The 57671-nt window shown below is 71.1% G+C and carries 49 protein-coding genes and 1 tRNA gene (1 of these 50 only partly in view); 19 read left to right on the forward strand and 31 right to left on the reverse strand.

All coding sequences use genetic code 11. The features are described 5' to 3' along the window. Window positions 1–157 precede the first annotated feature (157 nt). From ABT170_RS09135 to ABT170_RS09160, 6 genes are all read left to right on the forward strand, one after another. A complete protein-coding gene (locus ABT170_RS09135) occupies window positions 158–2923 on the forward strand; it encodes a SulP family inorganic anion transporter (protein ID WP_351865400.1) in 2766 nt (921 codons plus the stop codon). Between the two features lie 207 nt (window positions 2924–3130). Further along, window positions 3131–5128: an acetate--CoA ligase gene (gene acs / locus ABT170_RS09140; protein WP_351865403.1), complete on the forward strand. Its 1998-nt coding sequence runs from the start codon at window positions 3131–3133 to the stop codon at window positions 5126–5128. Between the two features lie 237 nt (window positions 5129–5365). Further along, window positions 5366–6772 (forward strand): Na+/H+ antiporter NhaA, encoded by a 1407-nt coding sequence (gene nhaA, locus ABT170_RS09145; protein ID WP_351865406.1) that lies wholly within the window; start codon window positions 5366–5368, stop codon window positions 6770–6772. A 39-nt stretch (window positions 6773–6811) separates the two neighbouring features. Next, window positions 6812–7342 carry a phage holin family protein gene (locus ABT170_RS09150; RefSeq protein ID WP_329942899.1) on the forward strand — a complete coding sequence of 177 codons (531 nt, stop codon included), beginning with the start codon at window positions 6812–6814 and terminating at the stop codon, window positions 7340–7342. Then, window positions 7339–8313: an alpha/beta fold hydrolase gene (locus ABT170_RS09155; protein ID WP_329942898.1), complete on the forward strand. Its 975-nt coding sequence runs from the start codon at window positions 7339–7341 to the stop codon at window positions 8311–8313. The genes ABT170_RS09150 and ABT170_RS09155 overlap by 4 nt, the downstream gene beginning before the upstream one ends. A 105-nt stretch (window positions 8314–8418) precedes the next feature. Next, window positions 8419–8634 carry a hypothetical protein gene (locus ABT170_RS09160; RefSeq protein WP_329942897.1) on the forward strand — a complete coding sequence of 72 codons (216 nt, stop codon included), beginning with the start codon at window positions 8419–8421 and terminating at the stop codon, window positions 8632–8634. Window positions 8635–8729: 95 nt separating this feature from the next. Here ABT170_RS09160 and ABT170_RS09165 read toward each other — a convergent pair whose 3' ends face one another. The 3 genes from ABT170_RS09165 to nth all read right to left on the reverse strand — a co-directional run bounded on the left by ABT170_RS09165 (window position 8730) and on the right by nth (window position 11742). Further along, window positions 8730–9932, reverse strand: coding sequence for a MarP family serine protease (locus ABT170_RS09165; RefSeq protein WP_329942896.1), 1203 nt, complete (start codon window positions 9930–9932; stop codon window positions 8730–8732). A gap of 90 nt (window positions 9933–10022) precedes the next feature. Further along, on the reverse strand, window positions 10023–10799 hold the full coding sequence (locus ABT170_RS09170) for an NUDIX hydrolase (protein WP_502970494.1): 777 nt from the start codon (window positions 10797–10799) through the stop codon (window positions 10023–10025). An 88-nt stretch (window positions 10800–10887) separates the two neighbouring features. Further along, window positions 10888–11742 carry an endonuclease III gene (nth, locus tag ABT170_RS09175; protein WP_351865733.1) on the reverse strand — a complete coding sequence of 285 codons (855 nt, stop codon included), beginning with the start codon at window positions 11740–11742 and terminating at the stop codon, window positions 10888–10890. Between the two features lie 385 nt (window positions 11743–12127). Here nth and ABT170_RS09180 point away from each other — a divergent pair, with 385 nt between their 5' ends. Next, window positions 12128–12802: a Crp/Fnr family transcriptional regulator gene (locus ABT170_RS09180; protein WP_014046869.1), complete on the forward strand. Its 675-nt coding sequence runs from the start codon at window positions 12128–12130 to the stop codon at window positions 12800–12802. Between the two features lie 233 nt (window positions 12803–13035). On the opposite strand, the gene ABT170_RS09185 is transcribed toward ABT170_RS09180, so the two are convergent. From ABT170_RS09185 to sp36, 4 genes are all read right to left on the reverse strand, one after another. Further along, window positions 13036–13872: an MBL fold metallo-hydrolase gene (locus tag ABT170_RS09185; protein ID WP_329942895.1), complete on the reverse strand. Its 837-nt coding sequence runs from the start codon at window positions 13870–13872 to the stop codon at window positions 13036–13038. Continuing rightward, window positions 13869–14789: an NUDIX hydrolase gene (locus ABT170_RS09190; protein WP_351865411.1), complete on the reverse strand. Its 921-nt coding sequence runs from the start codon at window positions 14787–14789 to the stop codon at window positions 13869–13871. Before ABT170_RS09190 ends, ABT170_RS09185 begins: the two co-directional genes overlap by 4 nt. A 284-nt stretch (window positions 14790–15073) precedes the next feature. After that, complete coding sequence (locus tag ABT170_RS09195; protein ID WP_266922524.1) at window positions 15074–15544, reverse strand: RidA family protein; 471 nt, start codon at window positions 15542–15544, stop codon at window positions 15074–15076. Then, the gene (gene sp36, locus ABT170_RS09200) at window positions 15544–15702 is read right to left on the reverse strand and encodes a Sp36 family protein (RefSeq protein WP_003967454.1); all 159 of its coding nucleotides are present in this window, start codon (window positions 15700–15702) and stop codon (window positions 15544–15546) included. Before sp36 ends, ABT170_RS09195 begins: the two co-directional genes overlap by 1 nt. 71 nt (window positions 15703–15773) lie before the next feature. On the opposite strand from sp36, the gene bagA reads away from it, so the two are divergent. Further along, window positions 15774–16748, forward strand: coding sequence for an ATPase BagA (bagA, locus tag ABT170_RS09205; protein ID WP_329942893.1), 975 nt, complete (start codon window positions 15774–15776; stop codon window positions 16746–16748). After that, window positions 16745–18142 carry an ATPase BagB gene (gene bagB / locus ABT170_RS09210; RefSeq protein WP_351865416.1) on the forward strand — a complete coding sequence of 466 codons (1398 nt, stop codon included), beginning with the start codon at window positions 16745–16747 and terminating at the stop codon, window positions 18140–18142. Before bagA ends, bagB begins: the two co-directional genes overlap by 4 nt. Before the next feature lie 62 nt (window positions 18143–18204). Here bagB and ABT170_RS09215 read toward each other — a convergent pair whose 3' ends face one another. Next, complete coding sequence (locus ABT170_RS09215; protein ID WP_266927671.1) at window positions 18205–18555, reverse strand: WhiB family transcriptional regulator; 351 nt, start codon at window positions 18553–18555, stop codon at window positions 18205–18207. Between the two features lie 419 nt (window positions 18556–18974). Here ABT170_RS09215 and ABT170_RS09220 point away from each other — a divergent pair, with 419 nt between their 5' ends. Continuing rightward, window positions 18975–21218, forward strand: coding sequence for a transglycosylase domain-containing protein (locus ABT170_RS09220; RefSeq protein ID WP_329942891.1), 2244 nt, complete (start codon window positions 18975–18977; stop codon window positions 21216–21218). A 280-nt stretch (window positions 21219–21498) separates the two neighbouring features. Here ABT170_RS09220 and ABT170_RS09225 read toward each other — a convergent pair whose 3' ends face one another. Next, on the reverse strand, window positions 21499–21963 hold the full coding sequence (locus tag ABT170_RS09225) for a GatB/YqeY domain-containing protein (RefSeq protein WP_329942890.1): 465 nt from the start codon (window positions 21961–21963) through the stop codon (window positions 21499–21501). Window positions 21964–22042: 79 nt separating this feature from the next. Between ABT170_RS09225 and ABT170_RS09230 the strand changes: the two genes are divergently transcribed. Together ABT170_RS09230 and ABT170_RS09235 are read left to right on the forward strand one after the other, a co-directional pair. Continuing rightward, window positions 22043–22981, forward strand: coding sequence for a metallophosphoesterase (locus ABT170_RS09230; RefSeq protein ID WP_329942889.1), 939 nt, complete (start codon window positions 22043–22045; stop codon window positions 22979–22981). A 98-nt stretch (window positions 22982–23079) separates the two neighbouring features. Then, window positions 23080–23153, forward strand: a tRNA-Pro gene (locus ABT170_RS09235). A 149-nt stretch (window positions 23154–23302) separates the two neighbouring features. Here ABT170_RS09235 and ABT170_RS09240 read toward each other — a convergent pair. The 6 genes from ABT170_RS09240 to ABT170_RS09265 all read right to left on the reverse strand — a co-directional run bounded on the left by ABT170_RS09240 (window position 23303) and on the right by ABT170_RS09265 (window position 30325). Then, entirely contained in the window at window positions 23303–23836 is a 534-nt protein-coding gene (locus ABT170_RS09240) for a Pycsar system effector family protein (RefSeq protein WP_329942857.1), read from the reverse strand. Window positions 23837–23973: 137 nt separating this feature from the next. Then, on the reverse strand, window positions 23974–25422 hold the full coding sequence (locus tag ABT170_RS09245) for a DUF4407 domain-containing protein (RefSeq protein WP_329942856.1): 1449 nt from the start codon (window positions 25420–25422) through the stop codon (window positions 23974–23976). After that, complete coding sequence (locus ABT170_RS09250; protein ID WP_329942855.1) at window positions 25415–26488, reverse strand: hypothetical protein; 1074 nt, start codon at window positions 26486–26488, stop codon at window positions 25415–25417. The genes ABT170_RS09245 and ABT170_RS09250 overlap by 8 nt, the downstream gene beginning before the upstream one ends. Continuing rightward, entirely contained in the window at window positions 26485–28785 is a 2301-nt protein-coding gene (locus ABT170_RS09255; protein ID WP_351865422.1) for a hypothetical protein, read from the reverse strand. The genes ABT170_RS09250 and ABT170_RS09255 overlap by 4 nt, the downstream gene beginning before the upstream one ends. Next, the gene (locus ABT170_RS09260) at window positions 28778–29608 is read right to left on the reverse strand and encodes a hypothetical protein (RefSeq protein ID WP_351865425.1); all 831 of its coding nucleotides are present in this window, start codon (window positions 29606–29608) and stop codon (window positions 28778–28780) included. The genes ABT170_RS09255 and ABT170_RS09260 overlap by 8 nt, the downstream gene beginning before the upstream one ends. Before the next feature lie 93 nt (window positions 29609–29701). Next, a complete protein-coding gene (locus tag ABT170_RS09265; protein WP_329942852.1) occupies window positions 29702–30325 on the reverse strand; it encodes a Crp/Fnr family transcriptional regulator in 624 nt (207 codons plus the stop codon). 838 nt (window positions 30326–31163) lie between these two features. Here ABT170_RS09265 and ABT170_RS09270 point away from each other — a divergent pair. Beyond that, entirely contained in the window at window positions 31164–31970 is an 807-nt protein-coding gene (locus ABT170_RS09270; RefSeq protein WP_351865428.1) for an SGNH/GDSL hydrolase family protein, read from the forward strand. A 107-nt stretch (window positions 31971–32077) separates the two neighbouring features. Here ABT170_RS09270 and ABT170_RS09275 read toward each other — a convergent pair whose 3' ends face one another. Continuing rightward, window positions 32078–33586 (reverse strand): MFS transporter, encoded by a 1509-nt coding sequence (locus tag ABT170_RS09275; protein WP_351865431.1) that lies wholly within the window; start codon window positions 33584–33586, stop codon window positions 32078–32080. Window positions 33587–33632: 46 nt separating this feature from the next. Between ABT170_RS09275 and ABT170_RS09280 the strand changes: the two genes are divergently transcribed. Then, window positions 33633–34163, forward strand: a complete 531-nt coding sequence (locus ABT170_RS09280; protein WP_351865434.1) for a winged helix-turn-helix transcriptional regulator — start codon at window positions 33633–33635, stop codon at window positions 34161–34163. 285 nt (window positions 34164–34448) lie between these two features. On the opposite strand, the gene ABT170_RS09285 is transcribed toward ABT170_RS09280, so the two are convergent. Continuing rightward, window positions 34449–34808, reverse strand: coding sequence for a nuclear transport factor 2 family protein (locus ABT170_RS09285; RefSeq protein ID WP_329943021.1), 360 nt, complete (start codon window positions 34806–34808; stop codon window positions 34449–34451). Window positions 34809–34945: 137 nt separating this feature from the next. Continuing rightward, a complete protein-coding gene (locus tag ABT170_RS09290) occupies window positions 34946–35782 on the reverse strand; it encodes a class I SAM-dependent methyltransferase (protein WP_351865437.1) in 837 nt (278 codons plus the stop codon). A gap of 88 nt (window positions 35783–35870) precedes the next feature. Between ABT170_RS09290 and ABT170_RS09295 the strand changes: the two genes are divergently transcribed. Both ABT170_RS09295 and ABT170_RS09300 read left to right on the forward strand, forming a co-directional pair. Beyond that, a complete protein-coding gene (locus tag ABT170_RS09295) occupies window positions 35871–37685 on the forward strand; it encodes a S9 family peptidase (protein WP_351865440.1) in 1815 nt (604 codons plus the stop codon). Between the two features lie 253 nt (window positions 37686–37938). After that, entirely contained in the window at window positions 37939–38763 is an 825-nt protein-coding gene (locus tag ABT170_RS09300; protein ID WP_329942846.1) for an SURF1 family protein, read from the forward strand. A gap of 163 nt (window positions 38764–38926) precedes the next feature. On the opposite strand, the gene ABT170_RS09305 is transcribed toward ABT170_RS09300, so the two are convergent. The 5 genes from ABT170_RS09305 to ABT170_RS09325 all read right to left on the reverse strand — a co-directional run bounded on the left by ABT170_RS09305 (window position 38927) and on the right by ABT170_RS09325 (window position 46291). After that, window positions 38927–40000: an S-methyl thiohydantoin desulfurase family protein gene (locus ABT170_RS09305; protein ID WP_329942845.1), complete on the reverse strand. Its 1074-nt coding sequence runs from the start codon at window positions 39998–40000 to the stop codon at window positions 38927–38929. Next, window positions 39993–41594, reverse strand: coding sequence for a hydantoinase/oxoprolinase N-terminal domain-containing protein (locus ABT170_RS09310; RefSeq protein WP_329942844.1), 1602 nt, complete (start codon window positions 41592–41594; stop codon window positions 39993–39995). Before ABT170_RS09310 ends, ABT170_RS09305 begins: the two co-directional genes overlap by 8 nt. A gap of 256 nt (window positions 41595–41850) precedes the next feature. Beyond that, window positions 41851–43371: a cytosine permease gene (locus tag ABT170_RS09315; protein ID WP_351865444.1), complete on the reverse strand. Its 1521-nt coding sequence runs from the start codon at window positions 43369–43371 to the stop codon at window positions 41851–41853. A 134-nt stretch (window positions 43372–43505) separates the two neighbouring features. Continuing rightward, window positions 43506–45068 (reverse strand): hydantoinase/oxoprolinase N-terminal domain-containing protein, encoded by a 1563-nt coding sequence (locus ABT170_RS09320; protein WP_351865447.1) that lies wholly within the window; start codon window positions 45066–45068, stop codon window positions 43506–43508. Further along, window positions 45065–46291 carry an S-methyl thiohydantoin desulfurase family protein gene (locus ABT170_RS09325; RefSeq protein WP_351865450.1) on the reverse strand — a complete coding sequence of 409 codons (1227 nt, stop codon included), beginning with the start codon at window positions 46289–46291 and terminating at the stop codon, window positions 45065–45067. Before ABT170_RS09325 ends, ABT170_RS09320 begins: the two co-directional genes overlap by 4 nt. A gap of 89 nt (window positions 46292–46380) precedes the next feature. On the opposite strand from ABT170_RS09325, the gene ABT170_RS09330 reads away from it, so the two are divergent. Further along, window positions 46381–47961, forward strand: coding sequence for a helix-turn-helix domain-containing protein (locus ABT170_RS09330; protein WP_351865453.1), 1581 nt, complete (start codon window positions 46381–46383; stop codon window positions 47959–47961). Window positions 47962–48027: 66 nt separating this feature from the next. Here the strand turns inward: ABT170_RS09330 and ABT170_RS09335 are convergent, their stop codons facing one another. From ABT170_RS09335 to ABT170_RS09355, 5 genes are all read right to left on the reverse strand, one after another. Further along, a complete protein-coding gene (locus tag ABT170_RS09335) occupies window positions 48028–49386 on the reverse strand; it encodes a hypothetical protein (RefSeq protein ID WP_351865456.1) in 1359 nt (452 codons plus the stop codon). Then, window positions 49383–49958 (reverse strand): SigE family RNA polymerase sigma factor, encoded by a 576-nt coding sequence (locus tag ABT170_RS09340; protein ID WP_073719508.1) that lies wholly within the window; start codon window positions 49956–49958, stop codon window positions 49383–49385. The genes ABT170_RS09335 and ABT170_RS09340 overlap by 4 nt, the downstream gene beginning before the upstream one ends. A 359-nt stretch (window positions 49959–50317) precedes the next feature. Continuing rightward, on the reverse strand, window positions 50318–51382 hold the full coding sequence (locus ABT170_RS09345) for an aspartate-semialdehyde dehydrogenase (RefSeq protein ID WP_329942838.1): 1065 nt from the start codon (window positions 51380–51382) through the stop codon (window positions 50318–50320). After that, window positions 51379–52650 carry an aspartate kinase gene (locus ABT170_RS09350; protein WP_266922470.1) on the reverse strand — a complete coding sequence of 424 codons (1272 nt, stop codon included), beginning with the start codon at window positions 52648–52650 and terminating at the stop codon, window positions 51379–51381. The genes ABT170_RS09345 and ABT170_RS09350 overlap by 4 nt, the downstream gene beginning before the upstream one ends. A gap of 269 nt (window positions 52651–52919) precedes the next feature. After that, entirely contained in the window at window positions 52920–53963 is a 1044-nt protein-coding gene (locus ABT170_RS09355) for a hypothetical protein (protein WP_351865461.1), read from the reverse strand. 647 nt (window positions 53964–54610) lie between these two features. Between ABT170_RS09355 and ABT170_RS09360 the strand changes: the two genes are divergently transcribed. After that, the gene (locus ABT170_RS09360) at window positions 54611–54985 is read left to right on the forward strand and encodes a PaaI family thioesterase (RefSeq protein WP_351865736.1); all 375 of its coding nucleotides are present in this window, start codon (window positions 54611–54613) and stop codon (window positions 54983–54985) included. Window positions 54986–55103: 118 nt separating this feature from the next. On the opposite strand, the gene ABT170_RS09365 is transcribed toward ABT170_RS09360, so the two are convergent. The 3 genes from ABT170_RS09365 to ABT170_RS09375 form a co-directional block, all read right to left on the reverse strand. Beyond that, window positions 55104–55763, reverse strand: coding sequence for a DUF5063 domain-containing protein (locus ABT170_RS09365; protein WP_266922467.1), 660 nt, complete (start codon window positions 55761–55763; stop codon window positions 55104–55106). A 65-nt stretch (window positions 55764–55828) separates the two neighbouring features. After that, window positions 55829–56428 (reverse strand): recombination mediator RecR, encoded by a 600-nt coding sequence (gene recR / locus ABT170_RS09370; protein ID WP_266922466.1) that lies wholly within the window; start codon window positions 56426–56428, stop codon window positions 55829–55831. Window positions 56429–56494: 66 nt separating this feature from the next. Continuing rightward, a complete protein-coding gene (locus ABT170_RS09375; protein WP_329943019.1) occupies window positions 56495–56830 on the reverse strand; it encodes a YbaB/EbfC family nucleoid-associated protein in 336 nt (111 codons plus the stop codon). A 419-nt stretch (window positions 56831–57249) separates the two neighbouring features. Here ABT170_RS09375 and ABT170_RS09380 point away from each other — a divergent pair, with 419 nt between their 5' ends. Then, window positions 57250–57671 carry the 5' portion of an SLATT domain-containing protein gene (locus ABT170_RS09380; protein ID WP_329942835.1) on the forward strand. Its footprint extends 370 nt past the window's final position, so the window shows 422 of its 792 coding nt (coding positions 1–422); its start codon is at window positions 57250–57252; its stop codon lies off the right edge, out of view.

The raw sequence follows: 57671 nt of genomic DNA on the forward strand, positions 1-57671 counted from the left end.
GATCCGATGGCCCATTTGCCCGAAATGTGAGACGCGCAACTTTACTCTCCATTACGATTCGTTTACTGAGAGTTGAGAAATCCCGCCGCTGCACGCCGTGACCCACGGCCGCGTCCCCCACACCCCGCGACCGCGCTGCCCCGGAGGAGACGGGAACATGTCTGCCTGCGTCCCCACTCGCCATGAACGCACCCCTCGTAGTTCGCGCCCTCCCCGCGCCTCGGGAGTCAAGCGCCCTCACAGCCCGCCGCCCGGCGGGCGCCGCTTCCGTATCGCGGGCGCCGATGTGTCCGCGTCGATCACCGTGTTCCTCATCGCCATCCCGATGTCCCTCGGCCTCGCCGTCGCCATGGACGCCCCGCTGGCGGCCGGCCTGGTCTCCGCGGCCATCGGCGGCATCGTCGCCGGCCTTCTCGGCGGGACACCCCTCCAGGTCAGCGGCCCGTCCGCCGGACTGACCGTGGTCACAGCCGAGTTGATCCAGATCTACGGCTGGCGCACCACATGCGCCATCACCATCGGCGCCGGACTTCTGCAGATCCTGCTGGGCTCGCTGCGCGCGGCCCGCAGCGCACTCGCCGTCAGTCCGGCCATCGTGCACGGCACCCTCGCCGGTATCGGCGTGGCCATCGCCCTCGCCCAGCTGCACATCGTGCTCGGCGGTTCACCGCAGAGCTCCGCCATGGACAACGCCCTCGCGCTGCCGGACCAGTTGGCCCGCTTCAGTCCGGCCGCTCCGCTGATCGGCGCACTCACCATCGCCGTCCTGGTGCTGTGGCCACGGCTGCCGGGCCGCGCCGGGAGAACGGTACGGAGAATTCCGGCCGCGCTCGCCTCGGTGGCCCTCGCGACCGCGGTGGCCGCACTCGCGACACCCGGGATCGCCCGGGTCGACCTGCCGTCGTGGCGCTCGCACGCCCTGCCCGAGCTGCCGCAGGGACCCGTACTGGCCCTGGCCACCGCGGTGTTCACGGTGATGCTGGTGGCCAGTCTGGAATCGCTGCTCGCCGCGGTGGCCGTGGACAAGCTGACCGCGGACCGCGCGGCGACCCGGACCGACCACACGGCCGACCGGACACCCTCGGCACCCTCGGCACCCGCGGCTCCGCCGTCCCCGCCCTCCGACCCCGCAGGCGGACAGACGCCCGCCCGGCCGGCCGGCCCGTCCTCCTCCGAGCCATCCGCGCCGAGCGCCGGACAACCACCAGCCCGGAGCACCGAACAGCTTCCGGTTGTCGTCCAACGCTCGGATCTCGACCGCGAGTTGCGCGCACAGGGCATCGCCAACACCCTGGCCGGACTGCTGGGTGGACTTGCGGTGTCCGGGGGCGCGGTGCGCAGTTCGGCCAACGTACGGGCGGGGGCGACCGGCCGGGCCTCCACCGTCCTGCACGGCGTCTGGGTCCTGCTCGCGGCGGTGCTGCTGGTGACGGTGCTCGAATGGATCCCGCTGGCCGCGCTCGCCGCGCTGGTGATGGTGGTCGGCATCCAGATGGTGAGCTTCGCCCATATCCGCAATGTCCACAGGCACCGGGAGTTCCTGGTGTACGGCGCGACGATCACCGGCGTGATCGCCTTCGGCGTGCTGAAGGGCGTGACGATCGGCATCACCGTGGCCGTGGCCGTGGCGCTGCACCGGCTGGCCCGCACCGGAGTCACCGTGAGCGAGCAGGGCGAGCGGTATCTGGTGACCATCCGCGGCCAGCTGACCTTCCTGGCCGTTCCACGGCTCAGCCGGACGCTAGGCCAGCTACCGCCCGGAGTGGACGCGATCGTCGAACTCGACGGGTTCTTCATGGACCACGCGGCCTACGAGAGCATCCAGGACTGGCGCACCACCCAGCTCGCCCAGGGCGCCCGGATCTCCTTCACCGGCAGGTCGGGCGGCCGAATCGCCGAGCCCGCCTCGGCGGCGCACTCCTGCTGCCGCCCCTGGACCCCGTGGCGCAACCACCACTGTCACGGAAACCCCACAGGACCCACCACCGCCGCCGACACACTCCACAACACCGGCTCCGGCACCGGCTCCCCTTCCCGCACCGGCCCCCACACCGGCTCCGACTCCGGCGCGCACGACGGCACGGCCGGGACAGAAGGCACCGGCGCCGGTCCCGACAAGGGCGTCGGCGGCGCTGCGGGCATGTCACGCCCGACCGGGGCCCATCGTCTGCTCAGCGGCCTCAGTTCGTTCCAGCGCAATACGGCACCTCTGGTGCGCGAGGAGCTGGCCAGACTCGCCGCCGAGGGACAGCGGCCCTCCCAGCTCTTCATCACCTGCGCCGACTCCCGCCTCGTCACCAGCATGATCACGTCCAGCGGCCCGGGTGACCTCTTCACCGTGCGCAACGTCGGCAATCTGGTGCCCACGCCGGACACCGAGTCCCCGGCCGGCGGGGACGACTCCGTGGCCGCCGCGATCGAGTACGCGGTGGACGTGCTGAGGGTCGAGTCCATCACCGTCTGCGGGCACTCCGGCTGCGGGGCCATGCAGGCACTGCTCAACGCTGACCCCGGGACTCCCAGGACGACGCCCCTGTGGCGCTGGCTGCGACACGGGCTGCCGAGCCTGGAGCGGATGGCCTCCCGCCATCACTCCTGGGCAAGGATCTCCGGCCGGCTGCCCACCGACGCGGTGGAACAGCTCTGCCTCACCAACGTGGTCCAGCAGCTGGAGCATCTGCGGGCGCACGAGGCGGTGGCACGGCGGCTCGCGGAAGGCACGCTCCAGCTGCACGGGATGTACTTCCACGTGGGCGAGGCGCAGGCCTATCTGCTGACCGAGGAGTCCAGTTCCGGTACGGAACCCGATGAGGTCTTCGACCGGGTCGGGCCCGGGGCGGGTCCCGATGCGCGGAACGGCACCGACCACGCGTTGTTCACCGACCCTTCCGGTCCGGGCGAGTTGGAACGTACCCGCGCCTGAACCGGCCACACCCTCTGAACCGGACACACCCCAGTTCCGTGAGATCTTGTGATCCCGTTCCGCACGTGCGATGCCATGCGTGCGGTGCCCCGTGGCACTGTGCGACGACACGCGGTGCGGAGCGGGATCGTGCCTCCATACACGAAGACACAGGTCTAAACCAATTCCCGGCAGACACTTGTCACCTGGCCCCCGGCCTGATGAGCTATGCCCCGGGACACAACGGACACCCTGGGACTGGGAGAAGTCGTGAGCAACGAAAGCCTGGCCAACCTGCTTCGGGAAGAGCGGAAATTCGCGCCGCCTGCCGAACTGGCCGCCAACGCCAACGTCACAGCACAGGCGTACGAGCAGGCCGAAGCGGACCGGCTGGGCTTCTGGGCCGAGCAGGCTCGTCGCCTGACCTGGGCCACGGAGCCGACCGAGACGCTCGACTGGAGCAACCCGCCCTTCGCGAAGTGGTTCGCGGACGGCAAGCTCAACGTCGCGTACAACTGCGTGGACCGCCATGTCGAGGCGGGCAACGGCGACCGGGTCGCCATCCACTTCGAGGGTGAGCCCGGCGACAGCCGCGCCATCACCTACGCGGAGCTCAAGGACGAGGTGTCCCGCGCCGCCAACGCCCTCATCGAACTCGGTGTCGGCACGGGCGACCGCGTCGCCGTGTATCTGCCGATGATCCCCGAGGCCGCGATCGCGATGCTGGCCTGCGCCCGCATCGGCGCCGCGCACTCGGTGGTCTTCGGCGGTTTCTCGGCCGACGCCATCGCCGCGCGCATCCAGGACGCCGACGCCAAGGTCGTCATCACCGCCGACGGCGGCTTCCGCCGGGGCAAGCCCTCCGCGCTGAAGCCCGCGGTCGACGACGCCGTCTCCCGTATCGAGAGCGTCGAGCACGTCCTCGTGGTCCGCCGCACCGGCCAGGACACCGCGTGGACCGAGGGACGCGACGTCTGGTGGCACGAGATCACCGGCCGGCAGTCCGCCGAGCACACCCCCGAGGCCTTCGAGGCGGAGCAGCCGCTCTTCATCCTCTACACCTCCGGCACCACGGGTAAGCCGAAGGGCATCCTGCACACCTCCGGCGGCTACCTCACCCAGGCGGCGTACACCCACAACGCGGTCTTCGACCTCAAGCCGGAGACCGATGTCTACTGGTGCACCGCCGACATCGGCTGGGTGACCGGACACTCGTACATCGTCTACGGGCCGCTGGCCAACGGGGCCACCCAGGTCATGTACGAAGGCACGCCCGACTCCCCGCACCAGGGGCGTTTCTGGGAGATCGTGCAGAAGTACGGCGTGACGATCCTCTACACCGCGCCGACCGCGATCCGTACGTTCATGAAGTGGGGTGACGACATCCCCGCCAAGTTCGACCTGTCGTCGCTGCGCGTCCTCGGTTCGGTCGGTGAGCCGATCAACCCCGAGGCATGGATGTGGTACCGCAAGCACATCGGCGCCGACAAGTGCCCGATCGTGGACACCTGGTGGCAGACCGAGACCGGCGCGATGATGATTTCGCCGCTGCCCGGAGTGACGGAGACCAAGCCGGGGAGCGCCCAGCGCGCGCTGCCGGGCATCTCCGCCACGGTCGTCGACGACGAGGCCCGCGAGGTGCCCGACGGCGGGGGCGGCTATCTCGTCCTCACCGAGCCGTGGCCGTCGATGCTCCGCACCATCTGGGGCGACGACCAGCGCTTCATCGACACCTACTGGTCACGCTTCGAGGGCAAGTACTTCGCGGGCGACGGCGCGAAGAAGGACGAGGACGGCGACATCTGGCTGCTCGGCCGGGTCGACGACGTCATGCTCGTGTCGGGGCACAACATCTCGACCACCGAGGTCGAATCGGCGCTCGTGTCGCACCCGTCGGTCGCCGAGGCCGCCGTGGTCGGCGCGACCGACGAGACGACGGGCCAGGCGATCGTCGCGTTCGTGATCCTGCGTGGTACGGCGACCGCCTCCGACGAACTGGTCGTGGACCTGCGCAACCACGTCGGCGCGACGCTCGGCCCGATCGCCAAGCCCAAGCGCGTCCTGCCGGTCGCCGAACTCCCCAAGACCCGCTCGGGCAAGATCATGCGCCGCCTGCTGCGCGACGTCGCCGAGAACCGCGAGGTGGGGGACGTCACCACGCTCAGCGACTCCTCGGTGATGGACCTGATCCAGACCCAGCTGCCGTCCGCGTCCTCCGAGGACTGACGGCCCGACCGCCGCGGCGGTCGATCATGTACGACCCCGATGGGCATCCGGCGACGCGCCGGGTGCCCATCGGGCATTTAGGGTCGGAATCGCTGCATACGGCTCCCGGGCGCCCAGGTACAGTGGTCGCTGCGTCAATAACGTAATAAGAAATCTCCAAAGGGTGTGCCGGGAAGTCTGGTCGGCAAGTGCATCAGCCATGCCATCGCTGCCGTACCGACCCGGAGGTCCCCACTCGTGGCCGCGCCCGCCCCCATACCCCCTACGCCCCGCCGCACCCTGTTCGGACGCCTTTCCCTGCCCGAGCGGAACTATGTCGCGGAGGCGCTGCGCACCGAGACGGTCGGCGGGGTGATCCTGCTGGCAGCCGCCCTCGCGGCGCTGGTCTGGGCGAACACCTTCCAGTCCAGCTACCGGACGATCAGCGACTTCCATCTCGGCCCCGGGTCGCTGGGCCTGAACCTCTCCGTGGCGCACTGGGCGGCCGACGGGCTGCTCGCCGTCTTCTTCTTCGTCGCCGGCGTCGAACTCAAACGTGAACTGGTCGCGGGCGAACTCCGTGACCCCAAGGCCGCCGCCCTCCCGGTCGTCGCGGCACTGTGCGGCATGGTCGTGCCCGCGCTGGTCTACGTCCTCACCACGAATCTCGGCGGTGGGTCCACGGACGGCTGGGCCGTCCCCACGGCCACCGACATCGCCTTCGCGCTCGCCGTCCTCGCGGTCATCGGCACCTCGTTGCCGTCCGCCCTGCGCGCGTTCCTGCTGACCCTCGCCGTCGTCGACGACCTCTTCGCGATCCTGATCATCGCGGTCTTCTTCACCGAAAGCATCGACTTCATGGCGCTCGGCGGGGCCTTCGCCGGTCTCGTCGTCTTCTACGTACTGATCCGCAAGGGGATCCGGGGCTGGTACATCTACATACCGCTGGCCCTGGTCATCTGGGGCCTGATGTACAACAGCGGCATCCACGCCACCATCGCCGGTGTCGCCATGGGTCTGATGCTGCGCTGCACCAAGCGCGAGGGCGAGCAGCACTCCCCCGGTGAGCACATCGAACATCTGGTCCGCCCGCTGTCGGCCGGGCTCGCCGTGCCCCTGTTCGCGCTCTTCTCGGCCGGGGTCTCCCTCAAGGGCGACGCGCTCGCCGGGGTCTTCACCCGTCCGGAGACGCTCGGTGTCGTACTCGGACTGGTTCTCGGCAAGACCGTCGGCATCTTCGGCGGCACCTGGCTCGCGACCCGCTTCACCAAGGCGGAGCTGAACAAGGATCTGGCCTGGGCGGACGTCTTCGCGGTCGCCTCGCTCGCCGGAATCGGCTTCACCGTCTCCCTGCTGATCGGCGAACTCGCCTTCGAGGGCGACGCGGAAACGGTCAACGAGATCAAGGCCGCCGTACTGATCGGCTCCCTGATAGCGGCCGTGCTCTCCGGTGTACTGCTCAAACTGCGGGTACGCAGATACCGGGCCCTGTACGAGGCGGAGGAGCTCGACGAGGACGAGTCGGGCGTGCCCGACATCTACGAACAGGACGACCCGGAATACCACCTGCGGATGGCCTTGATCCACGAGCGGAAGGCGGCCGAGCACCGCCGTCTGGCAGAACTGGCGGGGGCAGCGCGCAACAAGCCGGACAGTCCGGCATGATCTGACATCGGATGTGTCGAAGAGGAGAGGGAGTCAGGGATGAGCGACCCCGGCAACTACGTGGGCAGTGCGGACCGCAGTCTCGGACAGCTGGTCGCCTCGGCGACGGCCGAGATGTCCGCGCTGGTGCACGATGAGATCGCCCTGGCCAAGGCCGAGGTACGGCAGGACGTCAAGCGCGGCGTCGTCGGCAGTGTGGCGTTCATCATCGCGGGCGTGCTGATTCTGTTCGCGCTGCCCGTGCTGAGCTTCGCGGCCGCGTACGGGATCCACAATCTGGGGCTCGGGCTCGCCTGGTCGTTCCTGATCGTGGGCGGCGCGTTCATCCTTCTGGCGGTACTGCTCGCGCTGATCGCCATCGCCAAGTTCAAGAAGGTCAAGCCGCCGGAGAAGTCCATCGCCTCGGCCAAGCAGACCGCCGCCGTGCTCCAGAGCGTCAAGCCGCACCCGCGGCCGTCCGTCCGGGCCGACGAGATCCTCCGGGCCTCCGGCAGCACCCTGGCGGACAAGGCCATCGAGAACCGTCCGGGCAAGGACAAGGCCGCCGCTGTGGCACGCTCGTCCACATGACGGTCCCCGATTCCAGCCCTTTCGGTCCGGCAGGCTCGACGAGTCCGGCCGGTGCCGGCAGTCCTGTACGCCTCGACGGCCCCTGGACCCACCGCGACGTGGCGGCCAACGGCGCGCGCTTCCACATCGCGGAACTGGGTGACGGGCCGCTGGTGCTGCTGTTGCACGGCTTCCCGCAGTTCTGGTGGACATGGCGCCACCAGCTGACCGCTCTCGCCGACGCCGGGTTCCGTGCGGTGGCCATGGACCTTCGCGGGGTGGGCGGCAGCGACCGCACGCCCCGGGGTTACGACCCCGCCAACCTGGCGCTCGACGTCACCGGCGTCATCCGCTCGCTCGGCGAGCCCGACGCCGCACTGGTCGGCCACGACATGGGCGGCTACCTCGCCTGGACCGCCGCGGTGATGCGGCCGAAGCTGGTACGGCGGCTCGTGGTGTCCTCGATGCCGCATCCGCGCCGCTGGCGCTCCGCGATGCTCTCCGACTTCTCGCAGTCCCGGGCGGGTTCGTACATCTGGGGCTTCCAGCGGCCGTGGCTGCCGGAGCGTCAGCTCGTCGCCGACGACGCGGCCCTGGTGGGCCGTCTGATCCGGGACTGGTCGGGACCGCGGACCGCGGACTTCCCCGACGACGAGACCGTGAACGTCTACCGGCGTGCCATGTGCATTCCGTCCACGGCGCACTGCTCGATCGAGCCGTACCGCTGGATGGTGCGCTCGCTCGCACGACCGGACGGTGTCCAGTTCAACCGGCGGATGAAGCGGCCGGTACGCGTGCCGACTCTGCACCTGCACGGGTCACTCGATCCGGCGGTCCGGACGCGCAGTTCCGCCGGTTCGGGCGAGTACGTCGAAGCGCCCTACCGGTGGCGACTTTTCGACGGTCTCGGGCACTTCCCCCACGAAGAGGATCCGGTCGGCTTCTCGACCGAACTCATCAACTGGCTCAAGGATCCTGAACCCGACCGGTAGTCCGGGCGCACAGGTGGGCGACGCATGGCCAATTGCCCGCCGCATAGGCCAATTGGCTGACTCCCGCACGATTACCGACCTTGGGTCACGGGCAGACGTCGGGGTATGGGCTGGACGCACGACTTCACTGACGAAGCACGCAACCGCCGCTCCACCGCGACAGCCGGTGTGGGCACTCACGAGGGGGGCGGCCCCCAGGGCCGGCTGCACGACACGCATGACGTTCATCATCCCCACACCCATGCCAGGCTGGGGATTCCTCGCATTCTCCGCCGTCGTGCCCGCTGGGTCTCGGCGCGGCTGCGGCACCCTCGCAGCTGAACGCGAGGACGACTCCGCGACATCCTCACCCGCTGCCTGACCGGCAGGACCGGGGCCGATGAAACGGCTGCCGGCAGGACAGCGGCGGCCAGGACTCAGAGCGCGCAGCCCTGGCTGTCGACCTGCTGGTTGGCGGTACGGCCGTGGTCGATGTCCTCGCGGATCTCGTCCGCCGTCAGCGCGTAGCCGGTGTCCGGGTCATCGAGGGACTTGGCGAACACCACTCCGTACACCTCTCCTTCCGGAGTGAGCAGCGGTCCGCCGGAGTTGCCCTGACGCACGGTCGCGTACAGCGAGTACACATCGCGGCGCACGGTACCCCGGTGGTAGATGTCCGGGCCGTCCGCGTCGATACGGCCGCGTACGCGCGCCGAGCGCACGTCGTACCCCCCGTTCTCCGGGAAGCCGGCCACGATGGCGCTGTCGCCCGTCTCCGCGTCGTCGGTGCCGGTGAACCTGAGCGGCTTGGCCCGGAGATCCGGGACGTCCAGTACGGCGATGTCGCGCTCCCAGTCGTAGAGGACGACCTTCGCGTCGTACAGCCGTCCCTCACCGCCGATCTGGACGGTCGGCTCGTCGACGCCGCCCACGACATGGGCGTTGGTCATCACTCGGCGGTCGGAGAAGACGAAGCCGGTGCCTTCGAGGGCCTTGCCGCAGCTGGGCGCCATGCCCATGACCTTGACGATCGACTTCTTGGCGCGTGCCGCGACCGGGCTGCCGGCCAGGGCCGGGTCCGGGGCCTTGACGTCGGTGATCGGTTCGTTGGCGAAGGGGCTGAAGACCTGCGGGAAGCCGTTCTGCGCGAGTACCGAGGAGAAGTCCGTGAACCAGGTGGACGCCTGCTTGGGCATCACCCGGGAGACGCCGAGCAGGACCGAGGAGCTGCGGACCTCCTTGCCCAGTGTCGGCAGCGACGTACCGGCGAGCGCCGACCCGATCAGCCACGCGACGAGCAGCATCGCCACCACATTGACCAGGGCGCCTCCGGTGGCATCCAGGGCGCGTGCGGGCGACCACGTGATGAACCGGCGGAGTTTGTTGCCCAGGTGGGTGGTGAAGGCCTGGCCGATCGAGGCGCACACGATCACGACGACGACCGCGACGATGGCAGCCGTCGAGGAGACCTCGGACCCATCGGTCGCCCGGTCCCAGATGAGCGGCAGCAGATAGACGGCGACAAGTCCGCCGCCCAGAAAGCCGATCACCGACAGGATGCCGACGACGAAACCCTGGCGGTAGCCGATGACCGCGAACCACACGGCACCGACCAGCAGCAGGATGTCCAGCACGTTCACCGTCAATTGCCTCGCAGATTCGTCACCTGGCCCGTCCGTACGACGGGGTCCGGGCCGGGCCCGGAACAGCGCAGCAGGGAAGTCAGCCTGTCATGCGCGCCAGTCGAGCGGCACCTGCCTGGTCCGGTCCCACGGGCGCTCCCACCCGGCGTAGTGCAGGATGCGGTCGATCACTCCGGCCGTGAAACCCCAGACCAGAGCGGATTCGACCAGGAATGCGGGCCCCCGGTGACCACTCGGATGCACGGCCGTCGCCCGGTTGGCCGGGTCCGTGAGATCCGCCACGGGAACGGTGAACACGCGGGCGGTCTCGGCCGGGTCGACCACGGCCACCGGGCTCGGCTCCCGCCACCAGCCGAGGACGGGTGTCACGACGAAGCCGCTGACCGGGATGTACAGCCGGGGCAGCACGCCGAAGAGCTGCACACCCCGCGGATCGAGCCCCGTCTCCTCCTCGGCCTCCCGCAGCGCGGCTCTGAGCGGCCCGGTCGTCGCCTGGTCGCCGTCCTCCGGGTCCAGGGCGCCTCCGGGGAAGGACGGCTGCCCCGCGTGGGAGCGCAGCGAGCCGGAGCGCTCCATCAGGAGCAGCTCGGGACCGCGCGCCCCGTCGCCGAAGAGGACCAGGACGGCGGACTGCCGTCCCGCGCCGTCCTCGGGCGGCAGGAAGCGGCTGAGCTGTTGCGGTCGCACGGTGCGCGCGGCCGTCGCGACGGGGTCCAGCCAGTCGGGCAGGCCGTCGCCGGTGACGGCCATCGCGCTGTCCGGGATCAGAGCGGCGGTGGACGGGGCACCCGGTGGGTGCGGCGCCCCGGGCCGCACGTGCGGCGACCCGGCCTGTGCGTGCGGCGAGCTCTGTGTGTGCGTCATGGGCACCCCCGTCGCTTTACAACGCCTGTCGTCGGCCATTTCGTTCCGAGCCATTCCGTGAGGTGGGGGCTTTCCCGGGGCCGTTCCCTCATTCGGCTCCCGGAGCCGGTGCGGGCTTGCCCGGATAGTCCGGGGGCGGGCTGAGCCGCTGGCCCGGATAGCCGCCCATCTCGTACTTCAGGAGCTTCCTGGCCTTCTCCGGGTCCGTCTCGCCCTCACCGTACGAGGGACAGAGCGGGGCGATCGGGCAGGCGCCACAGGCGGGCTTCCGGGCATGACAGATCCGGCGTCCGTGGAACACCACGCGGTGCGAGAGCATCGTCCACTCGCTCTTGGGGAAGATCGCGGCGACATCCGCCTCGACCTTCACCGGGTCCTCCTCGGTGGTCCACTTCCAGCGGCGCACCAGCCGTCCGAAGTGGGTGTCGACCGTGATGCCGGGAACACCGAACGCGTTGCCGAGCACGACATTGGCGGTCTTGCGGCCGACCCCGGGCAGCGTGACGAGGTCCTCCAGACGGCCGGGGACCTCACCGCCGAACCGGTCCCGGAGAGCCGCGGACAGGCCGAGCAACGATGTCGTCTTGGCCCGGAAGAAGCCGGTCGGCCGGATGATCTCCTCCATCTCCTCCGGGACGGCCGCGGCCATGTCCTCGGGAGTGGGGTAGGCGGCGAACAGCGCCGGAGTGGTCTGGTTGACCCTCAGGTCGGTGGTCTGGGCGGACAGCACCGTGGCGACAAGCAGCTCGAAAGGATTACGGAAGTCGAGCTCGGGGTGGGCGTACGGATAGACCTCGGCGAGCTCGCGGTTGATCTTGCGGGCCCGACGGACCATCGCGAGGTGCGATTCCGGTTTCGTCTTCCTGGGGGCTTTGGGAGTCCCGGAGGCCTTGGGAGTCCTGGAGGCCTTCGGCTTCGACGCGGCAGTTGACGGCTTCGACACGGTGCTCGACGGCTTCGGTGTGGTGCTCGGCTTGGTGGTCTTCACTTCGGGCCTCCCGGCCGGCTTCTGGGCCAACGCTCCAGCGGAGCCCTTTGTGGCATATTTCGGGCGCCGAGCGGGCTGTTCGCCCACAGCGGAATTGTGGCCGTCCGACACCCCATCAGCCCCCTTGGCCTGCGCTCTCACCGGCATTCTGGACACCCGGTCAGCCTAGAGCCCGCCACTGACATCCGCCCCGGTCACCGCGCATCCACGCCCGATCGGCCCCCTGCCGTAGGGTCCGGCACGCCCGTGCGTCAAACTGGTTTGTGATTGATCGCACTGTTTTACCGTCCGGCATGATGGGGACCACGGTTCCCTGAACAGGCCGACAAGGAGAGAACTCGTGGACGACGTTCTGCGGCGCGCCCCGCTTTTCGCGGCGCTCGATGATGAGCAGGCCGCGGAGCTCCGCGCCTCGATGAGTGAGGTGACCCTCGCGCGCGGCGACGCGCTGTTCCACGAGGGTGACCCGGGCGACCGCCTGTACGTGGTCACCGAGGGCAAGGTGAAACTCCACCGCACCTCCCCCGACGGACGCGAGAACATGCTGGCCGTCCTCGGCCCCGGCGAGCTGATCGGTGAGCTGTCGCTCTTCGACCCGGGCCCGCGCACCGCGACCGCGACCGCGCTGACCGAGGTCAAGCTGCTCGGCCTCGGCCACGGCGACCTCCAGCCCTGGCTGAACGCCCGCCCCGAGGTGGCCACCGCGCTGCTGCGCGCCGTCGCCCGGCGCCTGCGCAAGACGAACGACCAGATGTCCGACCTGGTCTTCTCCGATGTCCCGGGCCGCGTGGCCCGTGCGCTCCTGGACCTGTCGCGCCGCTTCGGCGTCCAGTCCGAGGAAGGCATCCACGTCGTCCACGACCTGACACAGGAGGAGCTGGCCCAGCTGGTCGGCGCTTCCCGCGAGACGGTCAACAAGGCGCTCGCGGACTTCGCGGGCCGCGGCTGGCTGAGGCTCGAAGCCCGCGCGGTGATCCTGCTGGACGTGGAGCGGCTGGCGAAGCGGTCGCGCTGACCGAGGCCCGCGCCGATGTCCGAGGCCGAGCCTGAGGCCACGGCTACGGCTACGGCTGTGTGTTGCGTGTGATGAAGGGCCCGGCCGGACGGCAGGGCCCTTCACGCGCGCCCGGAACGGGTCCGAACAGGACCGAGCAGGACCGAGCAGGTCGGGAACAGCTCCCGGAACGACGACCGGACCGCCCCTCGACCGGACCGGGTCGGACCTGACCGGCCCTGGACCGGCCCCGGTCAGCCCTCGATCAGGCCGTGCTCCGTCAGGTACTCCAGCTGCGCCCGTACCGACAGTTCCGCGGCAGGCCACAGGGAACGGTCCACATCGGCGTACACCTGGGCCACCACCTCCGAGGGCGAGCGGTGCCCCGCCTCCACCGCCGTCTCCACCTGGGCCAGCCGGTGCGCGCGATGGGCCAGGTAGAACTCGACCGCCCCCTGGGCGTCCTCCAGCACCGGTCCGTGCCCCGGCAGCACCGTGTGCACCCCGTCGTCGACGGTCAGCGAGCGCAGCCGCCGCAATGTGTCCAGGTAGTCGCCGAGCCGCCCGTCGGGATGCGCGACCACGGTGGTGCCACGGCCCAGAATCGTGTCGCCCGTCAGCACCGCGCGGTCGGCGGGCAGGTGGAAGGAGAGCGAATCCGCGGTGTGCCCGGGAGTCGGGACCACCCGTAGTTCGAGCCCTCCGGTGGTGATCACATCGCCCGCCGACAGCCCCTCGTCGCCCAGCCGCAGTGCCACGTCCAGGGCGCGCACCTTCGTACGCGTCAGCTCGGCGAAGCGGGCCGCGCCCTCCGCGTGGTCGGGGTGGCCGTGCGTGAGGAGGGTGAGGGCGACGCGCCGTCCGGCCCGCTCGGCCGTCTCGATGACGGCCCGCAGGTGTACGTCGTCGAGCGGGCCCGGGTCGATGACGACGGCCAGATCGGAGTCGGGCTCGGCGACGATCCAGGTGTTGGTTCCGTCCAGCGTCATCGCCGAGGCGTTGGGCGCGAGGACATTGACCGTACGGGCGGTGGCGGGGCCGGAGAGCACCCCGCCGCGCGGCTGTCCGGGCAGTGCGGCGGCGTCACTCACCCGGCACCGCCGCCCGCGCCCGAAGCCTGCTCCCGGGCCGGTTCCGCCCCCGGGATGTGCTTGGTGAACTCGTCGTGCCCAGGCCAGCTCAGCACCAACACGTCGCCCTCCAGCCGGGCCTGCGCGAGTACGGGAGCCAGGTCCTGGGAGTCCGCGGCCTCCAGGGCCTCGGCAGCCGTCCCGTACGGCCTCAGCGTGCGCAGCGTCGACACGGTGGGCGGCATCATCAGGAGCTCGCCCCGGTCGTACCCGTCGGCGGCCTCACCGGGGGAGATCCACACCGTGCGGTCGGCCTCGGTGGACACATTGCGGGTGCGCTGCCCGTCCGGGAGCGCGGCGACGAAGAACCAGGTGTCGTACCGTCGCGGTTCGAACTCCGGGGTGATCCAGCGGGCCCAGGCACCCAGCAGGTCGGAGCGCAGCACCAGGCCCCGCCGGTCCAGGAACTCGGCGAACGACAGCTCACGGGCCACCAGCGCCTCGCGGTCGGCCTCCCAGTCCGCCCCGGTGACATCCCCGGCCACGGTGTCGGCGGTCGGCCCCGCGAGCAGGACGCCGGCCTCCTCGTACGTCTCACGGACCGCCGCGCAGACAATGGCCTGTGCCTCGGTCACCGTGCCGACGCCGAGCCGACGGGCCCAGCTCTCCAGTGACGGCCCGGCCCAGCCGATGAGGCGGTCGTCGTCACGCGGGTCCACTCCGCCACCCGGATAGGCGTACGCGCCCCCGGCGAACGCCATGGACGCGCTGCGGCGCAGCATGTGCACGACGGTGCCGCCCCCGGCGCCGGCTCCCGCACGGTCACGCAGCAGCATCACGGTGGCGGCCCGCCTGGGTGTCGCGGCCGTCAGCTCGCCCGCGGCGAGTGCCCGGATCCGGTCGGGCCATTCCGGTGGGTACCACTGACCATTGGACATGGCCGGAGGCTATCCGGAAGCGGGCCGATGTTCGAGAGGTGATCGAGAAAGACCACCGGAGCGACGGGCCCCGATGAGCGGCCCGCCGGTGAGCGGCCGGTGAGCGGCCCGCCGGTGAGCGGCCGGCCGATGGGAAAGCCCCGCCGAGGCGGACCCGGCGGCAGAACGAAGATCCCGCCCGGTCTCTCGACCGGACGGGATCACCACGTCTTCACTCACCGCACAGCGGCGCACAGCACGGCAGCGCACGTCTCCGCACCGGCAGCGCACCGCCCAGTGGTCTCTCAGGCCTCGACCAGCTCGACCTGGACCTCGACCTCGACGGGTGCGTCCAGCGGCAGCACCGCGACGCCCACGGCGCTGCGCGCGTGCACGCCCTTGTCGCCGAGCACCTCGCCCAGCAGCTCGCTCGCGCCGTTGATCACGGCCGGCTGCCCGGTGAAGTCGGCGGCCGAGGCGACGAAGCCCACGACCTTCACGACCCGCGCGATCCGGTCCAGGTCGCCCGCGACCGACTTCACGGCGGCCAGCGCGTTGAGCGCGCAGATCCTGGCCAGCTCCTTCGCCTCGTCCGGCGTCACCTCGGCGCCGACCTTGCCGGTGACGGCGAGCTTGCCGTCCACCATCGGCAGCTGGCCCGAGGTGTACACGTACACCCCGGAGCGCACGGCCGGCTGGTACGAGGCCAGCGGCGGCACGACCCCCGGCAGGGTCAGGCCGAGTTCGGCGAGCTTCGCCTCGACGGCGCCCGCCACTACGCCTTCTCCCGCTTCAGGTAGGCCACGAGCTGCTCGGGGTTGTTCGGGCCGGGGACGACCTGGACCAGCTCCCAGCCGTCCTCGCCCCAGGTGTCCAGAATCTGCTTGGTCGCGTGCACGAGAAGGGGCACGGTCGCGTATTCCCACTTGGTCATGGGCCGACTGTAATACCTGGCACGTACGGTCTCGTGCGTAGCCCGGGGCCGGACTGGTTAGGCTCGAATACGTGAGCAGGTTCCAGGTCGTCAGCGGCAAGGGCGGTACCGGTAAGACGACGGTGGCCGCCGCCCTCGCGCTCGCCCTCGCGACCGAGGGCAGGCGCACCCTTCTCGTCGAGGTCGAGGGCAGGCAGGGCATCGCCCAGCTCTTCGAGTCGGATGCGCTTCCCTACGAGGAGCGGAAGATCGCCTCCGCGTCCGGGGGCGGCGAGGTGTACGCCCTCGCGATCGACGCCGAGCGCGCACTTCTCGACTACCTCCAGATGTTCTACAAGCTGGGCAGCGCGGGCCGGGCCCTGAAGAAGCTCGGCGCCATCGACTTCGCCACCACCATCGCCCCCGGGGTCCGCGACGTCCTGCTGACGGGCAAGGCGTGCGAAGCCGTCCGCCGCAAGGACAAGCAGGGACGGTTCGTCTACGACCACGTGATCATGGACGCCCCGCCGACCGGCCGCATCACCCGCTTCCTCAACGTGAACGACGAAGTGGCGGGACTGGCCAGGATCGGCCCGATACACCATCAGGCCCAGGCCGTGATGCGGGTCCTGAAGTCCCCGGAGACCGCCGTCCATCTGGTGACCCTCCTGGAGGAGATGCCGGTCCAGGAGACGGTGGACGGTATCGCCGAGCTCCGGGCCGCCGAGCTGCCCGTGGGCCGGGTCGTCGTGAACATGGTGCGCCCGCACCTGCTGGACGAGGACGCGCTGCGCACCGCTTCGGGCGGCCGTCGCAAGGAGATCGCGAAGACGTTGACCCGGGCCGGAGTGACCGGTTCCGCCGCGCTCGTACGACCGCTGGTCGAGCAGGCCGCCGAGCACGCCCAGCGGGTCGGCCTGGAGCGGGAGCAGCGCGCCGTGCTGGCCGGTCTCGGGGTGCCGGCCGTCGAGCTCCCGCTGGTCGGCGAGGGCGTGGACCTCGCCGCGCTGTACGAACTGGCCGCGGAGCTCCGTAAACAGGGCGCAGGGGAAGAGGTGGGCTCATGACCCCGGTCGTGACGGCCGCGGACGCGGCACCCGGGCTGGACACCGACGCGCTGCTCGACGACCCGGGCATCCGGATCGTCGTGTGCTGCGGCTCGGGCGGGGTCGGCAAGACCACGACCGCGGCGGCGCTCGGTGTACGGGCGGCGGAGCGCGGCCGGAAGGTCGTCGTCCTCACCATCGACCCGGCCCGCCGGCTCGCCCAGTCGATGGGCATCGACCAGCTGGACAACATCCCGCGCCGGGTCGAGGACATCGAGGGCGACGGCGAACTGCACGCCATGATGCTCGACATGAAGCGGACCTTCGACGAGACCGTCGAGGCCCACACGGACGCCGAGCGGGCCCGCGCGATCCTGGAGAACCCCTTCTACCAGTCCCTTTCGGCCGGGTTCGCCGGTACGCAGGAGTACATGGCGATGGAGAAGCTCGGGCAGCTGAGGGCGCGCGACGAGTGGGACCTGATCATCGTCGACACCCCGCCCTCGCGCTCCGCGCTGGACTTCCTGGACGCGCCGAAGCGGCTGGGTTCGTTCCTGGACGGCAAGTTCATCCGGCTGCTGATGGCGCCCGCGAAGGTGGGCGGCCGGGCGGGGATGAAGTTCCTCAATGTGGGCATGTCGATGATGACGGGGACGCTGGGCAAGCTGCTCGGCGGCCAGTTCCTGCGGGACGTACAGACCTTCGTCGCGGCGATGGACACGATGTTCGGCGGTTTCCGCACGCGGGCCGATGCCACGTACAAGCTGCTCCAGGCGCCCGGTACGGCGTTCCTCGTGGTCGCGACCCCGGAGCGGGACGCGCTGCGGGAGGCCGCGTATTTCGTGGAACGGCTGGCTGCCGAGGACATGCCGCTGGCCGGCCTCGTCCTCAACCGGGTCCATGGCAGCGAGGCTTCACGTCTTTCCGCCGAGCGGGCGCTGGCCGCTGCGGAAAATCTTGAAGAGGCCCGCATTGTCGATCAGACGGCAGGGAAGGCTGCCCTTGGTGACCCGCCGCTCTCCCCCGAGCCCGACCTCACGTCCGAGCCCGACGCCGCATCCGAGTCCGACGCCTCAGCCGATCCCGCACGTGTACATGAGCCGCACGCCGGACCGGAACCCGGCCCCGATCCCCGCCCCGGTCCTGGCCCCCAGCCCGGCTCCGAATCCGAGAACGTCCTTGCCGCGGTCCCTGTCGAAGAGCTGACCGCAGGTCTGTTGCGGCTGCACGCCGAGCGCATGCAGGTCGTCGCGCGCGAGCAGCACACCCGCGACCGCTTCGCCGCGCTGCACCCGGAGGTCCTGGTGACGGAAGTGGCGGCCCTGCCCGGTGATGTGCACGACCTCGCAGGTCTTCGGGCCATCGGTGAGCGACTCGCGGCCGGCTCCGGTCGGACCACGCACGGAGCCGCGTAGCCAAGCACATCGGCACGGACACGCCGTGCCCCACACAGGGGTGTCCCAGCGGTATCCCTGGGCTACCCGGCGGCGGCGTACGTCTCGTGCAGTTCGTCGTCCTCCAGACCGATCACCGCGGGCAGGATGCCCGTCGACCGCTCGTACTCGCTACGCGCGGTCTCCAACAGTCGGCGCCAGGACGTGACGGTGGGGCGACGGCGCAGCAGTGCGCGTCTTTCCCGCTCCGTCATTCCGCCCCACACGCCGAATTCGACGCGATTGTCGAGCGCATCGGCCAGGCACTCGGTCCGCACCGGACATCCGGTGCACACCGCCTTGGCCCTGTTCTGCGCTGCCCCTTGTACGAACAGTTCATCCGGATCGGTAGTGCGGCAGGCTGCCTGCGCACTCCAGTCGGTTACCCAGCCCATGCCGGCGCCGTCCTCTCCCGAATCGAGGCTCCCCCACGGCGGCAGCGGCATATTCACCGCTGCCAGTTGAGGACGTTACGGAAGGTGGGGACAGCACAACACCCCCTTCGGGCCCAATCTTGAATGGTCCGAACGGACTATGCGTACGCGGCAGATCACCCAGGGGAGTGAGGTGAGGACATGCGGGACTATCTCCGCGAAATCGGGACAATACACCCGAGTTGCAGCGGACGTTCCATGACACACGAGGCGTTTTCGGGAACGTCTCGGTGGATGGCTCGGGTGCGCTACGGCCTGACGGAGAATGACCAGAAATTGTGCATGGGCCTTGATACGTAACCGGACTGCTGTGACAGTTGAGAGCAGCTTAGGCCAATGCATATACGCCTGTCCGGCGAATGAGAACGTAGGCTGCCCCCATGCCAAAGAAGCGCTCGGGCGGGGGTCTCACGACGACCCAGCAGGCCGCCAAGTTCCTCGGTGTCGCCGCACTCTCCGGAGCTGTGCTGGCGGGCATCGCGCTGCCCGCGGCCGGAGCACTGGGCCTCGCCGCCAAGGGGACGGTCGAGGGATTCGACGAAATCCCCTCCAACCTCAAGACTCCACCGCTCAGTCAGCGCACCACGATCCTCGACCGCGAGGGCGGCGCGCTCGCGACGGTCTACTCGCGCGACCGCACCGTCGTCCCCCTCAAGGACATCTCCCCGTACATGCAGGACGCGATCATCGCGATCGAGGACTCCCGCTTCTACGAGCACGGGGCGGTCGACCTCAAGGGCATCCTGCGCGCGATGAACCGCAACGTGCAGGCGGGCGGGGCCGCGCAGGGCGCGTCGACCCTCACCCAGCAGTACGTGAAGAACGTCTTCGTCGAGGAGGCGGGCGACGATCCGGAGAAGGTCGCGGAGGCCACCCAGCAGACCCTGGGCCGCAAGGTCCGCGAGCTGAAGTACGCGATCCAGGTCGAGGAGGAGCTGGGCAAGAAGAAGATCCTGGAGAACTACCTCAACATCACGTTCTTCGGGCAGCAGGCGTACGGCATCGAGGCCGCGTCCCAGCGGTACTTCTCCAAGCACGCCAAGGACCTGAAGCTGGAGGAGGCCGCGCTGCTCGCCGGCGTCGTCCAGTCGCCGAGCCGTTACGACCCGGTCAACGACGCGGAGGAAGCGACCAAGCGCCGCAACACCGTGCTCGCCCGGATGGCCGCCGTCCGCAGCATCTCGCAGGCCGAGGCGGAGAAGGCCATGGCCACTCCGATCAAGCTGAAGGTCAAGAAGCCGAAGAACGGCTGCATCACCGCCGTCAGCGGCTCCGGGTTCTTCTGCGACTACGTACGCAAGGCGATCCTGCGTGACCCGGCGTTCGGCAAGACCGAGGAGGAGCGTTCGAAGCTCTGGAACCTCGGCGGTCTGACCATCAGGACCACGCTGGACCCGCGCGCGCAGCAGGCCGCGAACGAGGCCGCCACCGCGAAGGTCAACAAGGACGACAGGTTCGCGGCGTCGGTGGTGCAGCTCCAGCCCGGCACCGGCAAGATCCTCTCCATGGGCCAGTCCCGCCCCTACGGCCTGGACCAGAAGAAGAACGAGACGGTGCTCAACCTCTCCGTCAGCAACAAGATGGGCGGCAGCACCTACGGCTTCCAGGTCGGCTCGACGTTCAAGCCGATCACCGCGGCGGCGGCACTGGAGAAGGGCATCAGCCCGGCCACGTCGTTCTCCACGGACTGGAAGCTCTCGGTCCCGATGAGTTCCTTCACCACCTGCTCGGGCTCCACCGCCGGTGGCGGCAACTGGGACCTGCAGAACGAGATGGAGTCGGAGAAGGGCTCCTGGGACATGACGAGCGCGCTCGGCAAGTCCATCAACACCTACTTCGCGCTGCTGGAGCAGAAGGCCGGACTCTGCGACACGGTCAAGATGGCGAAGAAGATGGGGTACGAGCGGGGCGACGGCAAGGAGATCGGCGAGAACCCGTCGATCACCCTCGGCGGTGAGGTGAGCACGCCGCTCTCGATGGCCGCCGCGTACGCGACGTTCGCCAACCGCGGCACGTACTGCACGCCGATCGCCATCGAGTCGATCACCGACGCCAACGGCAAGAAGCTCAAGGTGCCGAAGTCCTCGTGCTCGCGGGCGATGAGCGAGCGGACCGCCGACACGATCAACCAGATGCTCAAGGGCGTCGTCGAGGACGGCACCGGTACGCAGGCCGGGCTCAGCGACCGCGACAACGCCGGCAAGACCGGTACGACGAACGACCGCAAGGACGCCTGGTTCGTCGGGTACACCCCCAACCTCTCCACGGCGGTGTGGGTGGGTGACGACATCGGCGAGAAGAGCTCGATGTTCGGTGTCACCATCGGCGGCCAGTACTACGACAAGGTCTGTGGTGGCTGCCTCCCGGGACCGATCTGGAAGATCGCGATGACCGGGGCGCTGAACGCCTCCGAAACGCCTTCCTTCACCCCTGTCTCCGTCCCCCGGGCGAAGCCCAAGGAGGACAAGGAGAAGGGCCGGGACCGGGACGAGGACCACGAGGACCGCGAGGACGGCAAGCCCGGCGGCGGCAACCCGTTCCCCGGCATCAGCATCCCGCCGGGCGGGTTCGGCAACGGCGGCGACTCCCGCGGCAACAACGGCAACGGCACGAACGGTCCCTGACCCGTCAGGCGTCCGTAGGTACGACAGTGGGGCCTCCCGGTCGGTCACGATCGACCGGGAGGCCCCACTCTCGTCTGTGTACGGGGGTACGGCGCCGGCACCGAGGCAGCGGGCACAGAGGCTGCCGGGCGGCACAGAGACTGCCCTGCCGGGCGGCACACGGACTGCCGGGGTGGCACAGGGGCTGCCCGCCGGGTGCCACACGGACTGCCCGACGGCACAGGGACTGCCCTGCCGGGCGGTACACGGGCCACCCGGCACGCGGCCCCGGCAGACCCTCTCAGCCCGCGAGGAGCTTCTTCACCGCGGCGGCGACGCGGCCACCCTCGGCGAGTCCGGCGACCTTCGGGTTCACGATCTTCATGACGGCACCCATCGCCCGCGGCCCCTCGGCCCCGGCGCTCCTCGCCTCTTCGACGGCGGACGCGACGATGGCGTTCAGCTCGTCGTCGGACAGCTGCTTGGGCAGATAGCCGTCGAGCAGCTCGCCCTCCGCCTTCTCCCGCTCCGCCTGCTCGGTCCGGCCGCCCTGGGCGAAGGCCTCGGCCGCCTCGCGGCGCTTCTTCGCCTCCTTGGCGATCACCTTCTGCACCTCGTCGTCGGAGAGCTCGCGCGCCGTCTTGCCGCTGACCTCTTCCTTGGTGATCGCGGTCAGGGTGAGCCGAAGGGTGGACGAGGTCAGCTCGTCGCGCGCCTTCATGGCCGTGTGGAGGTCTTCCTTGAGCTTGGACTTGAGCGTGGTCATGACGCGATTGTGACAGGTGCGGGCCGCCCGCCGCCCGCCGGTTTTCCGCTCGCCGCACCGTGTCTGCGACGATGGGCGCATGCGCGCACGCTACGGAGTACCCCTGAAAGTCACGGCAGTCGGCGCGGCGGTCGGCGCTGCCGGCCTCGCCTACGCCGCCGGATTCGAGGCCCGCTCGTTCCGTCTGCGGCGGGTCACCGTCCCCGTACTCCCGCACGGGGCACGCCCGTTGCGCGTGCTCCAGGTCTCCGACATCCACATGGTGAGCGGCCAGCGCAAGAAGCGGGCCTGGTTGCAGTCGCTGGCCGGGCTGCGCCCCGACTTCGTCGTGAACACCGGCGACAACCTCTCCGACCCGGAGGCCGTACCGGAGGTGCTGGACGCGCTCGGTCCGCTGATGGAGTTCCCGGGGGTGTACGTCTTCGGCTCCAACGACTACTACGGCCCCAAGCTCCGCAACCCGGCCCGGTACCTCCTGGAGAAGGTCCAGGGCAAGCACGGCCTCAACGGAAACGCCCCGGCGGTGGGGGTCGTGCACAACCCGTGGGAGCCGATGCGCGACGCCTTCGACGAGGCGGGCTGGCTGGGGCTGTCCAACACCCGCGGCCGGCTCAAGGCCGACGGCCTGGAGATCGCGTTCACCGGGCTGGACGACCCGCACATCAGGCGGGACCGCTACGCGGAGGTGGCGGGCGGCCCCGAGACGGGCGCCGACCTCTCGATCGGCGTGGTCCACGCCCCGTACCTGCGCTCCCTGGACGCCTTCACGGCGGACGGATACCCGCTGATCCTGGCGGGCCACACACACGGCGGCCAGCTCTGCATCCCGTTCTACGGAGCGCTCGTCACCAACTGCGACCTCGACACCGACCGGGTGAAGGGCCTGTCCAGCCACACGGTGGGGTCCAAGCGCGCCTATCTCCACGTCTCCGCAGGCTGCGGCACCAACCGCTACACCCCGGTCCGCTTCGCCTGCCCCCCCGAGGTGACCCTCCTGACCCTGACCCCCCGCGACTGACGCCCACCGGGGTATCCCCGGCGCCCGGAGAAAGCAGATTTCGCCTCCGGGCGCGGGTGGGCTAAAGTAATCGATGTCGCCGGGAGACCGGTGGACATCGGGGTGTAGCGCAGCTTGGCAGCGCGCTTCGTTCGGGACGAAGAGGTCGTGGGTTCAAATCCCGCCACCCCGACAGCTGTAAGACCAGGTCAGGGGCCTGATCCGCGAGAGCGGGTCGGGCCCCTGAGTGGTTTCCGGGGCTCTTTGGGGGCCGGCTCAGGTCCGATGACCGGGTGGTCCGCCATTTCTCGGGCGACGCTGTGGCGCTGGGGACCTTCCCTCTCAGGTCGATGCTCCGATCACAATGCCCAGCAGCGCGGACGCGAAGAAGACCGTGCCCCAGAAGAGTGCGTGGCGTATGCAACGGTATTTGGTCCAGGCGATCTGGGACAGGATCGCCAGCTGGCTCAGGTCCCGGGACACGACATCGGTGCGGCGCACCGTCCGCTCCAGGTGAGCGGCGGACATCGCGAGTCTCGCGTCGCCGAAGTAGTGCGTGCGGGCGTAGTGGGGACTGCCGAGCCGCGGGGTGATGGCCAGGCCCAGCAGGACGAGTGCCGGTACGCAGGCGGCGCAGGCCAGCCAGAGGAAGAACTGCGGGACGACGGAGTACTGCCGCAGGGCGATGACGCCGCTGCCGATCGCGCCGAGCAGGGCGGTCAGGGCCGCGCCCAGGGACGCGAGTATGAGGCCGGCTTTGCTGTCGGCCTTCGTGAGTTCCTCACGGGCCTCGGACAGCAGGACCCTCGCGAGTTCCGCGCTGTGGTCCGCCGCGGCGTCGTTGTCCGGGCCGGCGTCGCCCCCGGGTGTGGTCATGCTTCCCCCTCCGTTCCGGTCGGTGTCGGGCGGCCGCCCCGGCATGCGGGGCGGCCGTGGTGCTGTGTCTCTGGTTGCCGTGTTCCTGGTTGCCGTGTTCCCGGCTGCTGTGTTCCCGGCCGGCGCAGGCGGATGTGTCAGACCGCCGACGAGCGGCGGATCTCGTCCTCCAGCGCGTTCACCGCCTGCCGGACCCGGATGTTCATCGCTGCGGTGTGTTCCCGGAGCGCCGCCTCCGACTCGGCGCGGTGCCGCCGGACCTCCTGTTCGATGGCGTCCTGAGCGATCTCGATGTTCGCCATGGCCCGGCGCTCGGCGAGCCGGGCCTCCTCGTCGTGGATCTTGACGGCGCTGTTGCTCGCGCTGGTGAGCATGCGGTCGTACGCGGACTCGCCGCTCAGGTACTTCACCAGCACGGGGAGCACATCGAGGAGTACGAACAGCAGGCGGACCAGCCAGATGCCCACGAACAGCACCGGGTTCCCGGCCGCGAGCCGGTCGAGCGCCCGCATCCGTTCCAGGACACCGATCCCCTTCTGCTTGGCGCGTTCCTCGCCCAGCCGCCGCTCGATGCCGTCGGCCCGTGCCGTGAGGAAGGCACCGCGGGACACGGTCTGTTCGGCCTCGATCTCCAGGGTCCGCCTGTTCATACGGGCCAGCCGCTTCTCGTTCTCGCTGGTGCGGTGGGTCGCCCGGTAGTCCTGCGCCTTGTCGCGCAGGCGCAGGCACTCCGACGTCCGCTGGTACAGGCCGGTGGCAGCCATACGGATCAGCTTGCGGCACTCGTCGCGTACGTCGGAGTCGATGCCCTCCAGCCTTGCGGTGTCACGGTCCACCCGCTTCTGCAGGACGGCGGCGTCCGCACGCAGGGCGGTCAGTTCCTCGACCCGTTCGCCGGGCGTATTGCCGAACGAGAGGACGTACGAGCTGCCGCAGCCCTTCGGGGTGACGGTCCGCGTCGTGGACGGTACGGGGTTGCAGCGCACCAGGTTCGTACGCAACCGGTCGATCGTGTCCGTACGTTCGTCGGCGACGTGCTGCTCGATGGCCGTCTGGAAGATGCGCAGTACCAGGGGCTCGGCGATCACCATGCCGAGCATCAGGGCGATCAGCAGGCGCGTGAGAAGGGGGCCGAGCCGTCGCCGTGCGTTGGGCTGCGGAGTGACCAGCCAGCGGTCGAGGTTGAGCACGAACAGCATCCAGATGACCGTCGGGACGAGGACCACCGGCGAGAACCCGCCGAGCGCCTCGGTCGCGAAGTTCCACATGGAGAACGCCGCGATGACGGATGTGCCGAGCACCACCCCGCCCAGGGCCGTGTACTTGCTCCGCTCGTACCTGACCCTGGCGAGCAGTTCCTCGTCGACGCCGGTCAGGGACCGCAGCCGTCGTGCGGCATCGAAGCCGTGGGGGCGACGGGCGGTACGGGCGGGGGTGCCGTCCCCGGTGGGGTGTGCGGCGGGCCCGCCCTCGGCGGTGCGGGCGGCGGCCCGGCGGCCGGCGGTACGCGCGGCGGCATCGTGGCCGGTGCCCTGTCGGTCCGCCGTGTCGGGGGCCGTCACAGGGTTCGTCAGGATGTCAGTCAACGAGATCGTCCTCGTCCTTGACGAAACCGCCCTGCGGGTCGCGCGAGCCGTTCCGGCCCGCTGCCGTACGAGCGGAGTTCATCGGTCCCGACTCGACCATGCGGCCGGCGCCGGCGGCGATCCCGACGCCGGGTTCGCTCGGGCTGCCCATCTCCCGCATGACCTGTTCGAGGACCTGTTGAAGGTCGACGTACTCGCTGCCGCCCATCTGCCGCAGCAGCGTCAGCAGCATTTCGCGGCGCAGTTGCGCCTCCGCGGTCTCCCGCGCCTGCGCGTGGGTCCGGTCCGACGTGTCGGCCTCGTGGCTGCGGGCCGACTTCTCCTGGGTGGTCCGGTGGATGCGGGCCGCCGCCGCGGTGACGTCGATCTCCTTCCGGGCGATGCCGAAGGCGTCCACATGATCGGAGCCCTGGGAGAGCAGTTCCGCGATCCGGAGCGCGTCCTGGGTCTCGAAGTCACGCTGCCCCCGCTGGAGTTCCCAGAGGCGTCGCTCATCGCGCAGCTTCTGCTCCCAGTCCCGCAGGTCCTGCGAGGCGTGGACCTCGGCGCTGACGAACTCCACGCTCATCCCCGCGACCCGCGGCGGCACGATCGCGCTGTAGGCGGTCATACGGTGACCGACCTCGGTCCGCACCGCGTTGACCTCTTCCACGCGGTGTCCGGCGCTCACCCTCGGCAGGTCCCCGTCGGCCACCAGGTAGGCGCGCAGGGGAACGGTGACATCGATGATGCCCTGCCGGGCGATGACGGTCGGATCGGTCACCTGGCAGGTGAAGGACGTCCGCACCGTGAAGTTGTCCGCCTCGCTCAGCGACGGGAGCGTGCGCTCCACCTCGACCAGGCGCGCCCGGGTGTCGACCAGGCTGACGGAGGAGGCATCGATCACGTCGGGGTGGGACGGGTCGAACACCATGCCCTCGGGGTACGGGCGGTAGTTCCCGCCGACCCGGAAGACGTAGACGGCGCCGGGTGGCAGGTCCGGCACATCGTCGCGGCGGCGACGCCGGGACCACCACGCGCCCTGGACCGTGGCCAGGATGTGCTCGCCGATGACGGGGTAGTTCACTTGCTTCGGCCTCCTTGAGCGGAAGGGAAGGGCTGGGTGGATATGAGGGACGCGGTGGTGCGCCGGTAGTGCCCCGGCGAACGGCCGCGCAGGGATCCGAGGAGCACCTGCGCCAGCTGGCGGGCGCCGGGGATCGCGTAGTCGGGATGTCTCAGGGCGATGGACAGGTGGTGGCACAGCGCGGCCCACTGGGGCGCGCTCATCGCGTTCCGCATGGCCTCGCCGAGTGCGCGTACGGCGTCGGTGACGGAGGGGTCGTCGCGCAGCTGCACGAGCGTCCGGCACAGCGCGCTGACCGCCCGGCTCCGATGGCCGCTGTGCAGGACATCCGCCCACAGGGACCCGAGGTGACGGGCGCTGTCCGGGGCTGTGCGCAGGAGGGCCGCGGTGATGGGTTCGGAGGCATCCGGCCGTTCGGCCCGCAGGAGCTGGATGGCGGCCCGCAGCGCGATCGACCGCTCCTTGGACCCCCGCGCGGCCTGGGCGATCATGGTCCGTACGTACCGGAGGATGAGCAGCGCGCGTTCCGGTTCCTGTTCGGCGGACTGCAGCAGCAGGACCAGCGAACGGTGGGCCGAGAACGCGATCCGCTCCCCGCGCCGCATCAGCGACCAGAGCTGGTTGAGCGCGTCCAGGCGGTAGAGGGAGCCGAGGCGGCCCGTCAGCGCCATCGCCGACGTCACGGCGCGGCGGGGCCCGCTGTTCTCCGCCCAGCCCAGGGCTATGTACAGGGCCTGCGGAGCGAGATGCTCGGTGTCGCACATGAACTGCAGCGTCAGCGCGGCGGTCACTCGCTGGCTGATGAGCCCTTCGGACCACACCTTCAGCATGTTCTCGTCGACCTCGGCGAGCGCGTGCCGGGCCAGGAGCGCGACGCCGCGGGCCACCTCCGTACGGGTGCCCAGATCACCCACCAGGGCCATCTCGGCCAGCCACTGGCGCATCGGGTACCAGAGCTCGTAGCCGTACAACTCGTGCAGCTCCGCGATGACGAACTCGCGGACACGCGGTTCGGTGAAGACCAGATGCCGCTCGCCGCGCCCGTCGTTCCGGCCCGGACCGGACCGGTGCTCGGTGGTCACGAGTCCCACCGCGCGTTCCTTCCAGCGGGCCCGGGACTGCTGGGCGACCGCACCGCGCAACGCCGTCCTGCCCTCGCTGTCCGGCTCCGCGGCCGGTGTCTCGCCGCTCTGTTCCCAGTCGCGCACAAAGGCGGCGAACACAGCACACTGCTTCTCGAACGTCCGCTCCGGGATGCCTTCCAGGAAGGCCAGGGCCGCCAGCGGGATCAGGTCGTCCGCGCACGGCTGCCTGCGGAACAACTCCCTCACCAGCTCGCGGCACCGGTCGCGAAGGGTGTCCAGCGCCGCCTCCGCGCCCTCCCTGGACAGGACCTCGGCCGCCGCGACCATGTCCGCGGGCCGGCGCTGTTCCCGGACCCGCTCCCGCAGCTCCCGTTCGACGTCCGGCGCGAGGGCGCTGCGCGGGAGCCGGTCCCTGCAGTGCTCGAACAGTTCCACGGGGTCCGGAGCCCGCCACGGCACGCAGTGGTCGCGCAGCGCCAGCCGCCGACGGGTCGTGCCACCCGCCGTCATCACCAGGTACGACCCCTTGCGGCCCAGTTCCTCGCTCAACCGCCTGATCGAGTAGGCCTGTACGGCCTCGACGTTCAGCTCGCCGACGTAGTCGAGGATGACGTATCCCTGGCCCGGCTTGAGGTCCCTCGACGCGGCCAGCTCGGCGAGCGCGTTGGCGGGCGACAGGCTGCGCAGCCTGGCCTCCTCGCCCAGGATCTCCCTGAGCAGGGCCAGGGAACCCGCGCCCCGACCACAGCTGTCCTCCCCGGTCAGCACGACGAAGGCGTCCTCGCGCAACTTCCCGAGCGCCTCGTCGAAGCAGGGCTGCGGCGGGACGTAGAAGCGCAGAGCGCGGTTCATCTCCTCGGGCTCGATCGTGCCGGGGGCGAGACCGGGGGAGGATGCGGCGCCGAAACCGAACGCCGCTCCGGAGGCGTCGACGACGCCGTAGAAGTTGTTGCTGACCAGCTGGTGGACGCGGCGCAGATCGTCGTAGCCCCGGTCGTCCTCCTCCTGTTCGTCCGCCTCCTTGCGCCGCTCGGGAGCCGGGTCCGGTCCGGCATCCGCTCCGGCATCCGGGCCGGCATCCGGGTCGGGGATGTCCTCTCCCGCTTCCGGCTCACCGGCGATGCCGTCCGGCAGGGGCGGCGCGATGTCCTCGTCGGCAGCGGGTACGGGCGGCACGGCCGGCCCTTCGTGCGGGTCCGGTTCGTCAGCCACCGGAGCTCCCGAAGCCGAAGACGGCACCCCGGGCATCGACGGAGCCGGCGACATTGGTGACGTTGATGTTGTCCGCCCGGTACTCGTGGCTGGTGCCCGTTCCCCCGGACCCGCCCGCGGCGGCCGGCTCCGGCCGGACCGCCGCGGGCTCCCCCGACGCAGGGTCCACGGATTTCCCCGTCTCCGTGGTCCCGGGCTGGTGTCCCGCGGTCCCGGGCCGGTACGAGGAGGCGGCGGATGCGCCGGGCGCGGGCACCCGGAGCCAGGCCGTGGCCTCGTACTCCTTCACCTGGACGGCGACGCGGGTGAAGTCCTCGGGGACCAGGGTCGTATGACGGCCCGCCACCACGGACCGGAAGACCTCGTCCGACAGCAGCAGCACCAGATCGGCCTCGGGGTGCGCGGCCAGGGCCTCGTACAGCGGATCCGCGTTCAGCAGACGCGCCGTGGCCACCACGGCCGTACCGGCGAAGCCGTTGTCGGCCAGCTCCACCAGCCCCTGATGGATGACGGCCCGCAGCCGCAGCCGCGCCTCGGGAACCCGCTGGGCGTTGAACTCACGTAGCTCGGCGGCAAGATGGCGGATGTAGTCGTCGACCAGGCGCGCTTCCATGCCGTCGACGGGCCGCACCGCCAGCTGCTCGTCGCCCTTGTGCTGGATCTGCCACTGCGCGCGGTCCAGACCGGCCCTCCTGGCGGCGCGGTCGAGAAGCCGCGGCAGATCGTGCTGGATTTCGGACTGCCTACGGTCGTTGTTGCTTCCGTAGCCCTGCGCGTCCACGGCAATGCAGGTGCAGGGATAGAAGTCAGGCCACGCAGCCACCCGATCATTTCCTCTCTGGGCAGGTGATGGGCAGACGCTGCCCACGAAGTGCTGCCCGAAAGGCTAGGAGTGCGTACGTAAAGTGATTCCGTATCAGTACGGGTTTTCGGCCACGACTTTGGCAAATTCAAGCAGCTTCGGAACATCACAGATGGTTATGTTTCGGTAACTGCGTTCCACCAGCCCCTGAGCCGTCAGCACGGCCAGGTTCTTTTCCGCGGTGTTGAGCTTGAGGCCTGCCAGGGAGGCGAGTTCCTTCTGTGTCAGCGTCACGCCGAGGTCGCAGCGCTTGCCGTCACTGTCCGGTTCGGGGCGGGCGTAGGCCTGGCTCAGCTCGGCCAGGACCCTGGCCAACCGGGTCAGCGAGTCGTACGCCTGGAAGTCGATCCGGCGCCGGTTGGCCCAGCGCAGCCGGGCGCACTGCATATGGAGGACGGCACGCAGGGCGTCCGGATGGCGGGAGAGGAAGCTCTCCAGCGCCCGCACCTGGATGATCCGCGCGTTCACGTCACTGCACGCGATCACCGTGCCGGACCTGGGGCGCTCCTCGAAGGCCGCCATCTCACCGACCAGGTCACCCGCTATGCGGACGGCGAGCAGCATGTCGTAACCGCTCTCCGCGCTGGCGACGACCTTCACGACGCCCCTCGTGATCAACAGGACGTGCCGGCTGTCGTCTCCCTGCCGGAGCAGGGCGCGGGACGGCGGATAATTCATCGGCGTTCCCTGGCTCAGGAGTTCTTCCCGCGTCGAGTCCCGCAACCGGCCGAGGAAAGTGGACGGCGGCCATGCGTGATTCACCAGTACCCCCGGCCTTCCCGCTCCGCGGCGCATCGCACCGCTCAAGCCTGGTCATGCTGCCGTCGAACCGAGTCCCGGCAAACAGGCCGGACCGGATGTGGCCTGTTTTCTTTCCCCTCAGCCAGAATTGACCGAACATGCATTCCAGATAAGAAACAACTGACCTACCCGCGCCCCGTGCCCAACCGCGCGGAGAACTCGGCGGACGCCGACCGAGGCCCCATCGAGGCCGACCCCGGAAGCCGGTCCGCGGAGCCGGTCCACGGAGCCGGTTCCTCCGAACCGATCCCTCCGAGCCGGTGCGCGGAGCCTGTCCCTCCGAGTCGGCTTCGGCGTCAGCCTCGGGGTCGGTCCCTTGGCGGCGAACTGGGCGCGCGATCGGCCGGTTCGCCCGGCGCGACGATGCGCTCGGGGCGGCACCCCCGGCACCCCGGCACTCCAGGCACCCCCGCACTCCCGTGCGCCGTGCCGCCCCCGACCGGGTAACCGCTGTGCGCGCGTACGTCATAGCGTCGTGCCCCCACGCCACTCCTCGGCGGCACTGAAGGTTCCGCCGAAAGTTCCCCCGAAATTACCGGTTCTCACACCGACTTGAGGGTTTATCTACGCGCGGAGCACCGGCACCCGAACGATCATTCGGGCATATCAGACGACTTCTCGCCAGGCCATTACCGGCGGGTACCAAGAGCTGCTAGAAACTGGGGCGCTCCACCAATCCCCCCACCCACTCCCACACTTCGAAGGGCTGGCAGCCATGTCAGTACGAAGAATTTGGGCATCCGTCTCCACCCTGGCTGTCGCGGCCGTTGCCGCCCTCGGTGTCGCCGGGCCCGCCGCTGCCGCCGACTCGGCCGCCGCGGGCGGCTATGTGGCGCTCGGCGACTCCTATTCCTCCGGCGTCGGCGCGGGGAGCTATATCTCCGACAGCGGCGACTGCCGGCGCAGCACCAAGGCCTACCCCTACCTCTGGGCAGCCGCGAACTCCCCCGCCTCGTTCGACTTCGTCGCCTGCTCGGGGGCGACGACCAGCTCCATCGCCAGTAGCCAGCTGGGCGTGCTGAGTTCGTCGACATCGCTGGTCAGCGTCACGGCGGGCGGCAATGACGTCGGGTTCGCCGACGTCATGCAGGACTGCGTCCTGTCCAGCGAGGCCACCTGTGTCAGCAGCGTGAACTCGGCGGTCTCGCAGATCCAGACCTCCCTGCCCTCGCGCCTCGACTCGCTCTACGGCAGCATCCGGGCCAAGGCTCCGCAGGCCCATGTGGTCGTGCTGGGCTACCCGCGGTTCTACAAGCTCTCGGGCAGCTGCATCGCCGGGCTCACCGAGACCGAGCGCAGTGCGATCAACAACGCGTCGGACGTGCTGAACGGTGTCCTGGCCAAGCGGGCCGCGGACGCCGGGTTCACCTTCTCCGGCGTGGCGGACGAGTTCTCCGGGCACGAGCTCTGCTCCGGTGACGCCTGGCTCCACAGCGTCTCGATCCCGATCTACAACTCGTACCACCCCAAGGCCGCGGGACAGTCGGGCGGCTACCTGCCCGCCTTCCGGTCTGCCGCATAGGGACGCACGGCACGCACAGCTCCACCCCCCACAGGTACGGCGGTCCACCGGGTTCGGCCCGGTGGACCGCCGCTGCCGTTCCGGCCGCCTTCCGCTGCCGCGTCCGCTCAGGCGGCGTTCGGTGCCGCGGCCGGGCGGGGCAGCGCCAGGGCCGCCCCGGCAGCCAGTACGGCGATGGCCGCGGCGGCCCACCAGCCGTCCCGGAACACCTCCAGTGCCGCGTCGGGTGCGGCGGGCGCCCCGATCAGCGTGACCATCAGCGCGACCCCCAGCACCGAACCCGTCTGGCGGGCCATGGTCGTGACGGCCGATCCGGTCGCGAAGCGGGTGGGCGGCAGGGCTGCTGCCGCCGCGCCGACCAAGGTGGTCAGCGCGAGGCCCACCCCGATGCCGGTGATGAGCATGCCGGGCAGGAACCCGGTCGCGTACCCCGGCTCCGTACCGAGCCGCAGGGCCCACCAGGCCATGCCGACGCCGAACAGGAAGCAGCCGAGCGCGGCGGTGCGACCGGCGCCGAAGCGGCGGACGACCGGACCGGAGGCGACCGCCAGCAGCGGCACGACGAGCGGGCCCGGGGCGATGGCCAGTCCGGTACGGATCGCCGAGTACCCCCACACCTGCTGGCACCAGAGCACCGAGGTGAGCAGCATGGCCGCGAACGCCACCGTGAAGAGCAGGGAGGCCAGGGTGGCCGCCGCGAAGGCCGGCGTACGCAGCAGGGGCAGTTCGACGATCGGTGCCGGATGCCGGGCCGAGCGCAGGACGAAGCCCGCGGCGAGCACGACCGCCGCGAGGAGCGAGCCGAGGGTCACCGGCGAACTCCAGCCCCAGTCCTCCGCCTTGACCAGCCCGAGCGCCAGGGACCCGATCGCGAGCGTGAGCAGCGCGGCACCCGCCAGGTCCGGCAGGCGGCCCTCGCGGTCCGGGCGCGCGTCGGGCAGCAGGCGGGCACCGGCCACCACACCGACCACCCCTACCGGGACGTTGACCAGGAACACCCAGCGCCAGTCGGCCTCCACCAGCACGCCCCCGACGACCGGGCCGAGTCCGGCCGCCACCCCACCGATCGCGGCCCAGCTCCGAATGGCCCGCGGGCGGCGTTGCGGCGGCGTGTTGACCAGGAGCAGCGCGAGCGAGGTCGGCATCAGGGCGGCGGCACCCGCCGCCTGGAGGACCCGGGCCGCGACCAGCCAGCCGACGTCGGGGGCGAGGGCGCAGAGCGCGGAGGCGACGGTGAAGACCGCCAGCCCCAGCAGGAAGCCCCGCCGGTGGCCGTAGCGGTCGGCGAGCCGTCCCGCGACGACCAGCAGCGCGGCGAAGACGATCGCGTACGCGTTGAGCACCCAGGACAGCGAGGCGAGGGAGCTGCCGCCGAAGGAGTCGCCGAGCGCGGGCACGGCGACGTTGACGATGAACAGATCGAGGTTCACGACGAAGACACCCGCCGCGATGATCCACACGGCGGCGCGCGACCGCGCCGGAGGCTGGGCCCCGGTGGAGACCTGAGCCGGGGAGGGGATGGCCGGTGGGGCGGGGGCGGCCTGTGCTGCGGAGGCGGGGGCGGCCGGTGGGGCGGGGGCAGCCGGCACGAGTGGGTTTGATTTTCCAACTGTCATGACGGCAAGCTAGCGCCAGTGAGTTTGAGATGGCAACCTAGTAGGGATGAACGCTTCGACGAACCCCGAACCCCTCGCCGTCAGGCTCCCCGGACGGCCCTGTTCCGCTGCCGCCGCACTCCATGTGGTGGGCGAGAAATGGGCGCTGCTCGCGGTGCGCGAGATCTTCTTCGGCAACCACCGGTTCGAGGCGATCGCCCGGAACACCGGTGCGCCCCGGGACCGGATCGCCGCCCGCCTTCGCGCACTGGAGCAGGCCGGAGTGGTCGAGCGCCGGCCGTACAACGAGCGCCCGCCGCGCTACGAGTACCACCTGACCGCGTCGGGCCGGGACCTCGCACCGGTGATCCGGGCGCTGCTGGAGTGGGGCGACCGGTGGGTGAACGAGGAGCCGCCGGTCGTGATGGTGCATGAGCCCACGGGCGAGCGGGGGGCGGAGAGCCCGCACAGCCACCCGCACGATCTCGATGCCATCTGGATCTGCCGTACGTGCGGCGAGGAGGTCGCGACGACCGCACTCACCGTGGACGTCCGCGCCCCCGGCTGGGACCGCACCGGACCGGTCCCCGCCGAGTAGGCCCCGTGTCCCGGGCCCCTGGTCCGTCCCGTGCCCCTGGCCTGTCCCGGGTCCGTGTCCCGTCCCGCTCGGAGGCCGGTGCTCAGTGCCCATGACTCAGGTGCCTGTTGACCAGCGCTCCGTGCGCTGTGTTCCGCGTGCTGTGCTCTGCGCGCCGTGATCCGTGCGCCGTGATCCGTGCGCCGTGCTCCGTGCGCCGTGATCCGTGCGCCGTGCTCCTGCCAGCCGTGATCCGTGCGCTGCGGTCTGTGCGCGCTGTGCCGTGCTCTGCGCTATGTGCGGTGCTCAGTAGCGCTCGACCAGATGCTCCCGGCCCGCCGGGGGCTCGTACGACTCGGGCCAGAAGTCCGTCACCTCCGTGATCCGCCCCTGCGCGTCGAACGTGAAGAAGTGAATCGCGTGCAGTTCCTCGCCGTCCGCGGTGACGTGGGTCCGCGCGGCGGCCTGCCGGCCCTCGCCGTCGGCCACGATCCGCTCGATCCGGATGTGCCGGTCCCCCGGATACTCCTGGTGGAACCGGACGTACCGCTCCTTGCCCCGGATGCGCTCACGGCTCTGCGGCAGGTCGTACACCACCTCGTCGGCAAGGGTCGCCGCCAGCGCGTCCCCGTCACGGGCGTCCGCCGCGGTCCAGTACGTCCGCACCACCGCACGCAGTTCGGCGCCGGTAACACCGCGGCCCGCCCCCTCCGCCCCGCCCGCCCTGCCTGTCATGTCAGTCGTGTCCGTCATGGACCGAGTGTGGCCCCCACCACTGACAATCGGCCGCGATCTGTCATCGTTCAGCCGCTGACCTGGCGCGATGCCTTGATCGAATACATCAGCGGAATCCGCGGCCGGTCCGCGGGGAAGCGGTAGTGACCGTCCGGGTGGCGCTCCAGCGAGCCGAAGCGGGCGAACAGCGAGACGTCGTGCTCGTGCAGGAACTCGATCCGGAGCCCGGCCGCCGCCAGCGCCGAGACCACTTCGCCCACGGGATGCTGCCACTCGACGCTGCGGTTGTGGACGGTCGGGGCATCGAAGTCCGCGTACGTTCCGGGCGTCTCGTCCACCCACGCCTCACGGCTGAAGTAGTCGTACGTGATCGTCGACCCCGTCGAGTCGTCCAGCGTGTCGGTCAGCGGATGGAATTCGGCGAGGTAGAGGAAGCCGCCGGGGGCGACGAGCGAGGCCGCGGTCTCCGCCCAGCGCCCGATGTCGGGCAGCCAGTTCAGCGCGCCCACGCCGGTGTAGACGATGTCGTACGAGGAGTCGGGGACGGCTTCCTTCGCGTCGTACACATCAGCGGCGACGAACGCCGCCCGGTCCGGGGTGAGGCCCAGCGACCCGGCGAGCGAACGGGCGGCCTCCACGGCGGGCTCGGAGAAGTCGAGACCGACGACGTGGGCGGCGCCGTGCCGGGCCCAGGACAGGGTGTCGAGCCCGATGTGGCACTGGAGGTGCAGCAGGGACTTGCCGGTGACATCGCCGACCTCGGCGAGCTCGAACTCGCGAAGGGCGTCCTTGCCCGCCCGGAACGCGTCCAGGTCGTAGTAGTCGCTCGCCTCGTGGATCGCCACGCGCTCGTCCCAGCGCGCGCGGTTGGCGTCGTGCCAGTCGTCCGGGGTCGGTGAGTACATGAGCGGAAAGTTACCCACAGGCCGGGGGTGGTGCGAGTGGTTATCCACAGGCCGCCCGCTCGTGCGTCCGATCGGGTTGGATGGTGGCATGAGCGATACACAGAACGCCTCGTCCGCACCGGAGTGGGAGCAGCGGTTCCGCGCGCCCCGGGTATCCCTTCCCGACTGGGCCGAGGACGCCCCTGAGCGCTCACTGTTCGTCTCCAACGCCACCGGCACGTACGAGCTGTACGCCTGGGACCGGACGAGTGGGGAGCAGCGGCGGGCGACCGACCGGCCGAACGGGACGACCGACGGGGTGCTGACCCCCGACGGCGAGGCCATCTGGTGGTTCAACGACACCGACGGCGACGAGTTCGGTGTGTGGATGCGGCAGCCCTTCACCGGCGGCGAGGACGAACCGGCGGCTCCCGGTCTGGAGCCCTCCTATCCGGCCGGTCTCGCCATCGGGCGGGACGGGACCGCCGTGATCGGCCGCTCCACCGACGAGGACGGCACGACCGTCCATGTCGTGCGCCCGCGGGAGGAGCCCACCGAGATCTACCGGCACCGGGAGTCCGCCGGGGTCGGGGACCTCTCCCACGACGGCGCGCTGATCGCCCTGGAGCACACGGAGCACGGTGACGCGATGCACTCCGCGCTGCGCGTCGTGCGCCCGGACGGTTCCGTGGTCGCCGAGCTGGACGACACCGAGGGCGGCACCAAGGAGCTGGGCCTCGCGGTGCTGGGCTTCGCACCGGTGGCCGGTGACTCCCGGCTGCTCGTCGGCCATCAGCGCAGGGGCCGCTGGGAGCCGATGATCTGGGACCCGGTCGCGGGCACCGAGACCGCCCTCCCCATCGAGTTGCCGGGCGACGTGGGCGCCGAGTGGTATCCGGACGGCTCCGCGTTGCTGATCGAGCACAGCTTCGAGGCGCGCAGCGAGCTGTGGCGGTACGAGCCGGGCGCCGACGGGCCGGTCAGGGTCCATACCCCCGCGGGCACGGTCTCGGGCGCGACGGCCCGCCCGGACGGCACCGTGGAGTATCTCTGGTCGTCGGCCGCGCAGCCGCCGGCCGTCCGTTCCACCTCCGGTTCCGTGGTCCTCGACCCGCCCGGTGCCAAGGCACCCGCCTCGGTGCCGGTGGAGGACGCGTGGGTGGACGGCCCCGGCGGCCGTATCCACGCCCTCGTGCAGCGGCCCGCGACCGGTGACGGCCCGTTCCCCACCGTCTTCGAGATCCACGGCGGCCCGACCTGGCACGACAGCGATGCCTTCGCCTCCGGCCCGGCAGCCTGGGTGGACCACGGCTTCGCGGTCGTACGGGTCAACTACCGCGGCTCGACCGGCTACGGCCGCGCCTGGACGGACGCGCTCAAGCACCGGGTCGGTCTGATCGAGCTGGAGGACATCGCGGCCGTACGGGACTGGTCGGTGAAGTCCGGGCTCGCGGACCCGCAGCGGCTGATCCTGGCCGGTGGCTCGTGGGGCGGCTATCTGACGCTGCTCGGCCTCGGCACACAGCCCGAGTCGTGGGCCCTCGGACTGGCCGCCGTGCCCGTCGCCGACTACGTCACGGCCTACCACGACGAGATGGAGGCCCTGAAGGCGATGGACCGCACGCTGCTGGGCGGCACGCCCGAAGAGGTCCCGGAGCGCTTCGAGGCCTCGTCTCCCCTGACGTACGTCGACTCGGTACGCGCCCCCGTCTACATCTCGGCGGGCGTCAACGATCCGCGCTGCCCCATCCGTCAGGTGGAGAACTACGTGGACCGCCTCAAGGCGCGTGGCGCGGTGCACGAGGTGTACCGGTACGACGCCGGGCACGGCTCGCTCGTCGTGGAGGAGCGGATCAAGCAGGTCCGGCTGGAGCTCGACTTCGCGCTGAAGCACCTGGCTGACCCCCCGGCGACAACGGTCTGAGGGCCGGGGCCGAGGCCGGCTGCGGCTGCGGCTGCGGCTGCGGCTGCGGCTGCGGGCAAGGACTGGCCGGACCGAGGCGGACAACGGGGGCTGCGGCGGCCCGGGGCCGGGCTCGCGGCGGACTCCGGGCGGTCCGGTCGGCGTGTGACGTCAACGTGGCGACCGCCCGTCGCCGCCCTCTGGGACGCGTAAGGGCCGGATAAATGGTGTACCCCGCTCCGGGCGGCCGGGGCGGGGACCGTACCGTGGAGGGGTGTACCGGTTCCTGCTGACCCCGCGATGGTGGGGGATCAACCTGTTCGTCGTGCTGGCCATCCCGTTCTGTGTGTTCATGGGCACCTGGCAGCTCGGCCGCTTCGAGGACCGCGTGCAGACGCACGAGCAGGCCGAGAAGCAGCCCGACCCCAGCACACGGGCGGCCAAGCCGCTCGACTCGCTGCTGCCCGTCGACAAGGTGACGTCCGGCCGTCCGGCCGTCGCGTCCGGTACGTACGCCGACCAGTTCCTGGTCCCCGGCCGCGAGTTGGACGACCGCAACGGCTTCTACGTCCTGAACATGCTGCGGACCGACAGCGGCAAGGCCCTGCCCGTCGTACGCGGCTGGCTGCCCGGCACCGCGGGACGCACCGCCGTCCCGGCCGCGCCCAAGGGCGAGGTCACCGTGACCGGTGACCTCCAGGCCTCCGAGAACATGAACAGCGACGGCGTCAACTCCGAGGGCGGGCTCCCCGACGGGCAGCTGGGCATCATCAGCGCCGCGTCGCTGGTGAACCTCGTCCCGTACGACGTGTACGACGCCTGGGTGACGCTCCCCGAGGCAAAGACCGGTACGGGCGGCGCGATGAAGCCGGTCCCGGCCGCCGCGCCGCAGGGCACCGGGCTCGACCTGAAGGCCTTCCAGAACCTCGGCTACACCGGTGAGTGGTTCGTCTTCGCGGGCTTCGTGCTCTTCATGTGGTTCCGGCTCGTCCGGCGTGAGGCCGAGGCCGCCCGCGACCTGGAGCTCGGCCTCGTCCCCGAGACCCCGGCGGCCGAGTCCCCCGCACTCTCGCGCGACGAGGACAAGGCCTCCGTCTGAACCCGGGACCAGGGCCTGGGCCCGGACCCACCGCCCGTGCCGCTGCGGTCGGAACACTGTGACCGGTAACACTGCGACCGGAACGCTGCGACCCGGACGCTGCGGCCGTGCCCCGGGCCCTGCTCCCGGGAAGTCACGGTCACAGCGTTCCGGACCGTTGTGCTCAGGCCGTGCGGAAGGGCACGTAGTCCGTCTCGTACCCGAAGTAGCGCGGCCCAGCGAGTTCCAGGCCCTCGGGGCTGGTCCAGCGCGGGTCGCACGGCGCCGCCAGCACGCTGATGCGCAGCCCGTAACGCAGGCCCTCCGTGGTGACCGGATCGCCGGAGTCGGTGTCCAGCACACAGATCAGGTCCGGGGTCGTGGCCACCGTCTCGCCGTCCCTGGTGGCGAGCAGGTGCTCGTTCTGGAAGTCCAGCTCCAGCGTCCGGCCCGCGTCCGTGCCGACACCCTCGATGCGGGCCCGGCCGCGGGCGAACCCGCCCTCGGTGCGCCGGCTGACGTCGATCACCTTGCCGGTCAGCAGGTGGGTGCCGGACAGCAGGTTCCGGGCCGCGGCCACCGGGTCGGTGTGCGCGGCGCGGGCCTCCCGTACGGCGGCCCCCAGGTCCTCGGCCAGCGTCAGGGTCGCCGGGACCAGGCCCGCCGCCAGCTGGTCGCCCCGCAGGACCGTGTCCGCGCTGGAGATCTGGCAGCCGAGTTCGACGCAGACCGCGCGGGCGATGCGTTCGGCCGCATGGTTGTCGACGGCCTCGACGATGATGCTGTTGCCCTTGTCGTCGGAGATCGCCATCGGGGTGTTGCGGACCCCGATCAGTCCGGGCAGCACCATCTGGGCCTCCGGGAACGCCCGTCCCATCGCGTCCCCGTCCACGATCGGCAGCCCCGCCTCGGCGGCGCAGGCGATCGGCAGCATGGAGTTGACACCGCCGATCTCGATCGGGGCGATGTGCGTGGCGGGGCGCCCGATGTACTTCTCCAGGGCGCGCAGGGCGGCCAGCTCCTCGCCGCCGTTGGGCACCCGCTCCAGAAGGACGGTCGGCGCCCCCATGCCCGAGATCGGTACGACGGTGGCGTCGGGCGCCACCTCGTCGAAGTCGACGACGCGGACGGGTCCGTGCCTGCGGATGGCCTCGCGGGCGAGCAGCATGCCGATGTAGGGGTCGCCGCCCCCGCCCGTGCCGAGGATTCCGGCGCCCCGGGCGATGTCTTCCAGGTTGTCCAGGGTGATCTCACGCATGTGCCGCTGCTCCGGTGGTGCGGGCCGTGCCGTTCACGGCGGTGTGTGCTGCCTCGGTGATACGCGTCAGGTCCAGATCGCCGACCGCCTTGACCCTGATCCGGGTGGCGCCGCCGGGCAGATAGGCGAGCGGCACCTCCTCCAGGTCGACGATGCGCACGGTGCCCTGCCGGGCCCCGGCGTCCAGGGCCCGGCCCTCGGCCTCTTCACGGGCCTGGGCGAGCACCTGGTCCCGGCGGCCCTCGGGGACCCGGAAGACCCGGTCGACCTCGCCGCCCACCTGGGCGATGGCGGCGCCGACCGCGTTGGCCACGTCGAAGTGACCGGGCCTGCGCACATCGTCGAAGCCGGGCAGGGCCCCGGGCACCAGGATCGAGCCACCGCCGACCGCGACCACGGGCAGCGGGGCGGCGGAGGTGCGCATCCGGTCGACGGTCTCCGCGAGGCGCTGGGCGATCCGGTCCAGGGCGCGTTCGGCGAAGTCCCGGTCCAGGTGCGCGACCAGGGCGGCGTCGCCCACCTCGGCGCGGCCCGCGGCGACCGCGAGGTCCGTGGCCGTCAGCCTCGTACCGCCGAAGACCAGGGCCTCCTCGGTGAGCCGGTAGCCGACCGAGCGGGGCCCCGTCGCGCCGTCCTCCGATACGTGGGAGCCGCCGCCGATGCCGAGGGAGAGCACGTCGGGGATACGGAAGTTGGTGCGGATTCCGGCCGCCTCGCTCTCGCCCGCCGCCTCCCGGGGAAATCCGCCGACGAGGATGCCGACGTCGGACGTCGTGCCGCCGACATCGACGACCGCGCAGTCCCCGAGCCCGGAGAGATGGGCGGCGCCCCGCATCGAGTTGGTGGGCCCCGAGGCGAAGGTGGCCACCGGGTACGTACGGGCGAAGTCGACGTCCATCAGGGTGCCGTCGTTCTGCGAGAGGAAGAACGGCGCGGTGATGGACACCTCGGCGAGCGCCTTGCCGAACGACTCCACGATGACGGTGGCCAGGTCGCGCAGCCCGGCGTTGATGATCGTCGCGTTCTCGCGGGCCAGCAGCCCGATGCGGCCCAGTTCGTGGCTGAGCGAGAAGTGCACGCCGTCGCCGAGTTCACCGGCGAGTATCTGTGCGGCGCGCCGCTCGTCCTCCTCGGCGACGGGCGAGAAGACGGACGAGATCGCCACGGAGGTGATGCCGCGAGCGGCTATGTCGGCGGCGGTCCGCCGCAGTTCCTCGGGGTCGAGCGGAGAGAGCGGCCGGCCGTCGAACTCGCGCCCGCCGTGGCACAGATAGCCGTGGCCGCCCACGGCCTGCCGCTGCCGCTCGGGCCAGTCGACCATCGGCGGCAGCGCGGCGGTCGCGGGCAGTCCGAGCCGGACCGCGGCGACGGGTGCCAGCCGGGCACCCTCGATGAGCGCGTTCAGGAAGTGCGTCGTGCCGATCATCACCGCGGTGATGGCCTCGATGGGCGGATTCAGGGCACGGATCGCCGCGGTCACACCGGAGGTGATGTCGGACGTCGTGGGGGACTTGGCGGCGGCGATGACCCGGCCGTCGTCCCTGAGGAGGGCGGCGTCGGTGTTGGTGCCTCCGACGTCGATACCGATACGCATGGGGAGTGTCCGTCTCTTGAGTTCGTACGCGGGTGGCTCGTACGGGGGTGGCCCGTACGGGGGGGCTCGCACGGGGTGAGGTAGGGGGGTTGGGGGGAGGGTGGGGGGGTGTCTGTCCGTACGGGTGATTCAGGTCTGTGTGGGTGGTTCCCTGTTGTCCGGGGGTTCCTGGGCCGAGTGGGTGGTTTCCGGTCGTGCGGCCCCGCCCGGTCGTGGAGGCTCAGGGGATGCACGGGGCTCAGGTGCCGTACGAGGGTCAGGGGGTCGGCTTCACCGCCTCGCCCACGGCCGCCTCGGCCCCGGCCCCTGCCCCTGCCCTTGCCTCGGCCTCTGCCCTTGCCTCGGCTTCGATCTCCACTGCCGCGGCGGGCCGGTCGGGCTGGGTGAAGGGCAGTTCGCGTGCGGCGCGCACCAGCCCGAGCCTGCCGAGAACGACATAGCCGACGCCCGCCAGCAGCAGGGAGTTCAGGGCCGGGATGCCGCCGATCTGGTAGTGGTCGCCGAGCCAGCCGACGAGGGAGGCGACCGCCCACAGGGCGATGGTGGCCGGCACCCAGCTCGGCTCGGTCTCCGGGAGCCGGCCGAGGGCCCGCGAGGCATCGAGCTGCGGGCGCCAGCGCTTCACGATGAAGTACTCGGCGACCATGATCCCCGCGACCGGCGGGGTGAGGACGCCGAGGATCGTGAGGAAGTCCGTGAACCTCTCCAGGATTCCGGCGGCGGCGGCGAGCGAGCCGAGCACCCCGATGACGACCGTCGTGCCCACCCGGCCGAGGCGGATCTTGAAGAGCGACTCCACCGCGCTGACCAGGCCCAGCGTGGACGAGTACAGGTTCCAGTTGTTGATCTTCACGGTGGCGGAGACCAGGACGATCACGCCCACCACTCCGGAGGACGCGGTGATGATCGCGATCAGGTCGGAGGACTTCACCGCGTAGGCGAGCAGCACACCCGCGAGACCGAGGACGTACTCACCGAGCGAGATGCCGATGACGGTCTGCTTGACGACGTCACCGGTGTTGCGGTTGAAGCGGGTCATGTCGGGGGTGGTGACGGCGCCGACGATGTACGAACCCGCCACGATCGTGGCGCCTGTGGCGATGGAGATGCTTGCGCCGAACGGCTGTGCGGAGATCAGGTCCCCGAAGGAATGCCGGGATATCTCGACGCTCATCGCCCAGCCGGCCAGGCCGAGGAAGGCGGGAACGGTCACGAAGGCCGTCCAGCCCATGGCCCGGAAACCGCGCAGGACCAGGGCGGTGACGGCGAGGCCGCAGATCAGGCACCAGGCCCAGAGGGCGACCGAGGGCACCAGGGAGTGCAGCCCGGCGGCGAAGACAGCGGTCTGCACGCCGAACCAGCCGAACAGGCTGACCGCGATGACCAGGCCGATGAGCGTGGAGCCGTAACGGCCGAATCCGGTCCAGCGGACCAGCATCGACGTCGACAGCCCCTCCCGCATTCCGGCGATGCCCACGAAGATGCAGACGATCTCCAGGATCACCGAGCCCAGGGTGAACGCCCAGAAGGCGCCCCAGAACGAGAGGCCGGCGCCGAGCGTGGCACCGAGCAGGAACTGGGTGAGGTCGGAGAGCTGGCCGAACCGCTGTACGGCCACGTTGAACCACGAGTAGCGGGCCGCCTTGGGGACCCGCTCCAGTGGGTAGTCCTCGTCGGTTCCGCCGGGAATGCCGGCCGCTTCACGGCTGCCCGGGGCGCCTGGTGAGCCGGGCGCGCCCGGGGTGCCGGGCGGGGTGGCGGCTTGCGAGTGGGTCATGGGGACGTCCTTGAGGAGTGAGCGGGCACGGCGGGGAGGGGCAGCGCGGCGGCGGGCTGCCCGAACGGGAGGGGAGGGTGTGGAGGTCGAGGGCGGGGGTGCGGTGAGCGGGGGCGGTGTGGTCCGGGTCCCGGTTACAGCGGTAGCGGTGGTCCCGCCGCCCTCGCCCGGAGCAGGGTGGCGCCCGGGAGGTACGGGACCGAGATGTCCGGTTCCAGCGCGGTACGGACCCGGCGGGGATCCGCCCCGGCCCGTACGGCGGAGGCGCGCGCCAGTTCCCGTACCTCGTCGCGGGCCGCCGCGAGGCGGGTGGGCAAGCCGGGGCCGGGTGGCACGACGCGTTCGTGGTGCCCGCCGACCGGGCTGGCGGCTGCCCCGAACGCGCCTGCCACACCACCGTGTTCGGGGCGTACGACGTCGAACCCGGCCAACGCGGTGGCCGGTACCGTACCCGCGCCGCCGCCCACCAGAAGCACGGGGAGGCGCCCCGCCGCAGGCTGCATCCGGTCCACCGCCTCGGCGAGTTCACGGTGTGCGGCGCTACGGGCCGGCGGGAGCGGCCCGGGATCCGGCCCCGCCCCCGGCTCCGGGGGCAGGCCCTGTCGCGGCGCGCCCACCGGTGGCAGGGCGACGGTCAGCAGATCGGGAATCCGGATGCTGACCGGCACGCCTCCGATGCGCTCCCCGGCACCCGCCTCGCGCGGATAGCCGCCGGTCAGCACACCGACGCGCGCCCGCCTGCCGCCGATGTCGGCGACCACCGCCTCGCTCACCCCCGCGAGCAGTCCGGCCCCGCGAAGGGTGCAGGCGGGACCGCTGCCCAGGCTCAGCCCCGGATAGCGGCGCAGATAGTCCAGGCTCATCAGCGTGCCGTCGTGCCGGGTCACCAGGACCGAGGCGCCGGGGGCCAGTCCCAGCAGGGGCAGCGCGGCGGTGAGTTCGTCGGCGATACGGACCACGAGGTCGCGCAGCGCGGCGTACAGGACGGTGGCGTTCTCCCTTTCGAGGAGGCCGAGGGTGCCGACCTCGCCGGAGAGCAGGACCGGTACGGAGGGACCCGCCTCGGCCTGAAGGATCTCGGCGGCCTCCCGCTCCTGGCCGGCGTCGGCCGGTGAGAAGATCCCGCACACCGCGAACGCCTCGGCCCGACCGGCGAGCCGGGCACCGAACCGGGCCACCGCCTCCCGGTCGAGCGGCATGCCGCCGTGCGGGCCGAGGACGCTGCCGCCGTCGACGTTGGAGTACCCGGCGCAGACGGCGTCCCGCAGGTCCGACGGCCAGCCGAAGAGCGGACGCACCGCGTCCGCCGCGGCTCCCCCGATGCGCAGCACGCCCACCTTGGCCAGCCCTCGCCGTTCGTTCACGGCACGCGCGGCAGCCCTGAGCCCGACGGCGAGCTGAACCGCCCGTCCGCGCGGCCCGGCGGGCAGCGCGCCGACCGCGGCGATGATCGAGGCCACGGCGTCGTCGGGCACGGACGGCACCTTGGCCACGGCCACGGCGACGAGGTCACGGCCGGCGCCCGTGCTGTCGTGGCCCGCGCCCGAGCCGGGGACACCGCCCGTGCCGTTGCTGCCGTTTCCCGTGCCGACACCGCCGGAGCCGACACCGCCCGAGCCGATGCCCCCCGTCCTCCCGCGTTCGCCGAGCAGGACGGCATCGGTGCTGGTGGGGCCGACATCCACGCCGACGATCATGTGAGACCCCCCGGGGCGGTACCGGTCCGGGCCCCGTCACGGTCCAGGCCCGCCAGGCCGAAGACGGCGGGACCGGCCAGGGCGAGGCCCTGCGGGGTGTACCAGGCGGGATCGGAGCGCAGGGTGAGGAGTTGGACGCGGAGCCCGTAGCGCACCGACTCGACCTGGACCGTCTCACCGGTCCGCAGATCGAGCAGGCAGATCACATCGGGCACCAGCGCGAGCGGCCTGCCGTCCTCCACCGCCGCGACGAACTCGCTGCGTCCCTCGACCAGGACGAGCCGGCCCGCGTCGGGCCCCATGCCTTCGAGCAGCACGCCCGTCGCCTCGCCGCCGTCGCTCTGTGTGGAACGCCGGACGGAGGACACCTTGCCGGTGAACCCGGGGCCGAAGTCACCACCGGGGCCGAAGTCACCACCGGGGCCGAAGTCGCGGCCGGGGCCGAAGTCACCGCCGGGGCCGAAGTCGCGGCCGGGGCCGAAGTCACCGCCGGGGCCGCCGGGGCCGCCGGCGCCGACCTCCATGCCGGTACTGGTGCCGATGCCGGTGCCGGTGTCTCCGTGGCCCGGCGTCCGTGCCGTCCGGCGTCCGAGGCGCAGGGCCCGGGTGACCGAGCCGGCGACCGCGTGTGCCGCGGCCTGTGCCGCCGTGAGCGGGTAGTCGCTGGAGACCACCCGGCCTCCGAACGCGTCCACCGTGGCACGGCCCAGGAGTTCGAGATGGGCACCGTCGATGTGGTCGAGGATCACGGTGCGGCCCCATTCGTCCGCGAGCACGGCGGGCCCGGGGCTCATCCCGGCGAGTTCGAGAACGTTCTGGTCCATCCGGGGGAACGCCCGGCCCATGGAGTCGGCGTCCAGCAGCGGGAGCCCCAGCCGGGCCGCCCAGGCCAGCGCGAGGCAGCCGTTCAGGCCGCCGATCTCGCCGCTCATGACGGCCTCGACGGGCCGTCCGTGCTGCTCCTCGACCCTGGCGCGCAGCCGCGCGGGTTCGGCGCGGCTGCCGATCCGTTCCCCGGCGACGACGGGTGAGCCGATCTCGCTGACCGGCATGATCAGGGCGTCCCCGGGGAGCCGGTCCGGGGCGATCACCGGCACGGGCCCGCACTCCTCGATCGCCTGCGCGGCGACAACACGGGCCGGGGTGACGGGGCCGCCGCCTCCCGAGCCGAGGACGGCACAGCCCCGCGCGAAGTCGGCGAGCGCTCCGGCGTCGATGTGCATACCCCTCAGCGTACGAAGGCTCCGGGCGCATCCCATGGGCCACGCGCCCACGGTTGCCGTGCCCGCTGTGCCTCCAGCACACTTCAGGGGTGCCGAACCTCGCCGACCTGCTCGCCGCGCCCGGCCTCGAATCGGTCCGCCCCCTGGCCGGACCGCTGGACGCCGTCGCGGTGACCGGGGTCCGCCTCGTACCGGCCCGGGACCGGATCGTGGAGGTCCCGCCGGGTACGGTCGCCATCCTCCTCGCCCCCGTACCGGGCCTGCTCCTGGACGTGGCGGTACGGGACGCGGCGGCGGCCGGAGCGGCGGCGCTCGTCCTGACCGGGCCGGACGAGGCCCCGCTCTCCACCACCGTGCGGGTCCTTGCCGAGCGGGGCCGGGTGGCCGTGCTGCACGCCGAGGGCGATCTCGCCGCCCTCGTCATCGCCGTGCACCGTGCCGCCGCGGGCGACCCGTCCGACGCGCTGGCCCGGATCGAGGCCGCCGCGCGCCGGCTCCCCCCGATGGCGGGCGACCCGGACCGGGTGACCGCGACGGCCGGGCGGGTGCTGGGCCGGCCGGTGGAGCGCCGGGCTCCGGGGCCGGACGAGGAGGGCGCGGCGGCGGCCGGGGCGGACGGCGAGGTACGGCTCGCCTCGGCCGCCCGGCCGGGGCACGCGGGCACGGCCGTCCGCGCCGTGCTGGCGCTGGCGGCGCTCGCCGCCACCGGCGGGGCCACGGGCGACGTCCCCGTACGCTCGCGCGGGCAGCTCCTCGCCGAGCTGCTGACCGCTCCCCGCGACCGGGCGGTACCGCTGGCGGCCCGTGGACGGGCGCTCGGCCTCCCGGTGGATTCCTGGCACATCGCGCTGCGCCTGGTGCCCGTGGCGCTCGACGGCACGGAGCGCTACCGGGTCCTGGAGAACGTCGCGCCGGAAGCTCTGAACCTGCTGCGCACCGTCCTCCCCTACGCGGCGCCCCCGGCCGCGCCCGCGCACGCCTCCACGCCCCCGACGGCATCCGCCACCGCGCCCGCGCACACCTCCACGCCCGCGCACGCCTCCATGCCCCCGCCGGTATCCGCGGCCACGCCCGTGTCCGGGCCCTCACCCGGCGTCCAGTGGAACGCCACGGTCGTCGACGACGCCCTCACCCTGCTCTGCACCCTGCCCGCCGACCCCGGGCCGGACGGTCATCGTCAGGTGCTCGGCGCGACCCGGCGGGCCGTGGAGCGTCTGCGCCGTCTGCACCCCGACGCCGATCTGCGCTGCGGCGTGGGCGTCCCGCACCGCGGTCCCCTGGGGATCAGGTCGTCCGCCCGTGAGGCGCGCGCCGCACTGCCGCGGGCCGGGGGCGAACCGGTGGCCGCGCACGACGCCGCGGGCGTGGACCGGATGCTGCTGGAGTGGTACGCCTCCGAGGCCGCACGCGAGGCGGTCGGTGAGCTGCTGGCCCCCGTCATGGCCCTGGGCCCCGAGCGCGCCGAACCCCTCCTGCGCACCCTCCAGACCTACCTGGACCACAACAACTCACCGGCCCGCGCCGCCGAGGTCCTCCATCTGCACCGCAACGCGGTGGGCGCCCGGATCCGCAGGTTCACCGAGCTGACCGGCGCCGATCTCAACGACCCGGAACAGCGCATCGCCCTTCAGCTGGCCTGCCGCGCGGGTCTCGCCCCACCACCGCCCTGAGCGGCCCCCTGAACGGCCGGTGGCACAGCCCCCGCCATCGCCCCGCGCCTGCGGCCCACCCCGCACCTACGACGCGGTGAGCACGCCCGTCCGGTAGATGGTGCCCGCGCAGGCGTTCTGGATCTTCGTCTCGGCGGTCGGTGCGCCCGATTCCGGGGTGTGCGTCACGGCCACGCTGCCGTCCGCCGTGCTGCCCCCCTCGCCGCTCGCGAACTGCGCGTCCGGACCCTCGGCCGCGGGGACTTCACCGGTCGAGCCCCCGGCACCGTCCGGCGGGGTCGGGCTGGGGCTGGCACCGGTGGTCGGACAGGTGTCCGTCGGCACCCAGGCGAACTTCACCTCGTACGCCATGGACGGCTTCAGCAGCACCGTCCCCGGCTCCTGCGAGGGGTCGGGGAGCGCGCTCGCCGCGTCCCCCGCCGTGTGCTGGACGACATCGATCTTGTGCTGGTCGGCCGCGCCCAGGGCGGTGAACCCCACCGTGCCGTCGCTGCTCACCGAGCAGTCCTTGCCGGACACGTTGGCGATCTTGAAGCTGCCGTACACCGTGCCGTCGGCACCCGCCGCGCCCGTGCCGGCCGAGGCGACGCCGAGCTGACCGGGGTCGCAGGCGGGCATGGCGGCGACCTCGGAGCGGGGTGAGTCGGCGGTGCCGCCGGTCTCGGAGCCCTCGGCGTTCTCGCCACCGCTCGCCGAGGGCGAGCCGGAGGCGTCGGGCAGGCCCTTGCCGCCCTCGTTCTCCCGCTCGGAGGACCCGGAGGGCAGGTCGTTGCCCGATTCGGTACCGGTCTCGGTGCCGTTGCCGCCGTGGGCCTGCTCGCCGTGTCCGGCGATCGCGGGCCGGGCGGCGGAGGAGCCGTCCGAATTCGCGACGTGGACGAAGGCGGGGATGGCGGTGCCGATGAGCAGGGCCGCCGCGGCTGCCCCGACGACGGCCTGCCGCCGCTTGGTGCGCCGGGCGGGAACCGCGCGGCGCAGATGGTCGAGGGTGCCCTCGGTGGGTTCCAGGTCGTGCACCGCTCCGTGCAGCATGCGGCGCAGCGCCACCTCGTCCAGTTCACCGCCGCCCGCGCCGCCGTGACCGCCACCGCCGCCGGTCGCCCGGCCCGCGAAGAGGTCGGTCAGCGTGCCCGAAGGGCCGGCGTCCGCGGATTCACGCGGGAGGTCGATGTCCGCCGATCCACGCGAGAGGCCGGCGTCCGCGGACTCACCGTCCACGTCCGGCGAGGCGCTGTTCCCCGGCAGCTCTTCCCGGACGCTCTCCGGAGCGCTCTCCGGGGCGTTGTCCCGGGAGGCCTCCGGCGTGTTGTCGCGGGCACCGCCCCGGCTGTCGTCCTGCGCGCTGCCCGGGGTGTTCTCCGGCCCGTGGTTCACAATTCCGTTTCCAGTCCGGTCATTCTCTTGCCTGCCCTCGGGCCCGCTCATGCCTGCGCCTCCATCACGACGCGCAGGGCCGCGATACCGCGCGAGCCGTACGCCTTGACCGAGCCCAGCGACACCCCCAGCGTCTCCGCGACCTGCGCCTCTGTCATGTCCGCGAAGTAGCGCAGCACCAGCACCTCGCGCTGGCGCCGCTGCAACCCCTTCATGGCCTTGATCAGCGCGTCCCGCTCCAGCTGGTCGTACGCGCCCTCCTCGGCGCTCGCCATGTCCGGCATCGGCTTGGAAAGCAGCTTCAGCCCGAGGATGCGGCGGCGCAGCGCGGAGCGGGAGAGGTTGACGACGGTCTGCCGGAGGTACGCGAGCGTCTTCTCCGGCTCCCGTACCCGGTTGCGCGCGGAGTGCACGCGGATGAACGCCTCCTGCACCACGTCCTCACAGGACGCGGTGTCGTCCAGCAGCAGGGCGGCGAGGCCGAGCAGCGAACGGTAGTGGGCGCGATAGGTCTCGGTGAGATGGTCGACCGTGGTTCCCGCTGCCACCGTCTCCTCAGCGCCCTCGCGCTGTGACGGCAGTCGCGCCGGGCGCGCAGCGGGCATGGGCGCGATCACCGGCATGCCGCCGGGCGCGCGGGGCCGCCGGAGCGGACGTACCGAAGCACCCCGCAACGGGCCCACCACTGTGATATCGAGAACCTCTGCCACGCCAGTTGGACACGCTGCCCCCCATCAGGGTTGTACGCGTACGGCACCGCGTTCAGCGCTGTGCGATATGCCCTCATGCGTACCTGCTCTTCCCCAAATGCCCCAAAATTGCGCCCCGCCGCGCAAGAAGTGACGGCATAGACGCTGCCCGACCGACATGCGGTTGCAGGTGGCCGGGAGATCATCGTCGGATATGACAACGCCCCAGCTCAAGGGGTTCAGACCAGCGAATTCTGCAACGGGTGTTCACAGATCCTACAAAACAGGTTCGATCAGCCCCGGGGGAATTCGGCGGCCACGGATTCTGCGATCTGAGCGACGTTCAAAGCAGCACCTTTGCGCCGATTGTCGCCACAAATGAACATTTCGAGTGAGCGTGAATCGTCCATGGAGCGCCGCACCCGCCCGACCCAGGTCGGATCGGTTCCCACCACGTCGGAAGGCGTGGGGAAATCGCCGGAGGCCGGGCTGTCGAACAGCACCACGCCGGGGGCGGTCGCCAGGATCTCGTGCGCCCGGTCGACGGCGACCTCGCTCTCGAAGCGCGCGTGGACGGACATCGAGTGCGTCGCGATGACGGGGACGTACACACAGGTCGCCGCGACCTTCAGTTCCGGCAGGTCCAGGATCTTGCGGCACTCCTCGCGGATCGCCAGTTCCTCGGACGACCAGCCGTCCCCGGCATCGGTCCCGGCCCAGGGCACGACGTTCAGGGCCACGGGTGCGGCGAACGGGCTCCCGCCGTCGTCGCCGAGCGCCCGCCGTACGTCGCCGGGGTGCGTGCCCAGCTCCGTACCGGCCACCAGCGACAGCTGTTCGCGCAGGGCGGCGACACCGTCGCGGCCCGCGCCGCTCACCGCCTGGTACGAGGAGACGATCAGCTCCCGCAGCCCGAACTCGGCGTGCAGCGCGCCGACCGCGACGATCAGCGACAGCGTGGTGCAGTTCGGGGAGGCGACGATTCCGCGCGAGCGGAGCCGTACGGCGTGCGGGTTGACCTCGGGGACGACCAGCGGCACGTCGTCGTCCAGCCGGAAGGCCGCCGAGTCGTCGATGACCACGGCACCCTTGGACGCGGCGAGCGGGCCCCACTGGGCGGACACCTCGTCCGGCACCAGGAACAGGGCCACGTCGACACCGTCGAACACGTCCTCGCCGAGCGCGAGGACCTCGGTCTCCTCACCGCGTACGACCAGCTTGCGGCCGGCCGAACGCGGTGAGGCGATCAGCTTCACCTCGCCCCAGACATCCGCGTGCTGCGAAAGGATCTGGAGCATGACGCCACCGATCACCCCGGTCGCGCCGACGACCGCGAGCGAAGGGCGGCGGGCGGTCATCGTCCGGTGCCCCCGTACACGACGGCCTCGTCGGAGTCGCTGTCGAGGCCGAAGGCGGTGTGCACGGCGCGCACGGCCTCGTTGACGTCGTCGGCGCGGGTGACCACCGAGATACGGATCTCGGAGGTCGAGATCAGCTCGATGTTCACGCCCGCGTCGGACAGCGCCTCGAAGAAGCCTGCCGTGACGCCCGGGTTGGTCTTCATACCCGCGCCGACCAGGGAGATCTTGGCGATCTGGTCGTCGTAGCGCAGCGAATCGAAGCCGATGGTCGCCTTGGTCCGCTCCAGGGCGTCGATGGCCTTGCGGCCCTCGGCCTTGGGAAGGGTGAAGGAGATGTCCGTCAGTCCCGTCGACGCGGCGGAGACGTTCTGCACCACCATGTCGATGTTCACTTCCGCGTTCGCGATGGCGCGGAAGATCGCGGCGGCCTCGCCCGGCTTGTCGGGGACGCCGACAACGGTGATCTTGGCCTCGGAGACGTCATGGGCGACTCCGGAGATGATGGCGTGCTCCACCTGCTGGTCCCCTTGCGGCTCGTTGCTGACCCAGGTGCCGCGCAGTCCGGAGAAGGACGAGCGGACGTGGATCGGAATGTCGTATCGGCGTGCGTACTCCACACAGCGGTGCAGCAGCACCTTGGAGCCGGACGCGGCCAGCTCCAGCATGTCCTCGAAGGAGATCCAGTCGATCTTCCGGGCCTTCTTCACGACCCTCGGGTCGGCGGTGAAGACACCGTCCACATCGGTGTAGATCTCGCAGACCTCGGCGTCCAGCGCGGCCGCGAGTGCGACGGCGGTGGTGTCGGATCCGCCCCGGCCCAGCGTGGTGATGTCCTTCTTGTCCTGGGACACACCCTGGAAACCGGCGACGATCGCGATATTGCCCTCGTCGAGCGCGGTACGAATCCGCCCCGGCGTGACATCGATGATCCGCGCTTTGTTGTGAACCGAGTCGGTGATGACACCGGCCTGACTGCCGGTGAACGACTGGGCCTCGTGGCCCAGGTTTTTGATCGCCATGGCCAGCAGGGCCATGGAGATCCGCTCTCCCGCGGTCAGCAGCATGTCGAATTCACGCCCGGCAGGAATCGGGGATACCTGCTCGGCGAGATCGATCAGCTCGTCCGTCGTGTCGCCCATCGCTGACACCACGACAACCACTTGGTTGCCGTTCTTCTTGGCATCGACGATTCGCTTGGCGACCCGCTTGATGCCCTCGGCATCGGCTACGGAGGAGCCTCCGTACTTCTGCACGACAAGGCCCACGTGCGCTCCTCGCTCAGTCCATTACTGCGGTCGGCTCAGTTTAACGAGCAGTCCGGAATCGCCCGCCTCATACCAGATGGTGAGATGTCCCGCCCGCCACATGATCCGGCGTGTCGTCCCGGACTGCTCGTACCGGGCTGTTGCCCGCCGATCGCCCCCGCACTCCCGTATGTGTCCCAGCCCACACACGTATGTGTCCCACCCCGCACGCTGCGTCACCGGGGCGGCGGTCGGTCCGCGCAGCCCTTGAGCCGGGATCTCCCGCACGCTCATCGGCGCGGCCTCGGCACCGTGACCGTCCCGCGCCCGGCGGCCGACCGCAGTTCGGCCACCCGGGCGGCGACGTCCAGCGGCTGACGCGGCCGGGCCAGGAAGGTGTCCGGTACGTCGCCGGTCGCCCCGCTCGCCTCGTCGCGGTCGATGTCGGCGCGGCAGTCCCCGCAGACGCCGTCGACCAGCGTGGCCGTGGTCTCGTCCTCGTCGCAGAAGGCGCACATCATCAGGGCGCCGAGAATCTCCTCGCGGTGGACGTCGGTCCTCGCGGGCTGCGGGACAGGGGGCATCTTGTTCTCCAGTCGGGTACGCAGGAAGGCCCCGGCGGAATGCACGGAGGCGGGCAGCCCCGCCACCAGGGCCCGGGTGATCTGCTCCCGGCCGAGCCCGCGCACGAACCACTCGTCGACCAGGTGTTCCAGCGCCACGCACTCGCCGTCGGACAGCTGGAGCCTCGGTTCCTGGCCGCCGAGCGCGGCGAGCACGCTGTACGCCTCCGAGCGCGGGGCGGGCACGCCGGGCTCGGGCTCGGGCGCCGACTCCGGCTGCCGCTGCGGCAGTTGCTGTTGCTGCTGCTGTTGTTGTTGCGGCTGTTGCGACGACCAGGGCTGTGGCTGCTGTGGCTGCTGCGACGCTCGGGGGTGCTCCCGCTCCACCGCACCCGGGGCCGGTGGCTGGCCGGGGGCGTCGATGCCCCGGACGAACCGCACGTACCGCGCCCACCAGTCGGCATCGCGGGCGGTGCGGGAGAAGTACGTGCGCGTCACCCAGCGCCTCCCGCCGTCGGCCACGGTGACATGCACCTTGATCCGCCGCAGGTGTCCGGCCCGGGTCAGCCGGTCCAGCGCGCTGCGGCAGGCCTGTTGGCCGTACTGCGGCAGTTCCTCGGCCAGCACCTTGTAGCCGATGGCGGCGCCTTCGGGGAGGCGGTCGATGTACGCGGCGACGGCGGCTTCCCGGGCGTCCAGATGGCTGAAGTCATCGGCGCCGCGCGGGGCTTCGTCGGGAGCGTGACGCTTGCCATATCCGGCCTTCGCCATGGGATGGGCGGGCGCACGCAGGGCAGCACTAACATTGGCGTCAGCCATGTGGATCGAAGTCTCTTTTCGATCTGATACGGCCAGACCCCGGTTGGTGTTGGCGCACCGCCGGGGTCGTCCGTTTTTCGGACTGTGGGTTGCTCGGCACGAATCTAGAGCGCACACACGCTGCGGCGCAAACCGATCACCGAATGTCACCCCCGCCTCGCCCGCCGGCTCATCTGCGCGGGTCCGCACGGGATTTGGGAGGGTGGGTGGGTTCAACCTCCACCACCCATTCCTACAGAAGAGAGCTCGGAGCCCGAGGTTCGGAACTCGGAGCTTGAGCCCCGGGACAACCTGCGGCAACAGCCTCGGAACGGCGGCGGGGAGGCGGCAAAGGACGGGCCGTCACCACTCCCCGGTGCCATGATGATCGCCGTTCGGCGGGTTCCCGCTCGTGGACCACCTGGTCCGCCGACGGACCCGCCTCACCCGGTTCGAGCATCGTGATACGTGCCGAAGGAGAGCCCGTGAAAGACCGGTCACAGCAGGAGCAGACGCAGGAGCAGGCGCAGGAACTGGCGCAGGGGCAGGCTCAGGAGCAGGAAGAGGCGAGCCCCGAGGTACAGGCCCGTATCCGGGCCGGATTCGACCGCCACGGCCTGATGCACCACCTCGGCGCACGGATATCGCGGATCGCCCCGGGCCGCGTGCACATCGTGCTTCCGAGCCGCCCCGAGGTCACCCAGCACAACGGGTTCATCCACGCGGGCGCCACCGGAGCGATCGCGGACACCGCCGGTGGCTTCGCGGCGGTCACCCTGTTCCCGGACAACGCGGAGGTGCTCACGGTCGAGTACAAGATCAACCTCCTCGCACCCGCCCTCGGCGACCACATCGAGGCGGTCGGAACCGTCCTCAAGCCCGGACGCACCCTGACCGTGTGCGGGCTGGAGGTGTTCGCCGTCCAGGACGGCCGGAGGAAACTGGTCGCCAACGGCCAGCAGACCCTGATCCGCGTGACCGTGCCCGGCCCCTGAGCCCCCAACCGCCGCCCCGTCCCGCGCGGCGCACGAGGACGCGGCAGAGTGGGACCGCTCCGACCCGGTGAGCGTCAACCGCTGCGCGTACCACCGCGGTCGGGCCGGATCGTGCCCGCTACTTCACCGGGCGCAGCCCCAGCGGTCCCGCGATCTCCTGCACCATCACGCGGCCCGCCTCCTCCGCCAGGTCGTCCTCGCCCGGGTCCTGGTCGATGTCCAGGCCGTCCAGCTCTTCAAGGGGCTGGTTGAGGCGGATGTGGGCGATCAGGGACTGGAGGGCGCGCAGGGTGGCGGAGGCGGTGGAGCCCCAGTTGGAGAAGTACGAGAACTGCCACCACCACAGCGCCTCGGCGGTGCGGTCGGCCTCGTAGTGCGCCAGACCGTGGCCGAGGTCGGTGACCAGATCGGCCAGGTCGTCGGAGATGCGGTGCGGGACCGGGGCCTTGCGGGGCTCGTACGGGTCGAAGACCTCGGAGTAGACGTCGATCGGCTCCAGGAGGGCCGCGAAACGCTCGCGCAGGCCGTCCGCGTCCGGCTCGGCGCCCAGGTCCGGCTCGTAGCGCTCGTCGGGCAGGACGTCCTCGTACGCGCCGAGGCGACCGCCCGCCAGCAGCAGCTGGGAGACCTGGAGGAGCAGGACCGGAACGGCTTCCTCGGGCTCCTCGACCTTGGACACCTCCGTGACCGCGACGATGAACGTCTTGATCTGGTCCGCGATCTGGACCGCGAAGTCGTCCGGGTCCTGCGTGACGGAGTTCAGCGTGGCGTCAGACATCGAGGGGACCTCCCGTGGGCGCGGTCTCGAACGGTGAGTGGGGCCGGACGTGCACGGCGGCGGCATCAGACATCGAGCAGCCGCCTTCCTTCGAAGGCGCGGCCCAGGGTGACCTCGTCGGCGTACTCCAGGTCACCGCCCACGGGCAGGCCACTGGCCAGCCGGGTCACCCTGAGCCCCATCGGCTTGACCATCCGGGCCAGGTACGTGGCGGTGGCCTCGCCCTCCAGATTGGGGTCGGTCGCCAGGATCAGCTCCGTGATGGAGCCGTCCGCGAGCCGGGCCAGCAGTTCCCGGATGCGCAGGTCGTCCGGGCCGACGCCCTCGATCGGGCTGATCGCGCCGCCCAGGACGTGGTAGCGGCCACGGAACTCGCGGGTCCGCTCGATCGCGACGACGTCCTTGGGCTCCTCGACCACACAGATGACCGTCTGGTCGCGGCGCGGGTCCCGGCAGATCCCGCACTGCTCCTGCTGGGCCACGTTCCCGCACACGGCGCAGAACCGGACCTTGTCCTTGACCTCCAGGAGGGCATGGGCGAGACGGCGTACGTCGGTGGGCTCGGCCTGCAGGACATGGAAGGCGATCCGCTGCGCGCTCTTGGGACCGACGCCGGGCAGCCTGCCCAGTTCGTCGATGAGGTCCTGAACAACGCCTTCGTACAACGGAACGCCTTTCCTCAATGCTGCTTCGTACCGTAGTGGGTACGGGTCGGTACCAGTAGGGCTCGGTCAGAAGGACAGACCGGGCATGCCGCCCAGTCCCTGCGCCAGCGGGCCCAGCTTCTGCTGCTGGAGCGCCTGCGCGTTCTCGTTGGCCGCCTTCACCGCGGCGACCACCAGGTCGGCCAGGGTCTCGGTGTCCTCGGGGTCCACGGCCTTCGGGTCGATCACCAGGCCGCGGAGCTCACCGGCACCGGTCACGGTGGCCTTCACCAGGCCGCCGCCCGCCTGGCCGTCGACCTCGGTCCTGGCCAGCTCCTCCTGGGCCGCGGCGAGGTCCTGCTGCATCTTCTGGGCCTGCTGGAGCAGCTGCTGCATGTTGGGCTGACCACCACCGGGAATCACGGTCACTCCTGGCATTTCGACGACGAATGTTTCGGTAAGCCGAGCCTACGTGCTCGCCGGTCGCCACGCTCCACCCGCCGGGGACCAACTCTTTCGGGTGAGATTCCGACGGCCTCTCAAGGCCTCCTATACCTGATCACAGGCCGTGTGCAGGCGGGAATCCCGCGATTTCGACCCCACGGCCCACCATTCGGCGGTAGGAAGGGCACGCGCATCAGTACGCACACCGGCATCGCCGGTAACGCAGAGTTACCCGGGCGGGGCCGTCGGCCGCGCCGGCTGCCCCCGTCCCCGAGCCACGCCCGGGAAGCACGTCGAGTCAGTCGAGTCAGTCGCTCCGCCGAGTCCGCCGAGTCCGTCGCGTTCTTGGACAGAGTCCTTAAGCAGAGTCCTTAAGCAGAGTGCAGAGGAGTGCCCCGGTGAGTCAGCCGGAGATGCAGCCCGAGGGGCCGCCCCGCAAGGAGACCGACGCGGGATCCGGTGGAGGTACCGGAACCGAGCGGCCCGTTCCGGGTTCCGGTGCGGGGCCCCGCGACCTGGCCGCCCGCGCCTTCCCGCTCGGCGACTGGGGCGATCCCGCCGAGCGTCTGGACGAGCTCTACCGCTGGGTCGAGTCCGGTGCCCTGCGCACCGCCGACTGGTATCTCCGCGACCGGGTCCGGAAGCGGCGCCGCGCCCGTGCGCTGCGGCTCGGCACCGCCGCCGGGGCGGTCGCGGGGGCGGCACTGCCGCTGCTCGACCTCACGGGCGCGCTGGACGGGTCGGCCGGCTGGGGCTATATGTCGCTGCTGCTGGGCGCCGCCTGCATGTCCTGCGACCGGTACTTCGGTCTGACCTCCGG

This window comes from Streptomyces sp. NPDC001787, from assembly GCF_040297465.1.
Classification (GTDB): Bacteria; Actinomycetota; Actinomycetes; order Streptomycetales; family Streptomycetaceae; genus Streptomyces.

Bases quoted from the DNA above. Each gene is read 5' to 3' on its own strand.
- ABT170_RS09135 (WP_351865400.1), top strand. From the start codon at position 158: ATGTCTGCCTGCGTCCCCACTCGCCATGAACGCACCCCTCGTAGTTCG.
- acs (WP_351865403.1), top strand. From the start codon at position 3,131: ATGCCCCGGGACACAACGGACACCCTGGGACTGGGAGAAGTCGTGAGC.
- ABT170_RS09150 (WP_329942899.1), top strand. From the start codon at position 6,812: ATGAGCGACCCCGGCAACTACGTGGGCAGTGCGGACCGCAGTCTCGGA.
- ABT170_RS09155 (WP_329942898.1), top strand. From the start codon at position 7,339: ATGACGGTCCCCGATTCCAGCCCTTTCGGTCCGGCAGGCTCGACGAGT.
- ABT170_RS09160 (WP_329942897.1), top strand. From the start codon at position 8,419: ATGGGCTGGACGCACGACTTCACTGACGAAGCACGCAACCGCCGCTCC.
- ABT170_RS09170 (WP_502970494.1), bottom strand. From the start codon at position 10,799: ATGACGCACACACAGAGCTCGCCGCACGCACAGGCCGGGTCGCCGCAC.
- ABT170_RS09190 (WP_351865411.1), bottom strand. From the start codon at position 14,789: ATGTCCAATGGTCAGTGGTACCCACCGGAATGGCCCGACCGGATCCGG.
- sp36 (WP_003967454.1), bottom strand. From the start codon at position 15,702: ATGACCAAGTGGGAATACGCGACCGTGCCCCTTCTCGTGCACGCGACC.
- bagB (WP_351865416.1), top strand. From the start codon at position 16,745: ATGACCCCGGTCGTGACGGCCGCGGACGCGGCACCCGGGCTGGACACC.
- ABT170_RS09215 (WP_266927671.1), bottom strand. From the start codon at position 18,555: ATGGGCTGGGTAACCGACTGGAGTGCGCAGGCAGCCTGCCGCACTACC.
- ABT170_RS09220 (WP_329942891.1), top strand. From the start codon at position 18,975: ATGCCAAAGAAGCGCTCGGGCGGGGGTCTCACGACGACCCAGCAGGCC.
- ABT170_RS09225 (WP_329942890.1), bottom strand. From the start codon at position 21,963: ATGACCACGCTCAAGTCCAAGCTCAAGGAAGACCTCCACACGGCCATG.
- ABT170_RS09230 (WP_329942889.1), top strand. From the start codon at position 22,043: ATGCGCGCACGCTACGGAGTACCCCTGAAAGTCACGGCAGTCGGCGCG.
- ABT170_RS09240 (WP_329942857.1), bottom strand. From the start codon at position 23,836: ATGACCACACCCGGGGGCGACGCCGGCCCGGACAACGACGCCGCGGCG.
- ABT170_RS09265 (WP_329942852.1), bottom strand. From the start codon at position 30,325: ATGAATTATCCGCCGTCCCGCGCCCTGCTCCGGCAGGGAGACGACAGC.
- ABT170_RS09270 (WP_351865428.1), top strand. From the start codon at position 31,164: ATGTCAGTACGAAGAATTTGGGCATCCGTCTCCACCCTGGCTGTCGCG.
- ABT170_RS09275 (WP_351865431.1), bottom strand. From the start codon at position 33,586: ATGACAGTTGGAAAATCAAACCCACTCGTGCCGGCTGCCCCCGCCCCA.
- ABT170_RS09280 (WP_351865434.1), top strand. From the start codon at position 33,633: ATGAACGCTTCGACGAACCCCGAACCCCTCGCCGTCAGGCTCCCCGGA.
- ABT170_RS09290 (WP_351865437.1), bottom strand. From the start codon at position 35,782: ATGTACTCACCGACCCCGGACGACTGGCACGACGCCAACCGCGCGCGC.
- ABT170_RS09295 (WP_351865440.1), top strand. From the start codon at position 35,871: ATGAGCGATACACAGAACGCCTCGTCCGCACCGGAGTGGGAGCAGCGG.
- ABT170_RS09305 (WP_329942845.1), bottom strand. From the start codon at position 40,000: ATGCGTGAGATCACCCTGGACAACCTGGAAGACATCGCCCGGGGCGCC.
- ABT170_RS09310 (WP_329942844.1), bottom strand. From the start codon at position 41,594: ATGCGTATCGGTATCGACGTCGGAGGCACCAACACCGACGCCGCCCTC.
- ABT170_RS09315 (WP_351865444.1), bottom strand. From the start codon at position 43,371: ATGACCCACTCGCAAGCCGCCACCCCGCCCGGCACCCCGGGCGCGCCC.
- ABT170_RS09320 (WP_351865447.1), bottom strand. From the start codon at position 45,068: ATGATCGTCGGCGTGGATGTCGGCCCCACCAGCACCGATGCCGTCCTG.
- ABT170_RS09325 (WP_351865450.1), bottom strand. From the start codon at position 46,291: ATGCACATCGACGCCGGAGCGCTCGCCGACTTCGCGCGGGGCTGTGCC.
- ABT170_RS09335 (WP_351865456.1), bottom strand. From the start codon at position 49,386: ATGAGCGGGCCCGAGGGCAGGCAAGAGAATGACCGGACTGGAAACGGA.
- ABT170_RS09340 (WP_073719508.1), bottom strand. From the start codon at position 49,958: ATGCCGGTGATCGCGCCCATGCCCGCTGCGCGCCCGGCGCGACTGCCG.
- ABT170_RS09345 (WP_329942838.1), bottom strand. From the start codon at position 51,382: ATGACCGCCCGCCGCCCTTCGCTCGCGGTCGTCGGCGCGACCGGGGTG.
- ABT170_RS09355 (WP_351865461.1), bottom strand. From the start codon at position 53,963: ATGGCGAAGGCCGGATATGGCAAGCGTCACGCTCCCGACGAAGCCCCG.
- ABT170_RS09360 (WP_351865736.1), top strand. From the start codon at position 54,611: ATGCACCACCTCGGCGCACGGATATCGCGGATCGCCCCGGGCCGCGTG.
- ABT170_RS09365 (WP_266922467.1), bottom strand. From the start codon at position 55,763: ATGTCTGACGCCACGCTGAACTCCGTCACGCAGGACCCGGACGACTTC.